35 protein-coding genes and 1 pseudogene (1 of these 36 running past the window's edge) are annotated in these 57671 nt (G+C 39.3%); 23 read left to right on the top strand and 13 right to left on the bottom strand.

What is annotated here, in order from left to right:
* Positions 1 to 367, top strand: the end of a protein-coding gene (locus tag BSCG_RS16135) for a fimbrial protein (RefSeq protein ID WP_032849506.1). The gene continues 2852 nt to the left of window position 1, outside the view; 367 of the gene's 3219 nt are visible here — the last part of the coding sequence; its start codon lies beyond the left edge, outside the window; the stop codon is at positions 365 to 367.
* A gap of 114 nt (positions 368 to 481) precedes the next feature.
* Here BSCG_RS16135 and BSCG_RS16140 read toward each other — a convergent pair whose 3' ends face one another.
* Positions 482 to 1441 carry a hypothetical protein gene (locus BSCG_RS16140; protein ID WP_004306253.1) on the bottom strand — a complete coding sequence of 320 codons (960 nt, stop codon included), beginning with the start codon at positions 1439 to 1441 and terminating at the stop codon, positions 482 to 484.
* A gap of 236 nt (positions 1442 to 1677) precedes the next feature.
* On the bottom strand, positions 1678 to 2637 hold the full coding sequence (locus BSCG_RS16145) for a hypothetical protein (RefSeq protein ID WP_032845048.1): 960 nt from the start codon (positions 2635 to 2637) through the stop codon (positions 1678 to 1680).
* Positions 2638 to 2837: 200 nt separating this feature from the next.
* On the opposite strand from BSCG_RS16145, the gene BSCG_RS16150 reads away from it, so the two are divergent.
* Positions 2838 to 3767, top strand: a complete 930-nt coding sequence (locus BSCG_RS16150) for a UDP-glucuronic acid decarboxylase family protein (protein ID WP_004300450.1) — start codon at positions 2838 to 2840, stop codon at positions 3765 to 3767.
* A gap of 19 nt (positions 3768 to 3786) precedes the next feature.
* A complete protein-coding gene (locus BSCG_RS16155; RefSeq protein ID WP_004300451.1) occupies positions 3787 to 4920 on the top strand; it encodes a hybrid sensor histidine kinase/response regulator in 1134 nt (377 codons plus the stop codon).
* A 96-nt stretch (positions 4921 to 5016) separates the two neighbouring features.
* On the opposite strand, the gene BSCG_RS16160 is transcribed toward BSCG_RS16155, so the two are convergent.
* The 6 genes from BSCG_RS16160 to BSCG_RS16185 are packed head-to-tail and all read right to left on the bottom strand — an operon-like array spanning position 5017 to position 13963.
* Positions 5017 to 7896: a PD-(D/E)XK nuclease family protein gene (locus BSCG_RS16160; RefSeq protein ID WP_008775786.1), complete on the bottom strand. Its 2880-nt coding sequence runs from the start codon at positions 7894 to 7896 to the stop codon at positions 5017 to 5019.
* Between the two features lie 30 nt (positions 7897 to 7926).
* Positions 7927 to 8946 (bottom strand): energy transducer TonB, encoded by a 1020-nt coding sequence (locus tag BSCG_RS16165; RefSeq protein ID WP_008775785.1) that lies wholly within the window; start codon positions 8944 to 8946, stop codon positions 7927 to 7929.
* Positions 8939 to 9556: a radical SAM protein gene (locus tag BSCG_RS16170; protein ID WP_004306249.1), complete on the bottom strand. Its 618-nt coding sequence runs from the start codon at positions 9554 to 9556 to the stop codon at positions 8939 to 8941. Before BSCG_RS16170 ends, BSCG_RS16165 begins: the two co-directional genes overlap by 8 nt.
* Positions 9553 to 12723, bottom strand: a complete 3171-nt coding sequence (locus BSCG_RS16175) for a UvrD-helicase domain-containing protein (RefSeq protein ID WP_008775784.1) — start codon at positions 12721 to 12723, stop codon at positions 9553 to 9555. Before BSCG_RS16175 ends, BSCG_RS16170 begins: the two co-directional genes overlap by 4 nt.
* 8 nt (positions 12724 to 12731) lie before the next feature.
* Complete coding sequence (locus BSCG_RS16180) at positions 12732 to 13358, bottom strand: YhcH/YjgK/YiaL family protein (RefSeq protein ID WP_032845045.1); 627 nt, start codon at positions 13356 to 13358, stop codon at positions 12732 to 12734.
* Entirely contained in the window at positions 13355 to 13963 is a 609-nt protein-coding gene (locus tag BSCG_RS16185) for an RNA polymerase sigma-70 factor (protein WP_004300457.1), read from the bottom strand. The genes BSCG_RS16180 and BSCG_RS16185 overlap by 4 nt, the downstream gene beginning before the upstream one ends.
* Positions 13964 to 14123: 160 nt before the next feature.
* Here BSCG_RS16185 and BSCG_RS16190 point away from each other — a divergent pair, with 160 nt between their 5' ends.
* Positions 14124 to 15116, top strand: a complete 993-nt coding sequence (locus BSCG_RS16190) for a FecR family protein (RefSeq protein ID WP_004306246.1) — start codon at positions 14124 to 14126, stop codon at positions 15114 to 15116.
* Between the two features lie 333 nt (positions 15117 to 15449).
* On the opposite strand, the gene BSCG_RS16195 is transcribed toward BSCG_RS16190, so the two are convergent.
* The 5 genes from BSCG_RS16195 to BSCG_RS16215 are packed head-to-tail and all read right to left on the bottom strand — an operon-like array spanning position 15450 to position 23669.
* Complete coding sequence (locus BSCG_RS16195) at positions 15450 to 16400, bottom strand: DUF4999 domain-containing protein (protein ID WP_032845044.1); 951 nt, start codon at positions 16398 to 16400, stop codon at positions 15450 to 15452.
* Positions 16401 to 16423: 23 nt separating this feature from the next.
* On the bottom strand, positions 16424 to 17623 hold the full coding sequence (locus BSCG_RS16200) for a DUF1735 and LamG domain-containing protein (RefSeq protein WP_008999501.1): 1200 nt from the start codon (positions 17621 to 17623) through the stop codon (positions 16424 to 16426).
* A gap of 8 nt (positions 17624 to 17631) precedes the next feature.
* Positions 17632 to 18771 carry a glycoside hydrolase family 18 gene (locus tag BSCG_RS16205; RefSeq protein WP_004300462.1) on the bottom strand — a complete coding sequence of 380 codons (1140 nt, stop codon included), beginning with the start codon at positions 18769 to 18771 and terminating at the stop codon, positions 17632 to 17634.
* A 27-nt stretch (positions 18772 to 18798) separates the two neighbouring features.
* Complete coding sequence (locus BSCG_RS16210; protein ID WP_008775780.1) at positions 18799 to 20349, bottom strand: SusD/RagB family nutrient-binding outer membrane lipoprotein; 1551 nt, start codon at positions 20347 to 20349, stop codon at positions 18799 to 18801.
* 17 nt (positions 20350 to 20366) lie between these two features.
* Positions 20367 to 23669 carry a TonB-dependent receptor gene (locus BSCG_RS16215; protein ID WP_032849479.1) on the bottom strand — a complete coding sequence of 1101 codons (3303 nt, stop codon included), beginning with the start codon at positions 23667 to 23669 and terminating at the stop codon, positions 20367 to 20369.
* A gap of 377 nt (positions 23670 to 24046) precedes the next feature.
* Between BSCG_RS16215 and BSCG_RS16220 the strand changes: the two genes are divergently transcribed.
* From BSCG_RS16220 to BSCG_RS16315, 19 genes and pseudogenes are all read left to right on the top strand, one after another.
* Positions 24047 to 25282: a site-specific integrase gene (locus BSCG_RS16220; protein ID WP_004310779.1), complete on the top strand. Its 1236-nt coding sequence runs from the start codon at positions 24047 to 24049 to the stop codon at positions 25280 to 25282.
* 626 nt (positions 25283 to 25908) lie between these two features.
* Complete coding sequence (locus BSCG_RS16230) at positions 25909 to 28737, top strand: SusC/RagA family TonB-linked outer membrane protein (RefSeq protein ID WP_008775777.1); 2829 nt, start codon at positions 25909 to 25911, stop codon at positions 28735 to 28737.
* Between the two features lie 18 nt (positions 28738 to 28755).
* A complete protein-coding gene (locus tag BSCG_RS16235; protein WP_008640546.1) occupies positions 28756 to 30333 on the top strand; it encodes a SusD/RagB family nutrient-binding outer membrane lipoprotein in 1578 nt (525 codons plus the stop codon).
* Positions 30334 to 30365: 32 nt separating this feature from the next.
* Entirely contained in the window at positions 30366 to 31430 is a 1065-nt protein-coding gene (locus BSCG_RS16240; RefSeq protein WP_008640545.1) for a glycoside hydrolase family 18, read from the top strand.
* Between the two features lie 22 nt (positions 31431 to 31452).
* Positions 31453 to 32664: a DUF1735 and LamG domain-containing protein gene (locus tag BSCG_RS16245; protein WP_008640544.1), complete on the top strand. Its 1212-nt coding sequence runs from the start codon at positions 31453 to 31455 to the stop codon at positions 32662 to 32664.
* 23 nt (positions 32665 to 32687) lie between these two features.
* A complete protein-coding gene (locus BSCG_RS16250) occupies positions 32688 to 33653 on the top strand; it encodes a BT_3987 domain-containing protein (RefSeq protein ID WP_004306235.1) in 966 nt (321 codons plus the stop codon).
* 163 nt (positions 33654 to 33816) lie between these two features.
* Positions 33817 to 36018: a DUF4838 domain-containing protein gene (locus BSCG_RS16255; protein WP_008640539.1), complete on the top strand. Its 2202-nt coding sequence runs from the start codon at positions 33817 to 33819 to the stop codon at positions 36016 to 36018.
* Positions 36019 to 36116: 98 nt separating this feature from the next.
* Complete coding sequence (locus BSCG_RS16260) at positions 36117 to 37445, top strand: MFS transporter (protein ID WP_004306233.1); 1329 nt, start codon at positions 36117 to 36119, stop codon at positions 37443 to 37445.
* 16 nt (positions 37446 to 37461) lie between these two features.
* The gene (locus BSCG_RS16265; RefSeq protein WP_004306232.1) at positions 37462 to 38430 is read left to right on the top strand and encodes a 1,4-beta-mannosyl-N-acetylglucosamine phosphorylase; all 969 of its coding nucleotides are present in this window, start codon (positions 37462 to 37464) and stop codon (positions 38428 to 38430) included.
* A 7-nt stretch (positions 38431 to 38437) separates the two neighbouring features.
* Positions 38438 to 40711 (top strand): GH92 family glycosyl hydrolase, encoded by a 2274-nt coding sequence (locus BSCG_RS16270; RefSeq protein WP_008775775.1) that lies wholly within the window; start codon positions 38438 to 38440, stop codon positions 40709 to 40711.
* A 301-nt stretch (positions 40712 to 41012) separates the two neighbouring features.
* Positions 41013 to 41906 carry a sugar phosphate isomerase/epimerase family protein gene (locus BSCG_RS16275; protein WP_008640537.1) on the top strand — a complete coding sequence of 298 codons (894 nt, stop codon included), beginning with the start codon at positions 41013 to 41015 and terminating at the stop codon, positions 41904 to 41906.
* A 159-nt stretch (positions 41907 to 42065) separates the two neighbouring features.
* On the top strand, positions 42066 to 43502 hold the full coding sequence (locus BSCG_RS16280) for a DUF4992 family lipoprotein (RefSeq protein WP_008640536.1): 1437 nt from the start codon (positions 42066 to 42068) through the stop codon (positions 43500 to 43502).
* 29 nt (positions 43503 to 43531) lie between these two features.
* Entirely contained in the window at positions 43532 to 46918 is a 3387-nt protein-coding gene (locus BSCG_RS16285) for a SusC/RagA family TonB-linked outer membrane protein (RefSeq protein ID WP_004311797.1), read from the top strand.
* 12 nt (positions 46919 to 46930) lie between these two features.
* Positions 46931 to 49123, top strand: a complete 2193-nt coding sequence (locus tag BSCG_RS16290) for a RagB/SusD family nutrient uptake outer membrane protein (protein ID WP_008775774.1) — start codon at positions 46931 to 46933, stop codon at positions 49121 to 49123.
* A gap of 447 nt (positions 49124 to 49570) precedes the next feature.
* The gene (locus BSCG_RS16295; RefSeq protein ID WP_008775772.1) at positions 49571 to 50425 is read left to right on the top strand and encodes a DUF6261 family protein; all 855 of its coding nucleotides are present in this window, start codon (positions 49571 to 49573) and stop codon (positions 50423 to 50425) included.
* A 326-nt stretch (positions 50426 to 50751) separates the two neighbouring features.
* Positions 50752 to 52491: a thrombospondin type 3 repeat-containing protein gene (locus tag BSCG_RS16300; protein ID WP_008770997.1), complete on the top strand. Its 1740-nt coding sequence runs from the start codon at positions 50752 to 50754 to the stop codon at positions 52489 to 52491.
* Between the two features lie 2 nt (positions 52492 to 52493).
* Positions 52494 to 53162 (top strand): DUF3826 domain-containing protein, encoded by a 669-nt coding sequence (locus BSCG_RS16305; RefSeq protein ID WP_008775771.1) that lies wholly within the window; start codon positions 52494 to 52496, stop codon positions 53160 to 53162.
* Between the two features lie 205 nt (positions 53163 to 53367).
* Positions 53368 to 54291, top strand: a complete 924-nt coding sequence (locus BSCG_RS16310) for a glycoside hydrolase family 43 protein (protein ID WP_004327277.1) — start codon at positions 53368 to 53370, stop codon at positions 54289 to 54291.
* 31 nt (positions 54292 to 54322) lie between these two features.
* Positions 54323 to 57644: pseudogene (locus BSCG_RS16315) on the top strand (MGH1-like glycoside hydrolase domain-containing protein).
* The last annotated feature ends 27 nt before the right edge of the window (positions 57645 to 57671 follow it).

Raw genomic sequence — 57671 nt, 5'->3', positions numbered from 1 at the left:
TGTCGCAATGAATAAGGTTGCTCCTAAGTTTCAGATTGAAAATTCCAGTAGTAATGGTAAAACTTGGGCGGAAGCAAAAGCGGCATGCGAAAGCAAAGGGAGTGGCTGGCGTCTACCTACTCAGCGTGAGATGTATTTAGTACTTAGTATGGGAGGGGCTGTAACCAATATCGAAAACCAAGGTTTCGGTGACTCGACTACTTGGACAGGGAACGGATTCGAGAAGATTAGTACTGTGCACTGGACATTGACTTCACGCGATAGCAACTATTGGCTGGTCGGACATAATAATGGTGAATTCGGCGCATGGGCTACGGTAGAGTCCACAACTTGGGCTTGGTATCGTTGTGTGCGCACAATAGAATAAAAGCTAAAAGAACTGTATCAGAATGTTGTTTGTCTTCATTCTGATACAGCTCGTCTATTAAATCCTTTTCTTTTTATTCCTAGAATCCACAATGTTTAGTGTGTTTCCCTTTGTTTACAACGTATTGATAACTTCCAACTGCTTTTGCAAGAAAGCAATACGCTGTGCTTCTCCACTTTCCGAAACCAGAATAGAGTGGCGCTTCAACGATTGAATCCAATTGCGTTGCATCTGGCAGATATATGAGCTTTGCGAATCCATCGAGTTGATAGAATATACCCGCAGCAGACTGACTTGGTAATCATGTTTCTCGATATAGCTGTAAGTGGCTTCGAAACTGATATTGGACAGATAGAAAGACACTTTCTTGTTTTCGCTGAACTCTCCCTTTATGGACAGATGTTCTACCACGCCAAGTAACTGAAGAAGTTCTTCTTTCAAATGCATGACATCGTCCTTGTTTATCAGATTCAGGCTGGCAAAGTACTTGATCTCTTTCACAAAAGAATAAAAGATATTTGTGTCCCAGATGAAAAACGTTTTTGGACACTGTCTTATACTTTCACTCAACTTCTTATGCACATTGACGATCCGTTCATCCACAGACATGTCTTCCAAAGAATGTGGCGTCTTTATATCTCCATTCTGATACATCCATCGGCAAAGACGGAATTTAGACAAATTCTCATAGGAAGAATAAAGTGTAAAGGGAAGGGAATTGGATGCAGTATACACCTCCGTCGTATTATCTGTTTTCACATAGTCGAAAATTTGCAGATAACGGTTGATTATTTCGTAATAACTTTCCAGCGCACTAGTGGCATGAAGTAAGTTCAGGTCGAAAGTAACTTTATTAGATACATGGCTACCGACAATCTGGTCAATAGAAATACCGAGTTTTTGAGAAAGCAGTGCTACTTCGTCTATTGTAAAAGACACCTCACCTCTCAATCTGCGATAGACAGCTTCCTTTCCCATGCATAAAATGTCAGCCAAAGTATTGGCCAGATTCATATCTTGAGGAATTCGCTCCTTCATTGTAGATATTAATTCGTTTAGAATACCATTTTTCATTGTTTGTTCCTTTAATTTTAATGTTAATAATCTTTGTGATACATTCTATGCAAAATTACGTCTTGTGTTTGAAAGATTTGTGTGGAAAAACAGAGATGAATGTATGTGTCTTTTTCTGATTGGGAATCAAACGGAAGCGGTGAGGACAGGGAATGAAAAAAAGTAGATAAGAATCTTATCTACTTTCATTTATTGGAACTGATTTTTTTTTGAAGTTCTAATCTGCGAAAATAAAATTAAAGAGCGTCAATAATTTCTCGCTGTTGCTTGAAGAATTGAATACGCTGCATTTCACCGCTTTCGGATATCAAAGTGGAGAACTTTTTCAGAGGTTGAATCCATTCTTTCAAGGTACAGAAAATTTCGTTGTCCATCGTGGTAATGGAGTTGATGGAATAAATACGTATGAGGCTCATTTGCAGGTTATTGGTGTCTACATAGCTATATGTTGCCTCGAAGTTGATATTCGACACATAGATGCGTACACGATTGCCATCGGCTGTCTTGCCATTGATAGCCAGTTCTTCCAGTTCGTCCGCCAATAAGAATAATTCATTTTTGATTTCTTCTTTTGTTTCGTCGGAAATGAGATGGATGCTGGCGAAGTATTGGATATCGTTGATAAGGTGTTGGAAAATCATATTATCCCATATATAGTCTATGGAGTGGATATGACGTGTCATTGCTACATAGTCTTTCTGGATATTGACCAGTTTCGGTGGAATATCCAATTCTTCGAAACTCTTGCAATCAATATATTTATTCTGGTACATCCATTTGAATAAACGGAATTTTGCCAGAAGTTCATGTTTCAGATAGAGAGTCTGGGGAATAATGTTGGCAGAAGTTCCCATTACAGAATTCGGGTCATCCGGCATCGTATTGATTAGCGAGACATATTTTTCAAGGATATTGTAGTAACTCTCGAACGGGTCGTCATAATCTACAATGTTTATATTAAACATGGCGTTCGATTTGAAACTTAGTCCTATAATCTTGTCTAGCGATATACCCAGTTTTCTTGAAATAAGAGCCGACTCTTGTAAGGTGAAAGGTACTTCACCGCGCAATCTTCTGTATACTGCCTCTTTTCCTATGTATAGCGTGTCCATTAACATATCTGCCAGTTGTCCTTTGAGCGGAAGCTTTTCCTTCATCGCTTCTATGAGGTTTGCATTTGGATTATTTGTCATCATAATAGTTCTAATAAATAATACTTTTCTATTATAAACATTTGTCAGTGGCAAGTTGTTTCGGAAATTGAAACTATTTAAATCTGCTTTTTTTTTAAATATCCTCTCCGAAAATTGTTTATTTTAAGCAAATCGGTTACATTTGTGACCATAAACAAAACGAAGAGACAGCGTCTCTTTAGTAAACAATAGAAATATTTAGAATGAAAAGAATATTGGTAAGTGGCGGAGCCGGTTTTATAGGCTCTCATCTCTGTACTCGGCTTATAAACGAAGGTCACGACGTGATATGCCTGGATAATTTTTTTACGGGTTCGAAAGATAATATCATTCACTTGATGGATAATCATCATTTTGAGGTGGTGAGGCATGATGTCACTTATCCTTATTCGGCTGAAGTAGATGAAATTTATAATTTGGCTTGTCCGGCATCTCCCATTCATTATCAACATGACCCGATTCAAACTGCCAAAACATCTGTGATGGGAGCCATTAATATGCTGGGATTGGCAATGAGACTGGATGCCAAGATTCTGCAAGCTTCTACGAGTGAGGTATATGGAGATCCAATCGTTCATCCGCAACCGGAAAGCTATTGGGGAAATGTGAATCCGGTAGGTTACCGGTCTTGCTATGATGAGGGAAAGCGTTGCGCAGAAACATTATTTATGGATTATCACCGTCAGAATAATGTGCGTGTGAAGATTATCCGTATTTTTAATACGTATGGTCCGCGAATGTTGCCGAATGACGGACGGGTTGTTTCTAATTTTATTCTTCAAGCGTTGAATAATGAAGATATAACAATATATGGTGATGGGAAGCAGACACGCAGCTTCCAGTATATTGATGATTTGATTGAAGGAATGATAAGAATGATGAATACGGAGGACGAGTTTACAGGTCCTATAAACCTGGGGAATCCGAATGAATTTCCGGTATTGGAATTGGCGGAAAGGATCATTAGTATGACCGGTTCATCTTCGAAGATTGTATTTAAGTCTTTACCGGATGATGATCCGAAGCAACGCCAACCGGATATTACATTGGCTAAAGAGAAATTGGGCTGGCAGCCTACTGTTGAACTTGAAGAGGGGCTGAAGCGTATGATTGAATATTTTAAAAATGTCTGAAGCATAAAAAAAGAAAATTATGAATATGGAAATTAATCCTTCTGAATATAAAGTCCTTATTGTGGACGATGTAATATCAAACGTCCTTTTATTAAAGGTACTTTTGACCAACGAGAAATTCAAAATTGTGACTGCCGGTAATGGAACACAGGCGTTGGAACAAGTGAAGAAGGAAAATCCGGATCTTGTATTACTGGATGTAATGATGCCGGATATCAGTGGCTTTGAGGTAGCTCAACAAATGAAAGCAGACCCCGAAATGGCTGAAATTCCCATTATCTTCCTGACTGCTCTAAATAGTACGGCGGATATCGTAAAAGGATTTCAGGTGGGTGGTAATGACTTTATTTCAAAGCCATTCAATAAAGAAGAATTGATTATTCGTGTGACGCACCAGATTTCGTTGGTTGCAGCGAAAAGAATCATTGTTGCACAAACGGAAGAGTTGCGTAAGACGATCATGGGACGCGACAAACTCTATTCTGTGATTGCACATGACTTGCGTTCACCAATGGGATCTATCAAGATGGTGCTGAATATGCTGATTCTGAATCTGCCAAGCGAAACAATTGGTGATGAGATGTATGAATTGCTGACAATGGCTAATCAGACAACAGAAGATGTATTCTCATTGCTTGATAATCTGCTGAAATGGACGAAGAGCCAGATTGGTAAACTGAAAGTGGTTTATCAGGATATTAATATGGTGGAAGTCGTAGAGGGCGTAAGTGAAATCTTTACGATGGTGGCCAGTCTGAAAAATATTAAGATAGTACAAGATGTGCCTGTAGAGAATGTGGCTGTTCGTGCTGATATTGACATGATTAAGACGGTGATTCGTAATTTAATCAGTAATGCGATTAAGTTTAGCAATGAAGGTTCGGAAGTAGTGGTGTCACTGGCAGAAGAAGACGGTATGGCAATCGTAAGTGTGAAAGACAGTGGTTGCGGTATTGATGACGAAAATCAGAAGAAGTTGCTGCATACCGATACTCATTTCAGTACCTTTGGTACAAACAATGAAGAAGGTTCGGGACTCGGATTGTTATTGTGTCAGGACTTTGTTGTCAAAAATGGCGGTAAACTTTGGTTTACTTCAAAGAAGGGAGACGGGTCTACATTTAGTTTCTCAATTCCATTGTTGGAGAAATAAGATAACTATAGATAATACGACTAGAAATAATAAGGGCACGGTTTGCATGAATATGTAAATCGTGCCCTTATTTAATTGGTATATTCTATTTTCGGTTTATCGTTTGCAGATAGCCTTAAAATCGCAATACGAACATTTTTTAGTATCTTCTGTCTGCGTAAAAGGCTCTTCTTCGCTGAATATTTCTTCTAATAATGTTTGCAGGCGTTCACGGAATTCATCTTCAAAGAAAGCGAAGTTGTTTACCGGTATTTTCGGTTTACGAGGTTCTCCCATTTCAATAACAGGCGAATAGTTTTCCGATGCTGCCCGGTGGATGTAGAGCAGAGCAGGAGCTACCATTAACGATTGTTGCCGGCTCATGATAGCAGCATACAGAAAAGTCTGGAAGATATAGTTCGGGCGTGTTTCCGATGGGGTGAACAGTTGCTCGATATTAGCAGGTATTTTAGGGCTTCCTCCTGTTTTGTAGTCAACAATCCGCAGGGTACTTTCTTTTGCATCCATACGGTCGATTGTGCCACCCAGACGGAGAGTGAACGGTCCTTGTCCTGTTTGTATAGTAATCTCTTCTGAAACTTTCTTTTCCATAGCGACCATTTCGAAAGGAGTATATTGAAGGTCGTTACGCAGCAATTGTTTCAGATAGGAAACAATTACTTTGGAGTTGATAAGTTGTATGCCGTTATATTCCGGTTTTTCTTCGGGAGAAACTTTGAATAATTCTTTTTTGAAGGCTTGGTCAACGTAGCTTTGTAGCTTCACGTCATTGCGTAATAAGCGTTCAAGATCTTCTTTCTGTATCGTTTTTCCGGTTGCAGTCAGGTCGGTGTATGCTAATTGGGCGGAGAGGTGGAAAATGGTTCCGAATAGAGCGGAATCAATTTCAGCACTCACTTCGTCCGGTGTTTTCAAGCCCGCTACATAGCGGTAGTAGAATCTCAACCGGCAATCCAGATAAGCATTAAGGGCGGAAGGAGAGAGAACCAGTGAATTTGGATGAGTGCTATCGTAAGCACGATAGATTCGTCTTAGTACTTCAGGTGTTTTTTCTACTCGTATCTCTTGGGTACTTTGCGGAGATTGTCCGGCTTCCAGATACTCGCGAGTGATATCATGTGGACCTTCTACAAGTAATTGCAGCATGAAGCGGGATTCTTCTCCACGGTTGAGACCGTCCGAAGAAGTATTGTAGAGTAGCGTGATATTCTCTGCCCGTTGTATCAGTCGATAAAAGTAGTAGGCATACACTGCATTTTTGTGTTCGATAGTGGTCATGCCAAATGCTTTCCGGAGATTATAGGGAATAAAAGAGGAATCTCCTCCGGATTTTGGAAGTTGTCCTTCGTTGAGAGACAATATAATGAGATTCCGGAAGTCCAGATTACGTGTTTCCAATACTCCCATGACTTGCATTCCGATAGCAGGTTCTCCGTGGAAAGGAATGTTAGAAGATGTCAGTACTTTGGTAATCAGTCGTTTCAGAGTATCGGTGCGTATATTTAGTTCTCCGCTTTCAATCAAACTGTAGAGACGGTTGATTTTGGTATGGCTTTGAAAGAGCGATTCTCTATATAGTTGATTGAAGATATCATTGTATTCTCCTTCTTTCCGATAAATGGTTGAAATGTTTTTGATTAATTCGATCAGATAATCGCATAGTTCTTTTATACCATTACGGGGAGTGAAGAGGGTAGTTAGAAAATCATCCTGTTTAAGTTCTGACGGAAGTGGATAAAAACGGTTTGTTTGGGTCAGTTCACGTTCCAGGGGACCGGCATGGGATGATAATTGTTGGGTATAGGGATGCTTCAATATGGCGGATACTGCCTCGTAAGTGAATCGGTCGGTATCGGAGCGGTAACCATTGGTTTGCAGTTCCATTACGGCATTGATAAAGCTATAAACAGGAGTTTGAGCCAATGGGAATCCCATGGTGATATTGACATTCTTCACTTCCTGCGGAATGGAATGAAGTACGGGAAGCAACAGAGCTTCATTACAAAGCACTACAGCATTTTCTTTTTCCTTTTCTACGGTAATTTGTGAATGATCGTTTGTTATCGCCTTAATCCATCCGGGAAGGAAACGTGCTTGGGCATTCTCGGTAGAAGCGGAAATATAACGTATTTTCTTCGGTTCTTTAAAGGTGTTGAAAAAGCTTTCCGGGAGTTCGTTCGGAAATTCCTCGAGATTACGTTTCAGGAATTCTCCGGCCTCATGTTTTTTGATTTGTTGGGTGTAGAAGATATCATAGTCCCAATAGAAGAGTGCCTTGCCCGCATCTTTCAGTTTTCTGAAAAAGTCACTTTCTACTTTGTTCAAAACATTGAACCCGACAAATATGTATTTGTCGTATTTGAGTTGGTCGGTATCGAGTTGTTCGATCACGTTCCGGTAGAGCATGCCTTCGTAAGCAATGCCTAACTCTGCCAGGTTCACACGGTAACGATGGTAGATAGTACCTAGCTTGTCCCAAAGGGAAATAAATTTTTCTTTTAGTTCGGTCCGTTTTTCAATGGAGAAATTCTGAAAAAACTGTTGTATGGCTTCTTCCTGCTCTTTGTCAAGGAATTCATAGTCATCCATCAGATTTTTCAAATCTTGTAGATTACTGAATAATTTGTCGGCATCGACCATATTCTTATCTACATCATCAAAATCACTAATCAACAATTCGCCCCAGAAGTAGAAATCGTCCAATGTTTCCTGACTCCGTGTTTCCTCTTTGAACACTTTATAAAGTTCGCAGACCAATCGAATAGGATCGCCGCTTTTCTGTACGGATAGTTTCTGAAACAGGTCGCTGATACTCATGGCAGCTGGTGACCAGATCGGTTTATCGGATTCTCCTGCTAAATATTCATTGAAGAACAAGTTAGCACGTTTATTAGGGAAAACGAGTACCGTACGTGACAGGTCGTTTCCTATCTTGGTATATAAATCATGAGCGACTAGTTGGAGAAATGATTGCATATTGATTAAACTATTTTCTGATTCTTGTATTTATTGTAATCGGAACATAACAGGTACGGTGAAATAAACAGCAACTTTAGTACCATCTTCCAGTTCTCCCGGTTTCCATTTAGGCATTTGATTAATGACGCGTAAAGCTTCTTTATCCAGATAAGGATCTACGCCACGTAAAACTTCTGGTTTGACTATATTTCCTTCTTTATCAACGATGAACTGAATAATAGTACGCCCCTGTACACCATTACCTTCTGTTCCTGTATTAGGGTATTGAATCTTTTTTGCAAGAAATTCCATGAGAGCTTGCTGGCCTTCAGGAAAATCGGGCATAACAGGTACTTTCTCGTAAACGTCAGGATAGTTTATACGAGTATAAGTGATTCTCAATTCCGGGCCATACATCGCACTGAATGAAAGCATCAGATTGTATGTCACTTGTACTGTTTCATTTGCCAACATACCGGGTGTCCAACGAGGAATGAGAGACATGACCCTTAATATTTCAGCTTCAACTTTGGGGTGTATCTTGCGGGTAATCTTAGGGTTGATAACTTGTCCGTCATAATCTATAGTGAATTTTACATCAGTGTATGTATTATTAGCAATACTATCTATTTCTGAATAACGAAGATTTTCTTTCAGAAATTCTATAAATTTTTCTGTTCCTCCGGGAAATTCCGGTAGCTTTTCCGGACCATAAAAGGGGGCTTCCCCTTTCATGTCTTTTTCTTGTATCAGGCTGTCAGCAGTAATGGTCCAATTCATTTTAGGGCATTGCAGTGTTTCTGCGTCCAATGAAGTAGGAGGTATTATTGTGAGTATACCAGTTGATAGTCCAAACAGAGCGATGGCCTTACCTACACGGCGTTTTCGTTCAAGTTGTTGCTCCAAATATCGAACTTCAGCTTCGCATTTGGGGCAAGTACCCAAACAATCTCCCTGATGCTGACATTCAGAGGTGATGAATTCAATATCATTCGCTTCGGCTATCTGCCGACGAATCTCTTTTAAGATTTTACAGGTTTGTTTTCCTCTTGCCATGGCATTAATCATTAGGGGTTTTATAGGTGAATCGGTCGAATTGGGTGATTCCCATTTCTTTCAAAAGTTCTATGCTTTGGTCAATATCCTTCTCCGTATTATAGGAAGGGATGAGTGGTGTCCGAATAACGATTTGCTTGGCTTTGTCTTTCCCGATTAAATATCGCAAATTACCTAAGACGTTTTCATTATTCTTTCCGGTATATCGCTGATAGATGTTATTATTCATATCTTTGATGTCGATTATGTAATTGTCTATAATAGAAATCAGTTCTTCTACATTCTGTTGCGGAACATTGAGAGAGGTTTCGACAGTGATTCTCCATTCCGGGCCACAGAGTTGGCGGAATTGCCTGATAAATTCACTTTGTAACAAAGGTTCTCCACCGCCAAATGTGACTCCTCCGCAACTCGCCAGGAAATAAAGTTCATCTTTGCGTACTTCCTCGTAGAGCTGGTTACAATCATAGCTCTCCCAAACACCATCGGGCTGCAAAGATGTCGGATTGAGACAATATTTGCAACGCAACGGACAGCCATGGAAAGCAACTAATGTTGTAACTCCTTCACCGTCAATCGTTAGTCGATGGCGGGCAATGCCGATGAGAGGAACAGCTTTCATACTTTTTCTATTTTTTCTTCATCCACATACCACAAGTAGCCGGTGATATTTTTATATCCCATCTTGGTAAGAAGTTGCATATATCCTTTCACTTGTTTGTTATATTTAGGATTTTCCTTACCAAACTTGAAATCGACTACAACAACCTGATCGTCTTTCATCATTACACGATCCGGACGACGGGTTTGCAAAACTCCTTTTTCTTTATAGATAATAGCACATTCATTAAAGAGTGTCCATTTTCCGAAATACCAATCTTGAATTTCAGGAGAAGAAAAAGCTTTCTTTGCAACTTCACGAGCCACTTTTTCTTTCTCGTCATTTCTGATAACTCCTTCAAAAATAAGCCGTTCGATGGCTGGATCGATATCTTCTGCTGTTTCGATGACAGAAAATAAAGTATGTAACATACGTCCGCGGTTGATAAAGTGGTCGTCCGAATCTTCTTCTTCAATGCCCTGAATGAAGTCAGCAGAGCGGTTGGACTGACGAAATTCAATATCATGCCGCATGGATTCCATCCGAATAGGGAGTTTCTCTGGTTTCTGGGTTAGCTTGTTTGTGGATGTCTTGATTCTTTCTTTTTCGGAAGGGCATAGTTGTCCTTGCTCGTAACAGTCTTCTTCCCAGTCAATCCCTTCTTCTTGGGCTACTATCGGTAGGGTGTTTGCCAATAGTTCGGACATGGTGCCTTTTTGTTTTTTTCTGCTCCAGATAATAAGGTTTTTCCCTGCGCGGGTAAAAGCAACGTATAGTAGATTGAGGTTATCCACCCAAAGTTGAAGACGTTCTTGCAGGTAGTCGTTACCATAAATCGATTCAGCCATTTGGGTGGAATAGTTAATAGGAAGAATATCCAATGCATTGAATGGTGCTGTTTGCGGGGCACACCATACAAGCTGATTATTGGTTTCATTCTCCAGTTTCCAGTCGCAGAAAGGAAGGAGTACGGTATGGAATTCCAATCCTTTGGATTTGTGTATGGAGAAAATCCGGATACCTTCTACTTCTCCACTCGGAATTGTTTTACTGCATAATGTTTCGTCCCAATACCGGATGAATCCGTCTAGCTCGGAAGAGTTGCTTTGCAGATAATCGGTCACCGCATCAAAGAAAGCAAATAAATAGGCATCCTGATCTTTGATAAGATTCATCTCGAATATGCTGAAAAGTTCTTCTAAAAGCTCATAAAGAGGCATTAGCCTTAGTTCCTTTGTCTTTTCAAGAAAAGCGGCGGGAAGATAATTCTCGGCAGGGAGGAGTAGGAGAGTATTCCAATCCAGTCCTTTCTGTAAAACCTCGTTTTGATAGGCTACGGCCAGTTGGGCACGTGCTATTTTATTATTTTCATCGGAAAGGAATCGCAGTGCATCCAGCATCATACAAATGGCAAGAGAGGCGTCAAGGCGGAAGGCTTCGTCTGATACCACTTTATAGTGTAGCTCCTTATCGAAGTAGTCGGCGATTCGGGGAATACTTTTATTTTTTCGTACCAGGATGGCTATATCATTCAGTCGTACTCCGGAGGTGAGGAGATGTTGCACTTCTTCTCCCAGACTGATTAATGTCTGTTCGGTATAACCATGTTCTTCGTCGGGTTCGAGAAAAGAGACTTTTACATATCCTTTTTCTGTACTTCGGGGAGATTCCTGCACAACGTCGGCATAGGCTTTCTGCAGATCCTCACAATCCTTGCCTAACTGTTGCTTATATACTCCGTTCAGATAGTTGGCGGCAGCTGTGAAGATTTGGTTATTAAACCGGATAACATTGGTTTCACTTCTCCGGTTGGTAGCTAATGTCTTGACGCGGATCGGGAAATGTTCGATGTGATTATTCAGGCTGTTGAGAATTCCCCAATCGCCATTTCGCCAACGATAAATGGATTGTTTAACGTCTCCTACAATCAAACTGTCTGCTCCTTGAGACAATCCTTCCAGTAAGAGCAATTTGAAATTTCCCCATTGCATCCGGCTGGTATCCTGAAACTCATCTATCATGACGTTATGGATATTCGTTCCTATCTTTTCGAATACAAAAGAGGAGTCACCGTCTTTCACCAGTTGATGGAGCAGGGCATTCGTATCTGATAATAGAAAACGATTGTTGTCGTGATTCAACTGACGTACTTCTTCATCGATATTGGCGAGGAGTTGCACTTTGTTGAGATGTTGCAGGGATAATCGGCAACTATTCAGTAACAAATTATTCTTGGAACGTAACTTTTCAGCATCTTCCAGAATTTGCATGAGACTAGAGTTGGCTAAATTAATGATGTCCGCGTAGCGGGGAGAAGTCTTGGTTGCCCAGTTCTTTGCGTCTTCCAGACATTTTTCTACTGTAGCATTACGGATATCATTGCCTAAAATACCATTATTAAGTTTACGAAAATAACTTCCGATTCCGCGTGAACCGTTTTTCAGATCATCAGCAGTCAGTGCGTGTCCATCCAGTTCTCCTTCGAATTGGTCGTAGAATCCTTTCATTTGCTCCAGAATTTCCGTTTCCAGCGCTTTCAGTTGCTTGCGATACTCTTTGATGGTATCAGGGTTTCGTAACCGTTGCCGGAGTCCTTCTCCCTTTTCAATATAACCTTCATCGAAAATATTGCGTCCGAAACTTTTTACTTCGTCCGACACGTTCCAACGTTTATCGTCGGCAATTCGTTCGTTGATATAATCGAGTAACCATGCGAGAACGGGAGAAGTGGGTCCTAGTTTCTCAATCATGCTATCTACAGCGTCACTAAGAACTTCGGTGTTATTTAACTCAATATTCAGATTCGGGCTAAGTTCCAGTTCCCGTGCGAGATTGCGCATGACAGATTGAAAAAATGAGTCGATAGTCTCTACCCTGAACCGGCTGTAATCATGCAGCATATAGCTAAGGGCGACGCCTGCCGCTTCCCGTATCTCCTGTTCGGTTTTTCCTGTCTCTTCTTTAATTCGGTTGAGGTAGGCTTCGGAATCTTTATCGCCTATCTGTATGCCGTAAAGCTGACTAAGAATGCGTTCTTTCATTTCTGCAGTTGCCTTATTGGTAAAGGTGACAGCGAGAATTTGCCGATAGGCACGGGGATTGAGAATGATCAGTTTGATGTATTCCACGGCCAGGGTAAATGTTTTACCTGAACCTGCGGAGGCTTTATAGACTAAAAGTTCACTCATGTTTCTGTTTATGGGATATATTCGATTTTAGCAACAATGACTCGTATATCCTCCGGTTCTTTCCCTGCCTTTACCAATGCCTGATGGAAGTTTTTGGGGAAGAACATGAAGAATGTGTCCGGGGTGGAATCTACATATTTTATTTTCTTGGCTTTGTAGAAAGTTACATCCGGTTTGTATTCGGTGATAGGCTCTGCATATTCTGCTGAAGTAATTCCGAAACGTTCGGTGCCTTTCACTACATATTGCAGATCAATACCATGACGGTGTGCTTCGATTTTACGTTTACTGACATCTTGTGTTGTTGCATCCTGTACATTGATGTAACAATGTTCGCCATCCACTTCATATCGTCCGGCAGGCATATTCGCAAGGTCGTGGGTAGCTAGCCATTGGAAAGTCTTGTCCCACACTTTCTTATTCTTATGATATTGTGACGCAAATTCCTGATAATCGGTTGTTTTATGAGGCATTGCCTTCAGTCCGTTTGCCCATTCTTGTTTTTGTGTCCATTGACGGGCTTGTTTAAGAGTCCAGTTATCAGCGGATTCTTGTGAACACACGTTTTCAGTGAAGAAGAAAAGAAAAAGTCCGATAAACAGGCTTGAACTACTAAATACGAATTTTGATTTCATGATTGTTCGAAAAAATTAGGTCCGAAAATAAGTATGAATAAAGGTAGATAGTCTTTTAAAGCTACTCGTAATAACTTTAAGGCTTGTCCAATCCTGTAATTAATCGTTTGTGGAGATACATTCAGCTTCTCGGCAATTTCTTTATGTGTCAGATGTTGATTGCGGTTCATCTCGTAAGCTTCGAGATATTCTTTCGGAAGTTTTTTTAGTGCTTCTTCATATAAGCGGAAAAGCTCATCACTCAAATAGAAGTCCGGATTATTGAACTCACTATCATATTTATCAACGATTTCCTGATGTACTTTTCGTTTGATCTCAAAATGGGAAAGACGGTTGAGAGCTTTGTTCTTGACAATCGTAAAAAGAAGTGTTTTGAGTGTCAGCTCTTCCATAAGAGTGCAACGATTTTCCCACAGCCACATCATTGTTTCTTGTACAATCTCCTCTATTTCTTCCTGCTCGCCTACATATTGGGAACAAAAAGCACATAGCCTACGGAAGTAATGTCTGTAGACGACGTCAAAAACTTTTTCTTCTCCTGCTTTTAGGGCAGTGATAACGGACTTATTATTATTTATATCCAAATATATCGGAGATTGTGACATTCTCTTTTAATTTATGTAAGACAAAAATAATGAAAGAAGTAGATAAATGAAATAAAAATGCGAGAAAAAATATTTTTTTCTTTTTCTCTTTAGTATATTTGTGCTCACAACTGTATTACTACAAAGATATTATAGTTTTTTTGTAAAAAGATAAAAGAGCATGGATGAAACTATCTTGGTGAATTACCTGCAAGGTGAATGTAATGATGAAGAAGCTGCTCGGGTGGAAGCTTGGTGCGAGGAAGGGCCGGAAAACCGGAAAACTTTGGAGCAACTTTATTACACTCTCTTTGTAGGTGAGCGTATAGCGGTGATGAATACTGTAGATACAGAGGCGTCATTGGATCAATTTAAATCAGCTATCAGAGAAAAGGAGAAAAAGGCTAAGCGGAAAAGTATTTCAATCCGTTGGGGACGTTATGCTACTGTGGCGGCTGCTTTTCTTACCGGACTCGTTTTTGCCGGTGGAATTGCCTGGGGATTACTTTCTAATAAGCTTTCGGATTATGAGGTGATAACTGCTGCCGGACAGAGAGCGCAGACTGTGTTGCCGGATGGTAGTAAGGTATGGCTGAATGCATCTTCAAAAATAGTTTATCATAATTCTTTATGGAGTTCGGATCGTCAAATCGATTTGTCGGGTGAAGCCTATTTTGAAGTGTCTCATGATAAACATGCTCCATTTATAGTAAATAGTAAGCAAATCAAGACTTGTGTGCTTGGTACGAAATTTAATGTGCGTGCACGCCAAGATGAGAATAGGGTAGTGACTACCTTGCTTCAAGGACTGGTACGGGTAGATTCTCCGCGAACGGAAGAGAATGGTTATTTGTTGAAACCGGGACAGACATTGAATGTAAATACGGATACTTATCAAGCAGAGTTAATTGAATATAACCAACCTACAGATGTGCTTCTCTGGATTAATGGCAAGTTGGAATTTAAGCAACAGTCTTTATTGGAAATAACCAATATTATGGAGAAGTTGTACGACATCAAATTTATCTATAAGGATGAAGCATTGAAATCAGAACGGTTTACCGGTGAATTCTCTACTGATAGCACTGCTGATGAGATACTGAATGTATTAATGCATACCAATCATTTCTCTTATAAGAAAGACGGACGGATTGTCCGAGTGATGAAGAAATAAGAGATAGGTTAGTGTTTCTAAAAGGCTGTCTAATTAGATCTTGACAGATTAAGGTTTGTTCGTTATATAAAGATGTGAAGTGCTCCCAAAAGTTAGATACATAACTTTCTGGGGGCATTTCACATATATGTAGTGGCAAACTGATTGGAATGGGATTTGATTAGATAGTCTTTAACACGAGAAATCACCCTCACTACATGACTGAACTGCACTCCTTAAGTTTTGTGTTCAACTTTTGGGGTGCAGTTCATTGTAATGAGGGTGATTTTATGAACTTAAGGCCTGTTTGATAGCCTCTATTCTATATTTTTATAGTTATCTATTCATAAATACTTACTCACTTTTGGGTTCGTAAACATTAAATACTGTAACATCCGTACGACCGTTTGTAGAGATAGTAATAATCTGATATTTCAGATATCGCGTAGTAATAGGAGAAATGAACGTAATATTCTGTGTACCACCGGAGATTGCTAATGAACTCAATGATTTCCATGTCGTACCATTTTCAGACTGTAATATTTCCACTTCTCTAGGAGCATATGCATTGGCCCAATGATTCGTTTTGATACCTGTTAAAACCTTAGCTTCTCCTAAATCAACAGTAAACCAGAATCCTTTATTATTTAGAGCAACGTCAGTTCCAGTCTTGCCATCGATTAAATTATTGGGTGCGCCTTCTACTCCTTCTTCTACATTAATAATCCAGCCGGCGCGATTACTGATAAGTTGGCTATTACTAGGAATACCGCTTTTTAGATTACAATAGGCAGCTTTATTAATAATGACAGGCAATGTACTTAAACTACTGCTAATAACAGTGTTCTTATCATTGGTAGTTACATTACTGATTGAGACACTGAAAGAGAAACTTGTTTTTTCCATGATACTGGCAAATATCGTCGGATCAACCGTCGCAGTGATTTCTTCAGAAGTCATCTGTCCTTCTTTGAGAGTAACCTGTGAGGAACTTAAAACGATCTGGCTTGCATCAAGCCCTTCTGTTTCACTTTTTGCACTTAATGCGATAACCATATCTGTAGAGACTGCTTTCTGTGTTTTTACAGTAAAAGCCATCTTAATTTCATCTCCTCCGATTCCATTCGCATCATGAGTCAGATTGAACTTTTTTACATTCCCCGATAAATAGTCATTTCTCTGTAGAGACACATACGTAGCATTCCACTCGTTAAAAACGTCTTCATCATCGCTACAGGACGAAATGAACGGGACAAACAAGCCGAGTAGAGTTGCTATTGATAGTGATTGAAATATATTTTTCATATGTACATACGATTAAATTATTACTATTTCCATTCGGTAGATTTATCTGTAGATAAAATACCGTCAATCCAGGTAGGAGTAGCAGAAGTAGTCAATGTATGACCTTTGCCGGTTGCATCTTCGAATACATTGCCTTGTCCTTCATTGAATCGCCAATAAGCTTCCAAACCTACAGATTTAGGGCTAACTTGAGTCATGTTATTTTGAATTTGAGAAGCGGAACGAACTACAGACCAGATACGTGCTTCACTCATCAAAATTTTACAGTTTCCCCATCTACTATAAGAATCATCACCTAAGCAGAACCAATTTACATCAGAGAAAGTTGTTGCTCCTGTTGGTATACTCAACACACCCGAATCAACTCCGTTTATGTAAAGTCGATAGTTGGAACCATCACAGACCAATGCTAAATGTTGCCATTCGTTTGGCTTGAAAGAATTACTTGGATTCAAATAAAGCCGGTTACGTCCTACAATCTGTACTAATGAATGTGCCTTATAATTTTCATTGTCACTTTGAGGATCCTCAAAACGTAAAAGGATGAAGTTTGCATCATCTCCTCCGTTCTTAAATACTGCACGGTCACGGTCAGCTGTGTTGGCTACCTGAAAACGAACCTCTATCGTATATTGTGAATACGTTTCGGGAGATTCTGTGAATTTATTAGCTTTTAAACTAGGAGCGCCAACAAACATTGGAGCTGAAAATTCGATAATACTTTCTGCCAAAATAACAAAGGTTCCGGTATTTTCCATCGGTGAAATACTTCCATCTTGCAATACTAGTTTTACAGGCAGTGCATATGATTCTCCCGATTTCATCATTTCCTGACTGAAAGCTTTCAAAGCGATGGGGAGGGCATCGGCTGCATATTGTCCTGCTTTTACAGTAATCGTTTCCGGCAACGTATAATAATCTTTGGGCAACATTATATATCCGGTTCCATTAATATGGTTATAAGTGTCCAGTACTGATTGATCTGTAACCAATTTATAATGATTGTCTGTAGAAGAAAGATTACTAAGATGCACATTTAGGGTAGTAAAACTTTCTCCAGTAGCCTGTACGGTCACTTTTTGACTTGTACTGGAAAGAGCTTCTTCAATATAAGCATGTGTATCTAAAGTATCGTATTTTGCATCTCCACAACTTACTATACTTCCTAAGCCTGTTATGACTGCGGAGAAGCATAAAATTTTTATATAATTCATACGTTTCATAGTTTACATTAATTTTTAAGTAATGAATGTGATGACGGGTTCATAATTTGAATAGCACGGCGTATATTTTTATATTCTGGTGAAGTTCCATACTCTGCTTCCATATGATAGGTTCCTGCACCACCTTTACGGAATCCGTTACTTGGTTGCCAGCGTGCCATTCCTTCGAGAGATTTCATTTTGTTACCATAACGATCAGTGTAATCATATCCACCGTCCATAGCAGCATCAGTAGCCTCGAAATTCTCGGTCATGATGGTCATCTTCGTGATTTGTTCTTCAGACATGACACTGCTATACGTCTGAACAAGTCCTGCACCTGCTACGCCGCCTGTGATAAGACGTTTATCGAGTTTAGAATCACTGCCAGGACTACTATTATTGTAAGCCTGAATGATAAAATAGTCAAAATATAACCCGACTTCAGGTCTACCTGTTATGCTCTGTGGTTCGCCATCGATAACTAATAATTTACCTGTTCCTGATTTCGGACCGAAATATTTGCCTAGTTCATCAACAAATGCAAACATTCTATCGTCTTCGTCTACGATATTACCGGGGTTGCCGAAATTAGGTTCATAATCAATATCAAAGCCGTCGTAACCATATTTGTTTACTGTATCGGCAATGGCGCTTGCATATTTGCGAATGGATGCTTCTATTGCTTCCTTATTTGATTCATCGGAAGGCCATTCCCAAAAATCATTCACAGCTTCTTTTTCGGATGAAAATCCCATATTTTCCCAATTTTCACGAATATTCTGCGGAGTAATTTGATCGCCTACACTTCTGATAATAAAACACATGGTAAAACGAGTTCCTTTAACTTGTTGGCAAAATTGCAGATCTTTTTTTTGAGCTTCTGTAATGTTCGACCAATTTCCCCAAATAGAAACAATATCTACACTATCAGGAATACCGGCTAAAGAGCTTTTCATATAGGCACCTTCACCACTCCAGCCACCAAACCAGCCAAAGGCAACTTGGTGATCTGTCTGCTTATAGGCACGCAAGGCCGCATAATATTCATCCGATACGATCGATTCGGGAAAAGTTTTTGCTTCCGACTCCGTCCAGTCACTGCAACCGATCAATGAGGTCGTTGCCAGTGATATGAGTACAATGTATAATAAATAAATTTTCTTCATAAAAGTCCTTTTTATGCATTATATAAATTAGTTCTTTTTAGCCCACTTTAAGTCAGTAGCTTCGTTATCAGCACCGCCTAGTTCTGCTACTCCCAGATCATAATTGGCTTTATTGTTTTGTGCCTCTGTATAAGGGAAGCTTAGACGACGCATACCGCGTTGGCTACTCACTCCACAATCTGATAGATTGTCGATACAAGGATAAAGTTCCGGATAACCTGTACGGCGATATTCAGCCCATGCTTCCAATCCTAATGGATAATTGGCGATCCATTTTTGAGTAATGACACGTTGGAAATTTTTTCCATTTACGTTATCAGCCTCACTGTCATCCCACATCACACTCACTGTATTGGTAATTGTAACAGTAGCATTTTGCACAGCATCACTTTCATGTGATACGACAGGAGCTTCGTCAATCTTCAAGTATTCAGTGGCTGAAACCTGATATTGTTCCATTGACAAATTAATACCATCTTCGTAATAGGCTTTTGCTGTTTTAGAACCGACATTCCAACCACGCAATTTTCCTTCTGCACGTAAAAAAGCCGTTTCTGCAGCGCAGAAAACCATTAATTTAGAGGTTGCCGTATATGCGGGAATAGAAAATCCTGCAGCGTCTGCCTTTTTAAAATCAGCATCTCCTGTACGCATACCTACATATTTATCTGTTTTCCCGGCAAGGGTAGACTTATTAAAGAACTTCGGCATACGTGGATCGCCATATGCATTCATATAATCTACAATATTTGCATTCACACGCAGATCACCCCAACTTACAGCTGCCAGTTGATATGGATTACTCTGTGTGCCACAAGAAAGCATAGCATTATCCGAATTACTTTCAATCAATCCTGCTTTATGTGTTACTGCTGCTTCAGCTGCCTCTTGAGCAATGCCAGGCCATGTTCCGCTGATTCGCATTGCAACACGTAAGCGCATTGAATTGGCTAGCTTAGCCCAACCTGAATAATTTCCATCAAAAACCGGATCATTGGCCCCCAATGGGGCATTGCCATTTGTTTCTACATAATAGTTGTACAAAACATCAGCTGCATTGGCTAAATCACTTAATATACTGGTATAGACCTGTTCCTGGGTATCATAAGATACATAGAAATTACCCTTCTTTACTTGGCTGTAAGGCATCGGTCCATAACAATCCGCAACGCGAAGCATCGTTATTGCACGTATCATACACGCAAAAGCATAATAATGTCCCGTAGAATTAGTTGCTTCCTGTATTTGGAAAAAGTTTCCATATATTTTTTCAAACGGAGTGTTCCAGGGGGTAGCATTCCAGGCATCACTCTGATTGAATGTGCTGAAGTTTGTACCACTCCATGTGTTAGAACAGCATAGATAGCCACCTAACTGTCCCACCATCTGATCTTGCATTTGAGAGTCATTCTGCTGAATATTCACAATTGTTTCAATCATAGACTTCATCAAAGTCGCAGGGTCTGCATCATGAATTTGATATTGATTCGTATTATACTCCTCAAATTTATCGGTACAACTTCCTGCCAGTAACAACAGAGCGGCACCGACTGTGATATTTCTTAAATATTTTCTCATAACATTAGCTTTTTCTTTTAGAATTGAACTTTCACATTAAAACCGAAGTTACGCAAGCTAGGTTGCATAAAGTAGTCTACATTCATATAATAGTTACTGGAGGTAGAGGCAGACAATTCCGGGTCAAATGGGGCTTTACAATAAATCATCCATAAATTACGTCCTACAATACCCAAAGTAACATTCGCCACATTTTTAAACCATCTTTTAGGAAGTGTATAGTTTAGACTCAATTCCTGCAAACGTACATTGGTTGCACTATATAGATAATAACGACCGTAGCCACCTTCACCCGTACCAATAGTCTGGTAATACTTTTGGGCGTTAACTTTACCGTTATTAATAGGTATACCACCATTATCACGAGCTGTTGCAGATGTTTCGGATACTCCATAATAATCTAAGATACCTTGAGTAGCCGAATAAGCTAATCCGCCTACGCGGGCTGATAATACAACTCCTAAATCAATTCCTTTATAAGTGAAATGATTGGTCCATCCGAGGTTGAAATCAGCATCCAGATTACCTACTTTTACCGGAGTGTTTGATGAAGTGATACCCAGATTACCATTCTGATCGACTTTTATATTACCGTTATTGTCTTTTGTCAGTTGGTTGTATACATAGATATCAGTCATGGAGCCTCCTTCTGTCAGGATGACGCGAGGAGCTACATTCTCTTTACCTAACCAACCCACATTCATTTCATCCATTTGGATAGCTTCTCCTGTCACGGGATTCACGCTGCCGCTTGCCAGTCGTTTCACCTTGTTACGGTTTAGAGTGAAGGTTGCATTAGAAGACCATCCGAATCCTGCCCATTTATCGTTGAACCCTAAAGCCAATTCAAGACCTTGGTTTTGCACGTTACCAGCTTGTACAATCGCTTGTTTATATCCGGAAGAAGAGGGAATATCTACCTTAAATGTTTGGTTCAGTGTGTTAGAACGATAGTAAGTTGCGTCTAAATTGAAACGGTTTCCCCAGAATTTCAAGTTCAAACCGATTTCCCAGGACTTAGTCTTTTCAGGTTTCATGTTGTCCATCGGGTAAACGGTCGGATTCGCCCAGTTATGTGTCTGGCTGTTGTATTCGTAACCCGGATTAGTAAGGAAACGATCGAAAGAAGAGGCTACCACTGTATATGAACCGCGTATTTTAGCATAAGAGATCACCTCGGGCAGTTTAACCATTTCTGATAATAAAGCCGATAAACCGACTGACGGATAAAAGAAAGATTTCTGTTTGGAGAATGCAAGTTTTGAATCCCAGTCATTACGTCCGGTTACGGTTAGATACAGTTGATTTTTCCAACTTAATTCAGCACTGGCAAAAATACTTTGAATTTCATCTTCATATCCGGTAGGGTCCGGTTTATAGTTGGCGGAGAAATTAATATTGTTGATCTGGAAGAAGTTAGGAATAACCAGGTCACCTGCAATATATAACTGATCCATTGAAGTATGATATATGGAAGCACCAACATTGGCTGTTAAATGAAAATCACCAAATGTTTTATCTATATTAGCCAGGAAATCGGCATATAAAGAACGTTCCTGACGCATGGCATCTTCAAAACCACCGCTTACACCACAGAATGTTGTTAATGTAGAAGCAGATTTTTCGTTTTTATTCCGGTAGTCGGAGTTGTCCAGATTGACACGACCGACAACATTGAGCCAATCTGCAGCCTGCCATTTCAAAGAAGCGTTCATCATATAACGTTTCTTGTTGGAAGTACGGTTGATGCGATTTTGTATCCAATATGGATTTTGTAATGACAAACTTGCATCACCATAAGGCCAATATTGTTCCATATAGCCGTAGTTAGTATTATAACGCTCATACAGACGAATTTCGTCAAAGTTGTCTCCACGAGGGAATAGATACAGTGATGGGAGAGGATTATAATACTGTCCTTGAGAAACCATGTTTTTGTTGTTCTGAACGATATATTGTGCACCGATATCCAGAGTAAGTTTATCATTCAGGAAATGGGTGGTATTACGTGCCGTAAAATTATAACGGTTATAGGAGTTATTCGGAAGAATTCCACCGGAGTTAGTTGTAGAAGCAGAAAGATAGGTCTGGTTTTTGGTATTTCCTGTAGATAATGCTACCGAATTGATAACATTGGAGCCTGTTTCAAAGAAGTCAGATGGGTTATATCGACGGTTTGTCAATTCTCCCCAGCTGAATAATCCGGAACTTGTACCATAACGGTTCTGCATATCCGGCATAATATATGCTTTAGAGAAAGTAGTACTGTTGGATACTGTTATGGTAGTTTTCTCTGTTTGGCCTTTTTTAGTAGTAATTAAAACAACACCGTTTGCCGCAGCAGAACCATATAATGCTGCCGCAGAAGGACCGGTCATCATACTAATACTAGCAATATCGTCCGGATTTAAGTCAGCAACAGCATCTGATCCTCCCATCTCTCCAAATAATCCTTCGCCACCGCTTTTTCCTGTATTAAAAATAGGTACACCGTCAATTACATACAATGCATTGTTATCTTTAGTCAGAGATTTCATACCACGCATAACAACACGTGTGGCACCACCAGCACCGGTTGCACCACTATTAATCTGAACACCGGCAACCTTTCCTGATAGTGAATTCATAAAATTGGCATCTTTTACAGCTGTCAATTCGTCACCTTTTACCTCTTGTACATTATAACTTAACGCCTTAGTTGCACGCTTGATACCCAATGCAGTAACAACTACTTCGTCCAATACTTGCGTATCTTCTCCTAAGGTTACTTTTATAGGTTGTGCGTTGGCAAGCGTGATTGTTTGGGAGGCATAACCGATATAGGATACTTCAAGTACATCACCTTTAGCTGCTTGTATTTTGAAATTTCCATCCATATCAGTGATAGTACCATTTGAAGTTCCTTTTACCAAAATACTAACTCCAATCAATGGTTCTCCTTTTGAATCAGTAACAGTACCACTTGCAGTAATTGGTGTTTTTTTCTGCTGCTCTTCTTTATTACTCTTCGCAGAAAGTACAATATGATTATCTACTATTGAAAAACTGACATTTACTCCTCTGAATAACTGATTCATTACATTATTCAAAGATTCTTTTGTTACCTTGATAGATATGACACGATTTATATCGACATCATTTGTGTTATAGACTACTGACATTGAAGTTTGTTTCTCAATTTCTTTCAAAGCAGTGTTCAAGGGTACTTTCGATAGATTAAGAGTGATCGTTCGTTCTTGCCCATAAGCTGAAGCAAAACACGAAACCAACAAAAGGAAGAATAACAAGTATGAAAACTTGTGTTTTATAATTTCTTTCATCTTATTCTTTTTAATTAGAAATAGTTTTTAGAGAATTTGTAATTAGAGGCGGTAAATGAGATTACCGTTTTCACACAAAGGTTTCATGTATCTCTGTTTCTCATAATTAATAAATTTAAAGGTTATACTTAAAATAAATTCCATAAGCGCTTATTCAATAGTAATACATTTTATGTTGTAACCTTACTAAACGAAGATAAGATTTTTTTCGAAAAAAATAGAATAGAAAGATTCCTAATTGAAAAATAAATACTCAAATATTTGATAAATAGAATCTTATGTACTTATTAAAATCAGGCTGATTTATTACATTTGCATACATTTTGCATACAATATATGTATGCTTTACCTATTGTATAGATATAAATATTCATTTTATGTTCAAATATTCAAAAGATGGAATTTCGGTTTTAACCATATTAGATACCAGAAGAGCAAAAAAGAGTGGACAGTTTCCTGTTAAAGTTCAAGTGGTATATAGAAGAAAGCAAAAATATTACTCAACTGGGAAGGAAGTGTCAAAAGAAGATTGGGCAAGGTTATTAAAGGTAAAAAGCCGGTTATTGGCAGAAATTCGATCAGATATAGAGAGTAGTTTTTCAACTATTAAGCAACAAGTTAATGAACTGATAACAAAAGGAGAATTTAGTATTGAAACATTAAGCGTCAGGTTAGGAAGGCAGATGAATGATATGACTTTGCGCAGTGCTTTTCGCTTAAAAATGAAAGAACTGGAAGCCTATGAACAAGCAAACACTTACCTAAATTATCAAAGTGCTTTAAAAAGTTTAGAAGATTTCGGAGGTTCCACTATACCTTTGGAAAACATTACAATTGATTGGCTTAAACGTTGTGAAAAATTTTGGATATCAGAAGGTAAAAGCTATTCAAGCATAAGTATTTATTTCCGAGCTTTAAAGTGTGTCTTAAATCGTGCTGTACATGATGGTATTATAAAAGAATCATCTTTTCCTTTTGGAAAGAATAAATATGAAATTCCTGAAGGGTGTGGACGTAAATTAGCACTTACTCTTTCTGAAATAAAAAAAGTAATGTCCTATCAATGTGAAACAAAAGATATAGAAGAATTTAGAGATCTCTGGGTGTTTTCTTATTTATGTAATGGCATTAATTTTATGGATTTATTATTTCTTCAGTATTCAAATATTATGGATGGAGAAATATGCTTTGTACGCTCTAAGACATCTCGAACTACCAAACATAACAAAGAGATACATGCAATCATTACTCCTGAAATGTGGAATATTATTCAAAAATGGGGTAATCCAAGATTAAGCCCGCAAACGTATATTTTTAAATATGCTAGAGGAACTGAAGATGCCTTTGAAAAGATTAGATTGGTACGGCGTATTATAACCAAATGTAACAGAAGACTTAAAAAAATAGCCCAAGACATTGGAATTTTTCAGTTGACGACTTACACGGCAAGGCATTCTTTTGCTACAGTATTAAAACGTGGAGGTGCGAAAACCTCATATATTTCTGAAAGCTTGGGACACTCTAACTTATCTGTAACCGAGCACTATTTAGCATACTTTGAAAAAGAGGAAAGAATAAGGAATGCTCAATTATTGACTAACTTTAATCTCTAGATTAATACATTTGCATGCAAATTGTATGTACAATGAAAAATGGACCAATAATTGATATAGGATAAAAGTGAGTATAATATTAAAAAACGCATATTCAGATTATCTATAATTTAGAATATGCATCTTGTTATCAGGAGTGTTTCGAAAACCGCAGGGATTTCCACTTTAGCCAAACGTAATTCAAATAAAAAAAAGGATGATATTATTGCAATTTATTCTTTTTATCGCCCGCGTAGTGATAGAATAATATCTAATATTGATAATATTAATCAAATGAAAAGATTCCGTTCTTTGTATTATCGGCACTAACTAGAAGAAAACAACTACTATAAAGCAAGTTATTATTATTCTTTAAATGATTTGTTAGGTTCCATTTAAAGAATCAAAATGTTCCACACCGAGAATCACTTCGTTTCTCGGTGTGGAACATTCCTGAAAAAACGTCTTTTATCGAATATTCATACCGCATATATGAATAAAAACAAGTTGATTACTGCATATTCATGCGCAATCTTACTAACTTTTTCTCTCATTCATTGAATTTACTTAATTGTATTTAGTCTGACATCTTAAAAATAGAACATCTAATCTATTTATCAAACAAGAATAGAATTTAGGGAAAGTATATGAAACTGATTTTCTCCCAAGCAATCACGCTTACTAGTGCACAACCCTTGAAGGTTACTTTAGGAGAAGATACGCAGGTGTTGGACGAAGTAGTCGTTACTGCATTAGGTATCAAGCGCGCAACTAAAGCATTAAGCTATAATGTGCAAGAAGTAAAAGGTGATGAATTGACAACTGTAAAAAGTGCCAATTTTATGAACTCACTGGCTGGAAAGGTGGCTGGCGTTAATATCAATGCATCTTCATCCGGTGTTGGAGGGGCTACACGTGTAATTATGCGTGGTACCAAATCTATATCTTCAGACAATAATGCTTTATATGTAATTGATGGTGTTCCTATTTTTAATACAAATAAAGGTGACACTAACGGACAATATTCAGCCCAACCGAGAGGAGAGGGCATATCTGATATCAATCCGGAAGATATTGAAAGCATGTCTGTATTAAGTGGACCTGCTGCTGCGGCCTTGTATGGCTCTAATGCAGCGTCTGGTGTAATTTTAATTACTACAAAGAAGGGAAAAGAAGGTAAGGCACGAATTATTATTTCTAATAATTCTACTTTTTCCAATCCTTTTATAATGCCTGAATTCCAAAATTCTTATATAAACCGCGCAGGTTCCTTTGCTTCATGGGGAGATAAAGCGTCTTCTCTTTTCGGAACTTATGAGCCAAAAGATTTTTTCAATACTGGTACTAATATCCAGAATAACGTTTCTTTATCTGTTGGTAATGAAAAGAATCAAACTTATCTGTCTGTAGGTACTACTAATGCAACTGGTATCATTCAAAATAGCAAATATGACCGTTACAATTTTACCTTCAGAAATACAACAAAATTCCTGAAGGATAAAATGACATTAGATGTGGGTTTTAGCTATATTATTCAAGAAGATCTTAATCTAATGGCACAAGGTGAATATTTCAATCCACTACCAGCCGTATATCTGTTCCCGCGTGGCGAAAACTTTGAAGCTGTGAGGATGTATAAAACGTATGACACAACTCGTAAGATAGATGTACAGAACTGGGGATGGGGTGATCCTGGATACAGTATGAAAAATAATCCATATTGGGTGGCTAATGAGATGAACCATGGCATGAAAAAACAACGTTACATGGCTAATGCCAGTTTAAAATATGAAATTTTGGATTGGCTTGATGTGACAGGGCGCGTTCGCATTGATAATGCAACCAATGATTATTCAGATAAAAGAAATGCTTCTACTGATCTTTACTTTACTAATAGTTCTATTTATGGATTCTATAAGTACTATAAAGCTGACGATAGACAGGCTTATGCAGATGTGATGGCTAATATTAATAAACGCTTTGGTGACTTAAGTTTAAGTGCTAATATTGGCGGTAGTTTTACTCAAACTTATTATGACGAAAGAGGATTCCAAGGTGGTTTGAAAGATATGTCTAATGTTTTTAGTCTATATAATATGACTACAACTTTGGATAAAGATACTTATCCTATAGAAAGTGGATACAAACAACGCACCAACTCTATTTTTGCTAGTGCGGAAATTGGTTGGAAGAGTATGTTGTATATGACTTTAACCGGACGTAATGATTGGGATTCAGCATTGATTAATACAGAACAATCATCTTTCTTTTATCCATCAATAGGGCTTTCAGGAGTTATTTCCGAAATGGTAAAATTACCCAAAGCTATTACTTATTTGAAAGTACGCGGCTCATTTGCTTCAGTAGGTGCTCCTATTCCTAAGAATCTTTCTTCCAACAAAACGTATGAGTGGGACCCTGCGACTAGTCAATGGAAATTACAAACTTATCGTCCTTTGCCTAAACTTTATCCTGAACGTACTAATTCTTGGGAAGCTGGTTTGAATGCCAAATTTTTTAATAATAGTTTAAGTTTGGAAGTTACCTGGTATAAGGCTAATACTCGCAAACAAACATTCCAAGTTCCTTTATCAGGAACCGCTGTATATGCGACTATGTATGCGCAGTCTGGTAATATTGAGAATAAAGGTATGGAATTTTCTTTAGGGTACAATAAATCATGGGGAGATTTCTCGTGGAATTCAAATTTGACTTTTAGTTTTAATAAAAATAAGATTGTAGAACTCTTGGATGATGCAGTGGATGATGAAGGTAATCACTATAGTTTGAGTGAGATAGATAAAGGTGGCATTGGATCGGCTAAAGTTATTCTTCGTAAAGGAGGAAGCATGGGAGACATGTATGTCACTAATCGTTTGAAACGTGATAATGAAGGAAATGTATATATTGATAAAGCGAGCCAGAATGTGAAGAAAGAGGATATAAAGAATTCGGATGAATTTATTCATATTGGCTCTGTATTGCCTAAGAGCAATTTAGGCTTTAGAAATGATTTCTCTTATAAAGGCATTAGCTTGGGATTCATGCTTGCTGCCCGCTTTGGAGGTATTGTTATCTCACCAACACAAGCTGTAATGGATCAGTTCGGAGTATCTAAGGTCACAGCTTTAGCACGTGATAATGAAGGTGTTCCTGTAAATAATGGAAAAGTGGATCCCCAGACTTATTATACAGAAGTGGGTGGAATAAGTGGATTGATGTCTAACTATGTATATAGTGCTACTAATGTTCGTTTACAAGAGTTATCGGTGGGCTACTCACTTCCAGCCAAATGGTTTAATAACAAATGTAATCTTAGTTTGTCAATAACAGGTCACAACTTGTGGATGATTTATAATAAAGCACCATTTGATCCGGAAGCTACCGCTTCTACTGGTACTTATTATCAAGGTGTTGATTACTTTATGCAACCAAGTTTGAGAAGTTGGGGATTTAATGTAAAAATACAGTTTTAACGATAAAAGAATAACCAAATGAAAATATATAAATTCATAACGCAGATTTCTATTGCAGGCTGTATGCTTGTTGGAACTCCAATGTTACAAGGATGCATGGATAATAGCTTGAATGATCCGCTGGGAAAAGTTTCGGAAGAAGAACTTGGACGAGATGGATTTGCTGCCAATGCTTTCTTCTTGACTTTATGTGATTATGCATATCCCATAGCTACTGAAAACATTTATAATACCAATGAATCCTTGATTGGTGACTGCTATGGACGTTATCAAGTAATGGCAACAGATAAGTTTAAAGGGGCAAATTTTGCTACATATAACGCACCCGAGAACTGGTTAAACTGGCAGTTTGCAGATGATAATGTAATGGTATTGACGTATGGTGCATGGAATAAAATAAAGAATGTAACCCAAGGAACAGGAGTTAACTTTGCATGGGCACAGATTTTGAGAATTGCGACAATGCATCGTATGCTTGATATGTATGGGGCACTTCCTTATTCCCAAATTTCAAGTGATAAACTTTCGGCTCCTTACGATACAATGGAGGAAGCATATCATGCTATGTTTACTGATCTGACTGATGCTATTAATGTAATGACTGTTTATGTGACCGAAAATCCAAACAACAGAACGATGGCTAAGTATGATAAAGTTTATGACGGTGACTTTGAGAAATGGGTGAAATTTGCAAATTCACTGAAACTACGTATGGCCATTCGTATTCGTTTTGCAGATCGTGAATATGCTAGACAGATGGCGGAGGAAGCTATTAACCATTCTATTGGGGTAATTACTTCTAATGAAGATAACGCAACTTCTTTAGGTACTAAAAATCAATTGTATACGGTATTGGTACAATGGCCCGATCAATGTGTCTCTGCGGATATTACGTCCTATATGAAAGGGTATAACGATCCGCGTATGTCGAAATATTTTAAAAAGAAAACGAGCGATAAAGGAGATGATGATTATGTGGGGATGCGTGCAGGCTTGTCTTATGGTAATGATATTACCGGACCGACTTTCTCTAGAATAAATGTTGGAGAGATGGATCGTACTTTATGGATGAGTGCAGCTGAAACAGCTTTTAATAAAGCTGAAGCGGCAATGTTAGGATGGGATGTAAAAGGAGAAACGGTGAAAGATTTGTATGAATCAGCTATCAGACTTTCTTTTGCACAATGGGGAGTATCGGATGGTATTGACCAATACCTGAATGATGAATCAAGTACTCAGGCTGATTATGTAGATCCTAATGAGAATAAGGGGAATGAAAGTGCTATTAGCTTTATAACTATCAAATGGAAAGATGATGCTGGTGAGGAAGAAAAACTGGAAAGATTAATAACCCAAAAATGGATTGCAATGTGGCCTTTGGGACAAGAAGCATGGAGTGAGTATCGTCGTACTGGGTATCCGCGTTTTTTCCCGTTATTGAATGGAAATGTAACCAATCTTCCTTCTGCTAATCGTATTCCGTTCCCACCATCGGAATATATTCGTAATGCTGCTAATGTAAATGCTGCTGTAAGTAAATTGGGTGGCGCTGATAATTATCAGACTAAGGTTTGGTGGCAGCGTAGGGATAAGTGAATAATAGTATAATCTATATTAATATAAATAGTATGAGAAAGATATTCTATTTTATAATGTTGTTATTTGGCATAACGGTTGCGAATACAGCGTGTGATGATTGGACAGACATGGAACCAAAATTCCAGGAAGATATGACTCAGTCGTCACTTCCGGAAGAATACTATGCCCAGCTTCGCGCTTATAAAAAAACAGATCATCCGGTTGCTTTTGGATGGTTTGGTAATTGGACAGGAAATGGAGCTACCTTAGAAAAATGTTTAGCTGGACTTCCTGATAGTGTAGATTTTGTTTCTATTTGGGGGAACTGGAGACATTTGACAGAAGCGCAAACAAAAGATTTGCGTTATGTACAAAATGTAAAAGGTACTAAAGCTTTGATGTGTTTTATTGTTCAAAATATCGGTGACCAATTGACTCCCGAGGAATATAAAGATAATTATCTGGAATTCTGGGGATGGAATGAGAATAAGGAAGAAGCTATAAAGAAATATGCCCATGCAATATGTGATAGTATTGATAAATATGGATATGATGGCTTTGATATTGACTATGAGCCTAATTTTGGTCATCGAGGTAACATGAGTGGAAGTGATGAGAATATGTTGTTGTTCATTCAGACCTTGGGAGAAAGAATCGGACCAAAATCGGGTACAGACAGGCTATTAGTAATTGACGGTGAGCCACAAAGTATTGTATCGGAGTCAGGTCCTTATTTTAATTATTTTATAGTGCAGGCTTATGATTCTCCAGGAGATAATACTGGACGTGACCATTTGGATAGCCGTTTAAACTCTACAATAAGAAACTTCGATGGGCATTTGACTGCAGAAGAAGTTGCTAAGAAATATATTGTAACTGAAAATTTTGAAAAATGGGCTTTGTCTGGTGGTGCTGATTTCACAGATCGATATGGAAATAAAATGAAGTCTTTGGAAGGTATGGCACGTTGGACGCCTATTATTGACGGGAAAAAATGTGTAAAAGGAGGGGTCGGAACTTATCATATGGAGTATGAATATACAATTGATGGTACAGAAGAATCTTATCCTTATTTGCGTAATGCTATCCGCATTATGAATCCACCGGTAAAATAATAAATTTAAAGATATAATAATTATGAGATATCTGGTAAAAAATAAAAATACAATAATGTTCGCCTTTGCCATATTGCTTTGTGCAATTATAGCAAGTTGTGAAGATGCAAAGTATGATACTATCGGCAGTAGAATTTATTTAGCTGAATCCAGTAGTTTGTCTTATGAATCTAAAAAAGTAACAGTAGCTGAAGAGGGTAGTGTTGTCACTGTGACTCCTCGGTCGGGACAAATTGCAACAGAAGATATAGAAGTTACTTTGGGACTAAGTCCGAAATCGTTGGAAGTATATAATACAAAAAGTGGTACGAACTATAAATCTATGCCGGAAGGTTCATATTCTTTTGATCAAAAGACAGTGGTTATAAAAAAAGGAGAATTAGTGGCTCCTACTGTTAAAGTAACAATTGATCCGTTGACAAAGGAAATGCTTGATTCTGGTGATAAATTTGCACTACCGGTTGCTATTACTGCTGTATCAGGTGGGCAACAAACTTTGGAAGGTGCAGATGTGATGATTTATATCATGGATCAGGTTATTATAACCTCTGCACCAGTGTTGACGGGTACAAAACCAATTACTATGGAAATGCGTCAGGATTATACAGTAACTCAATGGTCACTTGAAATGCGTATTAATATGAGCGAACTTGGGGATGGGGTGACTCCTGGAGTTGGTTATCCTGGTCCTCCTAGCTATCAGAATCAAGCAATATTTTCTGCAGGTCCAGGTAATGGTATCGCAGAAGATGGTGAAATTTATATCCGTTTTGGTGATGGCCCGATTCCTGGTAATATTTTGCAGATAAAAACACAAGGTACTCAAGTAAATGCTGCTACTAAGTTTAAAAATAATCAATGGTATCATTTAGCATTTGTTTGTGATGGAGTGAAATTGACTATTTATGTAAATGGAAATATTGATGCAACATTAGATCTTCCAAGAAAACCTTTGCGTCTTGTTAAGAATAGTTTTGGTATATGCAATGGTGATTGGATGGTTACAGATGCTATAGTTAGCGAAGTACGTTTTTGGACTACTGCTATTTCACAGTCGCAGATTCAGAATAATATGTTTGCGATAAATCCGGGTACGGATGGCTTGGAGGCTTATTGGAAATTGAATGAAGGGGCAGGAACCGAGTTTAAAGACGCAACTGGTCATGGAAATAAAGCCACGGCGCCTAATGGAGTTGTCAGATGGGTAGATGGCATTAGATCAGATGGTAAATAATATAATATTCAAATGATGTAATTATGAGATTGAAAAATATAATATGGAAAACAGTAGTGATGTCATTAATGGCATCACCACTGTGCATCTCTTGTGACGATGATGACGAAGTTACTGTAAATTCTAAGTTTTATCTTTCTACGAAAGTTTTTCCGGTAGATTCTTATGAAGCATCGTTGTCAGTGATTTTGAAAGATAATTCAGTGGTCGTAAATGAGTTACAACCTAATTATCGGTTTGTTGCATGTGCCACGGAGAGATTATCGAAAGATGTGAAAATAACAGCCGATAGTGATGATAATCTAGTAAGTGCTTACAATAAAGCTAATGATACGGAATATAACATATTACCTGCTGAAAATTATTCTTTCACCAATAAAACTGTTACTATTGAAAATGGAGAAAGTGTATCTGGAGATTCTATAAAAATAGAGCTGTTAAATGTAGGATCGTTGACTACAGAAGGGGGATATTTGTTGCCAGTTACCATATCTTCTATAGAAGGTAATAACTTAGATGCACTTAGCTCTAACAGAGGAGTAGTTTATGTGAAAATTCAAAATATTCATGTCAATGTAGAGTCCGGGCAACCGGCTGAAGGTACTTTGATTGCCGATCGTTCTGGCTGGACTGTAAAAGTTGCCCCGACGACTCGTGGAGATGCTAAAAATCTAATTGATGGAACAAATTCTGATGTAGCTCGTGATGGAGGAGCAGAATATTGGTTAACTGTGGATATAGGTAAGGTGCAGACATTAACAGGAATAAGAAATAAGTGTTATGCTAGTAGTTATTCACCGACTGCAGTAGAAGTATTTACTTCAGGTGATGGAATAAAATGGAAATCTATCGGAACTGTAACTATTTCAAGAAGTGGCACACAATATATTAAGTTTTCGAAAGCTATTGAAACGCGTTATTTAAAGTATTATGTGAAACAAGGTCCCAATACGGTCAGCCTTACGGAATTTGACCTATATGCGAAATAGTTAATAGGTTATTGAATTTTTTAAGTCCCGCTTTTTCGTTTTTTCGGATAAAGTGGGACTTACTATATAAGTTAATAAATGAAAAAAGAAAAAGATTGATTGTTTAATAGTATCATATTGATTGTATTACTATTATATAATAACTTTTAATAGCAAGAAAAACATGAAATTATCTATTATTCTACGGTTCTGTTTATGGTTTATGGGAATTAGTGTGGCGTTTCCGTCTCTCTCTCAAACTATGTTAGTAACTAATGGGAATACAAGTTCTAGGATCATTTTGAAAGAGAATAATCAAATATCGTGGACAGCTGCAAATTTGTTACAAACATTTATTCAAAAAGTAACCAGTTGTAAGCTGCCTGTTGTTATAAGTCAAACTCCTCGAAAAGGAGATATTCTCATTGGTGGTCAATCTCCAGCGGAAGTAACAGAGGATGGATTCTCTATTTCTACTCAAGATGGTATTCTAAAAATATCTGGTAAAGAAAACGGTGTTGTATATGGGGTTGTTACTTTATTGGAGCAATATTTGGGTATCGATTATTGGGGAGAGAATGAATATTCTCTTACCCCTTCAAAAACGGTGAACTTACCCTTCATTAATAAAGTCGAAAACCCGGGCTTTCGTTATCGTCAGACACAATGTTATGCTATCCATACAGACTCTATTTATAAGTGGTGGAATCGTTTAGAGGAACCGAATGAAGTGTTTGCTGCCGGTTATTGGGTGCATACTTTTGATAAGCTTCTGCCTTCATCCATTTATGGGAAAGAACATCCGGAATATTATTCTTACTTCAAAGGAAAACGCCACCCGGGAAAGGCCAGTCAGTGGTGTTTGAGTAATCCGGAGGTTTTTGAGATTGTTGCTCAACGTGTTGATTCTATTTTCAAAGTAAATCCAGATAAACATATCATGTCTGTAAGTCAGAATGATGGTAATTATACAAATTGTACGTGTGATGCTTGTAAGGCAATTGATGATTATGAAGGAGCATTATCAGGAAGCATCATCACTTTTCTGAATAAGTTGGCTGCCCGTTTTCCGGATAAAGAGTTTTCCACATTGGCTTATCTATATACAATGAATCCTCCGAAGCGTGTGAAACCTTTGCCAAATGTGAATATTATGTTATGTGATATTGACTGTGACCGTGAAGTAACTTTGACGGAGAATGCTTCGGGAAAAAAGTTTGTGAAAGCCATGGAAGGATGGTCTAAGATTACCAATAATATTTTCGTGTGGGATTACGGTATTAACTTTGATAATTATCTGGCTCCATTTCCTAATTTCCATATTTTACAGGACAATATCCGTCTTTTCAAAAAGAATCATGCCACCATGCATTTCTCTCAAATAGCAGGGAGCAGGGGAGGAGATTTTGCAGAACTTCGCGCTTATTTAGTGTCAAAGTTAATGTGGAATCCAGAAGTTAATGTAGACTCATTGATGCAATATTTTCTGCATGGATATTATGGGGAAGCAGCGCCATATCTTTATCAGTACATAAAGATAATGGAAGGCGCATTAATTGGTAGTGGACAGAGGTTGTGGATATATGATTCACCTGTATCACATAAATATGGCATGTTAAAGCCTGCTTTGATGCGTCGTTATAATCATTTATTTGATTTGGCTGAAAAGGCTGTTGCAGCAGAACCCGATTTCTTAAAACGAGTTCAACGGGCACGTCTGCCAATTCAGTATTCAGAACTGGAGATTGCACGAACAGAGACAGAAAAAGATTTGGTAGATATTAATAAGAAGTTAGACCTTTTTGAGGAACGCGTGAAAGAGTTTCAAGTTCCTACATTGAATGAGCGTTCCAATTCACCGGTAGACTATTGCAAATTGTATCGCGAACGTTACATGCCGCAGAAAGAAAGAAGTTTAGCTTTGGGTGCAAAAGTTACTTATCTAATTCCTCCTACCGGAAAATATGCGGCATTAGGAAAGAACGCATTGGTTGACGGTTTGTTTGGTGGAGCAACCTTTGTTGATAGCTGGATTGGTTGGGAAGGAACCGATGGTGCATTTGTTATAGATTTGGGCGAAACAAAAGAGATACAAAGTGTGGAAACAGATTTTCTTCATCAAATAGGGGCCTGGATTCTTTTTCCTCTAAAGGTGGTTTATTCATATGCTGAAGACGGTGAGCATTATACACATTGGAAAACGATTGATTTACCGGAAGAACGTACCGGTGAGGTAAAATTCCGTGGAGTCAAGGCTGAATCAGCCGAACCGATAAAAACTCGTTATGTGAAAGTAGAAGTCACCGGAACGAAAGAATGTCCGACTTGGCATTATGGTGTAGGCCATCCTTCGTGGTTCTTTATAGACGAAGTGATAATAAAATAAAAAAAGTAGGGGGGAGACGTTAGTAGTTTCCCCCTTTTAGTTGTATTATATATAGATGGGTCAGAAAAATGTTTTTTTTCATCTATATACTATGATTTATGCAACAGAATAAAACTGCTTCTCAACGAAAAACTATTAACCCGGCTTGCTGGGTACCTACTGCTTATTTTGCAATGGGACTTCCCTTTATTGCTATTAATCTGGTTTCTGTTTTCATGTTTAAGGATCTTGGAATTTCGGATACGCAAATTGCATTCTGGACTTCTCTGATTATGATGCCTTGGACACTGAAATTTTTGTGGAGCCCTTTTCTTGAAATGTATCGGACGAAAAAATTCTTCGTATTGATTACAGAATTATTGAGTGGTGTATTGTTTGGAGTAGTAGCCTTTTCTTTGTTTTTCGATTACTTTTTCGCCATAAGTATCTCTACGATGGCAGTGATTGCTTTTAGTGGAGCAACGCACGATATTGCTTGTGATGGTGTATATATGGCTGAATTGAACAAAGAAGATCAGGCAAAATATATCGGAGTGCAGGGTGCTTTTTATAATGTAGCCAAATTGGTTGCTAATGGAGGATTAGTTGCTATGGCAGGAGCATTGGCAGAGCACTTCGGAGCAATAGAAGGTGCTTCGATAGATGCTAACAAAGGAGCATATTCATCTGCATGGATGATTATTTTCGGCGTAATTGCGGCAATAATGGTACTGATCGGTATTTATCATATAAAAATGTTACCTTCTACACAGGTTCCGTCAACAACAAAGAAAACTGCATCGGAGGTTGGGCACGAATTGGTAGCAGTCATTGCTAACTTCTTTACTAAAAAGCATATTCTTTATTACATCTGTTTTATTATTTTATATCGTTTGGCAGAAGGCTTTATCATGAAAATAGCTCCGCTGTTTTTACGTGCTTCAAGGGATGTAGGCGGCTTAGGACTGTCGTTAACAGAGATCGGCACGCTAAATGGTATCTTTGGTTCCGCTGCTTTCGTTTTAGGCTCATTGTTGGCAGGTATTTATGTTTCTAAGTTCGGATTGAAAAAGACACTATTTACTCTCTGCTGTATTTTTAATCTTCCGTTTGTAGCCTATACTTTTTTGGCAGTTGCACAGCCTACTAATGTATATCTGATCGGAACTTGTATAACAATGGAATATTTTGGTTATGGCTTTGGTTTTGTCGGACTGACGTTGTTTATGATGCAACAGATTGCTCCAGGCAAACATCAAATGTCACATTACGCATTTGCTTCAGGAATCATGAATCTGGGAGTGATGCTTCCGGGAATGGTTAGTGGTTATCTTAGTGACTTATTAGGATATCGTAATTTCTTTATCTATGTGTTAATTGCAACTATTCCAGCTTTTCTGATTACTTATTTCATACCTTTCACGTATGATGACTCAAAAAATAAATAATATAAAATCAACGATTATGAATAAAATTCAAATTCCTTGGGAAGATCGTCCTGTCGGATGTACGGACGTTATGTGGCGTTACTCACAAAATCCAGTTATCGGACGTTATCATATTCCTTCATCTAATAGTATTTTCAATAGTGCTGTTGTTCCTTTTGAGGATGGTTTTGCAGGCGTATTCCGTTGTGATAACAAAGCTGTACAGATGAATATCTTTGCAGGTTTTAGTAAGGACGGAATTCATTGGGATATCAATCATGAACCTATTCAGTTTAAAGCAGGTAACACGGAAATGATTGAGTCGGAATATAAATACGACCCTCGTGTTACATGGATTGAAGACCGTTATTGGGTGACTTGGTGTAATGGCTATCATGGCCCTACGATTGGTATTGCCTATACTTTTGACTTTAAGGAGTTTTTCCAGTGCGAAAATGCTTTCTTGCCTTTCAATCGTAATGGTGTACTTTTCCCGCAGAAGATCGATGGCAAGTATGCGATGTTGAGTCGTCCCAGTGATAATGGACATACTCCGTTTGGCGATATATACATCAGCTATAGTCCGGATATGAAATATTGGGGTGAACACCGTTGTGTAATGAAAGTGACTCCTTTCCCGGAAAGCGCTTGGCAGTGTACGAAGATTGGTGCAGGTTCAGTTCCTTTCCTTACAGATGAAGGCTGGTTGCTGTTCTATCATGGTGTAATCACTACTTGTAATGGTTTCCGTTACGCTATGGGAGCTGCCATATTGGATAAAGATCATCCGGAAAAAGTTCTTTACCGTACACGTGAATATCTGCTTGGTCCGGCTGCTCCTTACGAACTTCAAGGTGACGTTCCTAATGTCGTATTCCCCTGTGCTGCTTTGCAAGATGGTGAACGTGTTGCTGTTTATTATGGTGCGGCAGATACTGTGGTAGGTATGGCCTTCGGATATATAAAAGAGATTATTGATTTTACGAAACGAACGAGTATCATTTAATAAAGATATGAAACGTATTATATTAACTTACACACTTGCTTTTTCCCTTCTTTCCGCCTATGCGGGGGAAGGGGGGAGCCCTCCCCTTAAAAATACGGATAAAAGTCTTTTGATAGATTATGTGGATCCTTTTATCGGAACTACAAATTTCGGAACGACCAATCCGGGAGCGATTTGCCCCAATGGTATGATGTCTGTGGTTCCTTTCAATGTGATGGGATCTTCCGAAAACACATACGATAAAGATGCCCGATGGTGGTCTACGCCTTATGAATATACAAATTGTTTCTTTACCGGATATGCTCATGTGAATTTGAGTGGAGTCGGTTGTCCGGAATTAGGTTCTTTATTATTGATGCCTACTACCGGAGAACTGAATGTGGATTATAAAGAATATGGTAGTAAGTATAAGGATGAACAGGCCTCACCGGGCTATTATTCTAATTATCTGACTAAATATAATGTAAAAACAGAAGTTTCGGCTACTCCGCGTAGCGGTATTGCCCGGTTTACTTTCCCAAAAGGGAAAAGCCACATCCTGCTGAATCTGGGTGAGGGGTTAACGAATGAGAGTGGCGCTATGCTTCGTCGTGTAAGCGATAGCGAAGTGGAAGGAGTCAAACTACTTGGTACATTTTGTTATAATCCTCAAGCTGTATTCCCCATTTACTTTGTATTGCGGGTTAAGAAGAATCCTTCTGCAACAGGGTATTGGAAGAAACAACGTCCGATGATGGGGGTTGAGGCTGAATGGGATAAGGATCAGGGAAAGTATAAACTTTATACTCGCTACGGAAAAGAAATAGCAGGAGATGACATTGGTACTTATTTCTCCTTCGATACAGAAGAAGGTGAACAAGTAGAAGTACAAATGGGAGTTTCTTTTGTAAGCATAGAAAATGCCCGTTTGAATCTGGATCGTGAACAGGCTGGAAAGGATTTTGAGAAGATTCATGCGGAAGCACGTTCCAAATGGAATGATGACTTGTCACGCATAACAGTGGAAGGTGGTACAGATGCCCAAAAGACTGTGTTTTATACAGCGCTTTATCATTTGCTGATTCATCCTAATATTTTGCAGGATGTAAACGGAGAATATCCGGCAATGGAAAGTGATAAAATCCTGACAACCAAAGGTGATCGCTATACCGTATTTTCTCTTTGGGATACCTACCGCAATGTTCATCAATTGCTGACCTTGGTTTATCCGGAACGTCAGATGGAAATGGTGCGCACAATGCTTGATATGTATCGTGAACATGGATGGTTGCCTAAGTGGGAATTATATGGCAGAGAAACATTGACAATGGAAGGTGATCCGAGTATTCCGGTAATTGTAGATACCTGGATGAAAGGTTTGCGTGACTTTGATGTTGATTTGGCTTATGAGGCAATGTACAAATCTGCTACGTTACCGGGGGCGGAAAACTTGATGCGTCCTGATAATGATGATTATATGTCTAAAGGATATGTACCCCTTCGTGAACAGTATGACAATTCCGTCTCTCATGCATTGGAATATTATATTGCCGATTTTGCATTGTCTCGTTTTGCAGCTGCTTTAGGTAAAAAGAAAGATGCAGAGATGTTCTATAAACGTTCTTTAGGATACAAACATTATTATAGTAAAGAATTTGGTACTTTCCGTCCGATTCTCCCCGATGGAACGTTTTATAGCCCGTTTAATCCGAGACAAGGAGAGAACTTTGAACCGAATCCCGGTTTCCATGAAGGTAGTTCCTGGAATTATACGTTCTATGTACCACATGATGTATATGGCTTGGCGAAATTAATGGGGGGAAAGAAACCTTTTATCGATAAACTACAAATGGTTTTTGACGAAGGACTTTACGACCCGGCAAATGAACCGGATATTGCTTATGCTCATTTATTCTCATACTTTAAAGGTGAAGAATGGCGTACGCAGAAAGAGACGCAGCGTTTATTAGATAAGTACTTTACAACAAAACCTGATGGTATTCCAGGAAATGATGATACGGGAACGATGTCTTCCTGGGCTATTTTCAATATGATCGGTTTTTATCCGGATTGTCCCGGACTGCCCGAATATACATTGACGACTCCGGTCTTTAATAAGGTAACGATCCGGTTAGATCCGAAATGGTATAAAGAAAACGAATTGGTGATTGAAACCAATCGTACTCAACCAGGAGTTTTATATATTAATAAGGTACTATTGAATGGCAAGAAGTTCAATAAATATCATATCACACATGATGAACTTGTTCACGGCAAATATTTAAAGTTTGATTTGAAATAACACACAGTGTTTCATAGGTATCGTTTTTGGGTTGACAGGGCTGTCGGACTTCTAATAGTCCGGCAGCCCATTTTTTTACATTTACTTCTGTTATTACTTCTTCGAAAATAGTGACGGTATATGCCCGGGATAGTGACGGTATCGGACCAAGATAGCGTCACTATTTGTCTTGGATACCGTCACTATCTTACTTTTATTAAATTATACTCCGTAGTATTTTTAGTTATTCTCTGTTTTATAGGTGATTACAAAAATCTATTCCATACGTCTACTATGTAAATCGTATGCAATAAAATAAAAAATGAGAAGAAATTTATTTAAACATATCCTTTGGATATTGATACTTGCAGAGTGTTTTCCTCTATTGGCAATTGCCGGATCGCAGCAAAAGGAACAACGTTATAAAATAGCCGTATGTGACTGGATGATTCTGAAACGTCAGAAAATCGGTTCATTCCAATTGGTACATGAATTGAATGGTGACGGTGTAGAATTGGATATGGGTGGCCTTGGCAAGAGGGAAATGTTTGATAATAAATTGCGCAAGCCCCATTTCCAGCAATTATTTCGTGAAACTGCTCAAAAATATCAATTAGAAGTTTCTTCTATTGCTATGTCCGGTTTCTATGGACAGTCTTTTCTGGAACGAGCTAATTATAAAGATTTAGTTCAGGATTGCCTTCATGCCATGAAAGTGATGAATGCCAAAGTAGCCTTTCTTCCTTTGGGAGGAATCAAAGCCGGATGGGAAAAGATTCCGGCACTACGGACAGAAGTTGTAAAACGCTTGAAGGAGGTAGGAGATATGGCAGCTTCTGAAGGAGTGGTGATTGGTATTGAAACTCAACTGGATGCAAAAGGAGATGTGAAACTACTGAAAGAAATTAATTCTCCCGGAATCAAGATCTATTTTAAATTTCAAAATGCATTGGAGAATGGAAGGGATTTGTGCAAGGAGTTGAAGATTCTGGGGAAAAAGAGGATTTGCCAGATTCACTGTACGGACACAGATGGAGTGACTTTACCTTATAATGAACGATTGGACATGAATAAGGTGAAAAAGACACTGGATAAGATGGGATGGAGTGGATGGCTGGTGGTAGAACGTTCGCGTGACAAGAATGACGTGCGGAACGTGAAAAAGAATTATGGTACGAATATTAAGTATTTGAAAGAGGTGTTTCAACAGAGATAGGAGGATATTATGATATAGTTAAGAGAGAAAAAAGTGCAAAATCTATTTTTTTATTCTTTTAAGTGATTACATATTTTTTGATTGTACGTCTTTCCTTAAAAGAACTTTTAGATTTTGAAGATATAATATATTATTTTTGTTTAAATTAAAATTTAATCTATGAAGAGTAAGATGAAGATTAAAATGAAAGTTGTCGGGAGCATAGCTTGTTTATCGATGATTTTATTTATGGGCTCTTGTGCTGGAGATGGTTTTGATGAAGAAACCTTCTCCGGTGGCGTGACGAATACGCAATTGGATTCGCCGAAAGCATCGGATGTGGCTTTTGAAAAACTGGCTACAACTGAAAATAATGTAAAAGTTACTTGGTCTGTTGTTATGGGGGCAGGTGGTTATAAATTTTCTATGTACATTGTAGATGACCCTGATCATCCTGTAGCTGTAGTGAAGGACAGTATTGTAGACGGGACGGCTGTAGTATGTCCTTGGGTAGAAGATACGAACTATAAGGTTGAGATTGCAGCATTGGGGAATGAAAAGTTGAATAATACAGCTTCCGTTTCCGCCACTGAAATCAGTTGGTCTACACTTGTTGCCGCAACGCTTGTTCCTAATGGTACAGACTTGACTACATATTTTGCTGAACATCCGGTGACTACGGGAAAAGATACAGAAGTTGCTTTCGAACTGGAAGCAGGAGGGACGTATTATATTTCAGGAGATTTGAACTTTGGCGTAAATAATGTACAGTTGCGCGGAAATAAAACACGCGGGAATGCGAATGTGAAATTCACTGCTCCGGCTTCTATTATTACTTGTGGTGGAGGATTAGCCTTGAAGTTTATCAACTTTGATTGTGATGTAGTGACAGATGGGGCTTTTTTAAAGTTTGGTGATGTTCCGGAAGAGATATTGGATACAAAGAGAACCGATCATGGAAAAGTAACTAATCCTATGGTTATTCAATCTTGCAATATCAAGGCTGTTAGAAAATACTTAGTTCACATTAACGGAAAGAAGTATGGTATTCAAAATTTTGCAATCAGAAATTGTGTAATAGATTGCTATCAAGCTGCTGACCTGATAAACTTTAACTCTAGCAGTTCGATTGTGAAAGACTTCGAAATAAGTAACTCTACGATTTATAGTCATAACCAAAACGGTTCTCGTTTTTTACGTTATGGAGGTGGACAAACAACCAGTTATGATGGTTGGTCAAGAGGATCGATGACATTTATAAGCAATACATTCTATAATCTCTCCTATTCCGGACAGAGTTTTAATGGCAATGGTTGGTCACAGACACATAATGAGGTAATTTCAAAGAACAATTTGTTTATTGACTCATTTTCGGGAAATTTCAATCGTCGTATAAGAATGCAGGGTACAAAGGTAGCTGCAACTTTTGAAAATAACTGTTATTGGTACAATGGCGCATTGCCACTGGATGAGACTTCAAATCGTGCGGATGGTGATAAGAGCAATTCTGCTTATGGCGTGGATCCGGGATTCGCTGATGCTGCAAACGGTGATTTTACTCCGAGTGCTCCCGAAGTATTTGCTCATGGTAGTGGCGACCCGCGTTGGTTAAATTAAAAAGATAATAAATCTAGAATACGATAAAGATGAAACATAAGAATATATATAGAATCAGTATCAGCCTGCTTCTAGCTTTTGTGATGGCTTTGCCGACAATAGCACAGAATACTAAAACATTCAAAGGAGTTGTGCTGGATGAGACCGAGCAACCTATTATTGGAGCTGCCATAAAGGTTGTAGGAACAACAGTGGGAACAATAACGGATTTAGATGGAAATTTCACATTGAATGTTCCTGATGGTAAGGAAGTGGAAATCTCTTATATAGGATATGTACCACAACGTTTTTCTGCTCCATTCAAATTGACAAAGATCATCTTGAAGGAAGATACGCAGCAATTGGATGAAGTTGTAGTTGTGGGTTATGGTACGCAGAAGAAAGCGCATTTGACTGGTGCTATCGCCACTGTTCCCGTTGATGATATTCAGGATATTTCAAGTGGAAGTTTGGCCAGTACATTGAGCGGTTTGGCAAATGGTATCTCTGTAAACGGAGGTGATACTCGTCCGGGACAAAACGCTACGATTACTATTCGTCAGAATGGTGAGTTGGAAGAAATGGGAGGTACCAACCTGCAGCCATTGTATGTTATTGATGGTTACATTTATCCTACGGAAGTAAAAGTGGGAAGTACTTATACTAATTTGGGTGCGGAAGCGTTTAACAACTTAGATCCATCAGTTGTGGAAAGTATTTCTATCTTGAAGGATGCTTCTGCAGCAGTTTACGGTGCTCGTGCAGCAAATGGTGTTATTCTGGTAACCACAAAAAAGGGAAAGTTAGGTGCGCCTAAAATTTCATATAATGGAACATTTGGTATTACAGATGAAGTATCTCGTCCTAAGATGTTGAATGCGTATGAGTATGGCAAGTTATGGAATGCAGTACGTATGGCTGACCCGACGGAGACAAGTATTGATCCGTTAAGAGCTATTTTTCAGCAGGATGAGTTGAATGCCATGAAAAGTTTGCACTATGATTTACTGGATAAATATTGGGAATCCGCATTGACGCAGCAGCATAGTGTAAACCTGAGCGGTGCTACTGAAAAAGCCAGTTATTTTGCCGGAATTTCTTATTTTGATCAGGATGGTAACTTAGGTAAGCTGGATTACAATCGTTGGAATTACCGTGCTGGTGTAGATGTGAAAATCAGCAAGTGGATAAAAGCGAATGTACAGGTCTCCGGTGATTATGGAAAGAAAAATACTCCTCTGAATCAGGTCGGAGGTTCGTCTGCAGAGAAAGATTACAATACGCTGTTGACACATCCTTATTATATTCCCGAATATGTGGGTGAATATGCGGTAGCTGCTTACGGTCCTACTAATTCATCGGTAAGTAATATTCAGAATTACAATTTCAATGTACTTCAGAATAATGGCGACTATAAACGAAACATGACATCAAACATGAATATTAATGCCGGGTTGGAATACGATTTCGGATGGAATAAATGGTTGAAAGGACTGAAATTGAAGTTTACTTATTCGAAGAGTGTCAATACGAATAAGACAAATGATTATGGTACTTCTTATAATCTTTATTATTTGGAGACTCGTTCTGGTAGTGGAGAACATTTGTATACTCCAATTGAAGGAGCGGATAACAGTGCATTTGAAAATACTAGTTTTTATTTGGCAAATAGTGGAAAACCGGTGGTTAACTCCAGTACAAGTGATATTACTGGATATTTGTCTCGTTCCATGACTCGTTCGGATAACTATCAGATGAACTTTACTGCAGCATATAATAGGGATTTCGGACTACATTCTGTAGGAGGTTTATTCTCCATTGAAAAGTCTGAATCAGAAACAGAATATTTGTACGGTATGGTTACTAACCCATACGAATTTACGACAGGACAATCTAATTCGGTAGACTGGAATAGTACTCCTAGTACAGAATTCACTCGTTTTGAGTCGGGTAATTTATCTTATATCGGTCGTTTGAATTATTCTTATGATAACAAATATTTACTGGAGTTCCTGCTTCGTTCGGATTCTTCCACCAAGTTTGCTCCTGAAAATTATTGGGGATTTTTCCCGTCAGTATCTGCTGGTTGGGTGGTTTCACAAGAAGAATGGTTTACTAAGAACGTTACATGGATTGATTACTTAAAGTTGCGTGCATCTTTTGGTTTGACCGGTCGTGATAATACAACAGCATGGCAATGGTTGCAGACTTACGGAACAGATAAGGATAAAGGGCCAGTATTTGGCACTAGTACAGAGGCCAATGCCGGTAGTCACCTCACAATGAATAAAAACAATGCAGCAATCAATCGGGATGCTCATTGGGATAAATCTTATAAAGGTAATTTGGGGCTTGATTTCAATGTTCTCGATAATCGTTTATCATTCAATATTGACGCTTACTATGAATGGAACCGTGAGATGTTGCTTAGTTATAATGCCTCTGTTCCATCTACAGTGGGAGCTAATTCTGCGAAAGTGAATTATGGAGAATTGAATACTTATGGTGTCGAACTGTCTGCTACATGGAGAGACAAGATAGGTAAGGATTTTAAGTATAAAATTCAGTTGAACACCGGGTATAGTGATAATGAGATTTTGGTAAGAGACTGGGATCAGAAGCCTACTTATAAGAGCTATAAGAAGGGTGATCGTTTGGATCAAGGCATCTGGGGTATGCAGTGTATCGGTATGTTCCGCAGCTATCAGGATATTGACGAGTATTTTGCCAAGTACAATATTACTTCCTATATGGGTAACGTTAAAGAAGATGTAAAACCGGGTATGTTGATTTATAAAGACGTGCGTGGAGCCAGACAAGATGATGGTACATACGCCGGACCGGATGGTGTGGTTAGCTCTGAAGATGACCAAGTACGGTTATCTAATCGAAGCAATCCTTACAGCATGACAATGAACCTGAACGCAGAATGGAAGGGGCTTTCTTTGACAGCTCAGTTTAATGCGAGCTGGGGTGGTTATAGTTTCTTGCCTGATGATGCAATTTCTTTAGGAAACCAAGGAACATCGGCTAATAAGTATAATGATTTGGAATATGCAAATATGCCTTCGTTCTGGACTACAGACAATATGTTTGTGTATAACGACGTAGTAGATGCAGCAGGTAATGTAGTGGTGAAAGCCAATCGCAATGGAAAATATCCGAACTTGAGATGGGGCAGCGTGAATGCAGTAACTTCTTCTTTCTGGAGAGTAAGCGGAACACGTGTCAAACTGAATCGCGTTACATTAGCTTACCGTATACCGTCAAAATATACAAAAATGATAGGTATCGAAAGTTGCCGTTTTAACATTACAGGACAGAATCTATTAAGTTTCTATAATCCTTATCCGGATAATTTTATTGATCCGATGACTACTTATGGGAATTATCCTACCCTGCGTAAATTCACGATTGGTGTTAATTTAACATTCTAAAAGAACAGTAAAATGAAAAGAAAAAATATATTCCGTATCAGCGTAGCTTTTTGGGCGATGACTGCGTTTACTTCTTGTAGCGACCAGTTCATGCAAGACAAGCAGAACTTTGACAGCACTACTGCCGATGCTTATAATTATTGGAGTGGTGCACTGGGACGTGTAGCAGATGTTTATAGAGTATGTCTGCCAGATCCTAAGGCTACTCCCAGTTCAATGTATAACAGTACCGGTTTAGCAGACGACCAATCTAAGTCGACTGAAGAATATAGTGGATTCAGTGCTTTTGTCGATCCACTCAAGCCGTTGACTTATCAAACCGGAAATAATCCTGTACCTGATTACTTTGAAGGAACGAAAGGTGATCCTATAACTTCCGCTTATGGACGTATTCGTAATATTAATGATGTCATTGCAGGCATTGAAGGAAGCACGCTTTCGCAGGAAGAAAAGAATGAGTTGTTAGGGCAGGTTTACTTCTTTCGTGCATGGTGCTATTATAATTTGGTGAAATGGTATGGTGGTGTGCCCATCATTACGGAAGTACAGGAACCTGTTGAAAGTTCTGTTGTTCCCCGTTCTTCCGCAAAGGATTGTTTCAAATTTATTTGTGACGATTTGGAGAGAGCTGAAACATTGTTAGCACCTTTTACGGGAGCCGGACAATGGATGTCTGGTGATAATTACGGTCGTGTTACTTCCGGTACAGCAGTGGCTTTGTTGGGTCGAGTACGTGTACTATATGCCAGTCCGTTATTTAATCGCTCCAATGATTTGTCTCGTTGGACACAGGCTTACAATGATATAAAAAGATCTATTGACGTGCTGACAGCTGCCGGATATGGCTTGGCTAATGAAAGTAATCCCGGTGTGAACGCTTCCGGTTGGGCTAATCTTTTTACTGAAGTGCCGAGTCAAGAAGCTGTATTTGTAACGCTACACAACACGCTGACGGAAGGAGTTCCTGATTATCGTAAGAATAATACATGGGAAAATGGCATCCGGCCGTACAATGCTAGAGGAGGAGGTGGCAAAACACCTTCCGCCATGTTGGTAGATATGTTTCCTATGTCTGACGGCAAGATACCTGCAACTTGTGAAACATACAATACGTTAACTAAATCAGATATACCTTATTATCGCGAATTTCCTTTCGTCGATCGTGATCCGCGCTTCTATCGTACATTCGCTTTCCCGGGAGTTCGTTGGTCGTTTGTCGGTAATCCTACGACACAAGGGAACCGATACCCGCACAATGGTCCTGATTATGAACTTTGGAACTATACCTGGTATACGGATGCAGCTTATGTAGATGATATTGAAGCCAATAGCAGTGTGACCTATGGCGCTGATGGTCTCCTTAATGATGTAAAAGGTTTTTATGTACGTAAACGCTCTGATGACAGAGATGTGAATGCTATTGCCCGTTATGTCTATGATGAAAAGTCCGGGGGATTCACACGTTCTGCCGCGCCGTATATGGAGATTAGATATGCGGAAGTATTACTTAATTATGCAGAAGCAGCATGTAATGCGGGTGAGATGGGAGTTGCCGTTGATCAATTACAAAAAATCCGTGCTCGTGTTGGTTATAAAGCTGAAAATAATTATGGATTGGAAGCAGGTTTGGACGGTGACCAAGCTAAATGTATGGCAGCTATCATGTATGAACGTCAAATTGAATTGGCATACGAAGGAAAACGTTTCGATGATATGCGTCGCTGGATGTTGTTTGATGGCGGCATAGAACTTCCTGAAGGTGCGCCTGCTACTTGGAAACTGACTGGCTGGGGTGGAAACACATGTACATATCTTGGTTTTAAGCCACTCAACGGACAACGTCGCGAGAATTTTGAATTCCGTACAACTGTAAACGGTGGCATTGGTGGAACAAATGTTGACGACGATCCGTTAGTAAAAGCTGGAATTACCCGTCCGGCTGCAATGGATTTGAGAAAGGATCTTGCCAGCGAACAGGATAGGCTGAAAGAATTTTATTCAAATTATTTGACCCGTAAGACAAAGAAAGGCGATTCTTATGATGATAGCCATTCTCCATTGTATATCGCGTTCCTTCCAAGGTATTATATCCTTGGTTTCCATCAAGGTATCCAGGGTAATAATAGTACATTGCTGCAAACCATCGGCTGGGGAGATTACAACAACGGTGGCGCAAACGGTACTTTTGACCCGCTGGCTGAATAAAAAACTCAACTTCCTTCGATAAGAACCTTGCATTTCGGTGCAGGGATAATTACATCGGAGATGAATCACAGGATGCTTCGGCATCGAAAACCATAGAAATTCACCGGTTCCTCCCTCTTTTCTTTGAGAAGACGGCAGGAATTGGTGAATTTTTGTTCGTTAAATCAGCTGATTTTAGTTATCTTTGCCTTCGCAAACTTCTCAAAACGCTTCCCCAAGCCTGCTGAATGCCTGCAAACTTCCAGAAACGCTTTCCCAAGCTTGTAAAATGCCGGAAAACTTTTTAAATCGCTTTTGCAAGCTTGAAAAACGCCTGCAAATTTTAAAAAATGCTTTCACAGGTATGCAAAACGTCCACGAATTTACAGCAACCATTTCGCGGGCTTGTCCGGACTTCGAATTTTTCAGAGATAGATAGAACAAGTATGAATCCCGAAAGAAAAAATTATGGGAAGTTATCAAAAAGCAGACGGTATCACACTGTCACAACTGAACAACACTGAGTACACCAATTTCATGAATCGTGTGCTGACACTCCTCACCGCAGGAAGTATTTCCAAACTGACAGTAACAAACATCGTGAACAGCATCAAGCCGAAGTTGGTACAAATGGAAGACCTAGTGAACCGTTCCACGGCCAACGCCGAAACAAAGGATTTACTGAAACTGGATGCCGAACGCGATTCGTATGTCAGTTATTTGTTGGCTACTGTCCGTGCGGCCAAAAACTCACCGTTGGCAGCGCAACGAGATGCATATAATACCTTGGAAATCACGGTGCGCCCTTATACCGGACTGGCACGCATGCGCAATATGGAGGAAACGGCAGCCATCAGCGGACTACTGCTTGATTTCCGCAAGGAAGCCGTGAAAACCGCCGTTACGGCACTCAATTTGGATGCCATATTAACGGCACTCGAAACCGCCAATAAAAACTATTCGGCACTGACAGACGCCCGTTCCGTTACTCGTACAGCAGAATCGGTTGCGGACTCAAAGACTGTGCGTGCGCAGCTTGATTCACTCTACGATGACTTGGTGATGCACATAACCGCTGTCAATATACTGACTCCCTCCATAACGGAAGCTTCAGCGTTTCTTACTGCTCTCAACCAAGTCATAGCCGAAACAAAAGCTGCTTATAATCGTCGTAAAGGTATTACGGCTCCCTCAAAGCCTTCCGGAGGCAACGGAACGATAACGCCTGGTGAAGGTGAAGCTCCCGCTCCTGATGAAGGCGGTGGAGTAACTCCTCCTTCCGGTGGCAGCGACAGTGGCGAAGCTCCCGATCCGGCTCTCTGACGGCAGTCAATAGAAGAGAAAATGTGAAAAGAGGGAATCTTAAGATTCCCTCTTTTCTTTTACACCAAGCTATTCCGGTTATTCGGATTTCGTGTGTGACACATTCCTTCCTTCGTCGTTTTTTCTTCCGATAGAGAAATGACCGGCAGAAAAAGACACTTTTCAGCAAAGTGATTCTCGATAGTACTACACGGACCATTGGAGACTGGAAAGTCGTTTCTCTCCCCCGCATTTGATAAAAGATCATCATCACTGATTACAAATCTTTTCTTCTTTCGTCTTATTATTGTATTTTTGAATTAACAACTTCACAAAACCAAATAAAAATGAAGAAGAAACAGGTACTTTTAGCAGTTTTTGCTGCAACAATGTTGACTCCGACCGTTGCATGGGCGCAATACCCACAAATATCTGGCGAAGCCAAAGAAAACTATACAAAAATGATGACTGAAGAGCGGAAACGCTCTGATGAAGCATGGGCAAAAGCGTTGCCGATAGTACAAAAAGAAGCTAGAGAAGGACGTCCATATATTCCTTGGGCTGGTCGTCCGTACGATTTGCCACAGGCTGATATCCCTTCATTCCCAGGTGCTGAAGGTGGTGGTATGTACAGTTTCGGTGGTCGTGGAGGTAAAGTGATAACTGTCACAAATCTGAATGATCGTGGACCGGGTTCTTTCCGTGAAGCATGTGAAACTGGTGGTGCACGTATTATCGTTTTTAATGTTGCTGGTATCATCCGTCTGGAATCTCCGATTATCGTCCGTGCTCCTTACGTAACTATTGCCGGACAAACAGCTCCGGGAGACGGTGTTTGTATTGCTGGAGAATCATTTTGGGTAGATACACATGATGTGGTTGTACGTCATATGCGTTTCCGTCGTGGAGAAACGAAAGTATGGCATCGTGATGACTCTTTCGGAGGTAACCCTGTTGGTAATATAATGATCGACCACTGCTCCTGTACATGGGGATTGGATGAAAACATTTCTTTCTATCGCCACATGTACGACCCGAGTGAAGGACAATATGAAAGCAAAGACTTGAAACTTCCTACTGTAAACGTAACTATTCAAAATACTATCTCGGCAAAAGCGTTGGATACATACAATCATGCGTTTGGTAGCACGTTAGGTGGTGAGAACTGTGCATTTGCCCGTAACCTCTGGGCTAGTAACTCCGGACGTAATCCTTCTATCGGTTGGAATGGCATATTCAATTTCGTTAATAATGTAGTATTCAATTGGGTGCACCGTTCTTCCGATGGTGGTGATTATACCGCGATGTTCAATATGATTAACAACTACTATAAACCGGGACCTGCTACTCCTAAGGATTCCAATGTAGGACATCGTATCTTGAAACCGGAAGCAGGACGTAGTAAGCTGGATCATAAAGAATATGGGCGAGTATATGCCGACGGAAATATAATGGAAGGCTATCCTGAAATAACTAAAGATAACTGGAATGGCGGTATTCAGATTGAAACTCAACCAAACACTGACGGATATACTGAATACATGCGTAGCTACCAGCCGTTCGAAATGCCGTATATCAATATCATGGGAGCTAAAGATGCTTATGACTATGTATTGAAACATGTAGGTGCGAATATTCCTTGTCGTGATATTGTTGACGAACGTGTGATTGAAGAAGTAAGAACAGGTATTCCTTATTATGAAAAGAAACTTCCTAAAGACGCTTATGGTGACTTGACAGGTTTGTCTCCTAAGTCAATGGGAGAAGACGGACAGTTCAAGTATCGTCGTTTGCCGAAAGATTCTTATAAGCAGGGTATTATTACTGATGTTCGCCAGATGGGTGGTTATCCTGAATACAAAGGTACTCCTTATGTTGATACAGACAAAGATGGTATGCCAGACGAATGGGAAATTGCTAACGGATTAAATCCGAATGACCCGAGTGATGCCAATAAGGACTGTACTGGTGACGGATATACTAATATTGAAAAATATATCAACGGTATTAGTACAAAGCATAAAGTAGATTGGAGAGATATGAAGAACAACTACGATACATTGGCTGAAAAAGGAAAATTAATGTAATTATGAAAAAGATACTGATACTATCATTGCTTTTTATTTCCGGTTGGATGTCTGCACAGGCAGTCGACTTAAATAAAGAGAATCGTGATCCTGAATATGTAAAGTCTATTGTCAGCCGATCACAAAAGATCGTTGATAAACTCGGGCTTACAGATGCGAAAACAGCCGAAGATGTTCGCAATGTCATAGCCAATCGTTACTTCGAATTAAATGATATTTATGAGGTACGGGATGCGAAAGTCAAGAAAGTAAAAGAATCCGGGTTGACTGGTGAGGCTAAAAATGAAGCTTTGAAAGCTGCGGAAAATGAAAAAGATGCGGCGCTATATCGTTCACATTTCGCTTTTCCTGCCAATTTATCCCTCTTTCTTGATGAAAAGCAAATAGAAGCCGTTAAGGATGGCATGACTTATGGAGTAGTAAAAGTGACTTATGACTCACATCTGGACATGATCCCTACTTTGAAAGAAGAAGAAAAAGCTCAAATCTATGCTTGGTTGATAGAGGCACGTGAATTTGCGTTGGATGCAGAAAATTCGAATAAGAAACATGCTGCTTTCGGAAAATACAAAGGACGTATCAACAACTATCTGGCTAAACGTGGATATGACCTGAAGAAAGAACGAGAGGAATGGTATAAACGTATAAAAGCCCGTGGAGGTTCTATATAATTAAAAAATAAGATACTATAAAAAGAAGTGAAATTCTTTCCCATTGTAAATGGTTAGTTTGTTTGATGGTGGAAAGGGTGGCTCGGAGAGTCGCCCTTTTATCGTATATAAATTTTGAATCTATTGATTCTTCTAGTATATTTGAGTACAAACGGCGCTTTCCATCGTCTCCTCTGTATAAAAGATACAAATATAGAATATAGAAATGAAAAAGTTAAGAAATACATTAGCCGCAATAAGTCTTCTGTTTCTGGCTTCTTGTGGGGGGAACAAAGACTACTACATGTTCACTTCGTTTCATGAACCGGCTGATGAGGGGTTGAGATACTTATATAGTGAGGACGGAATTCACTGGGACAGTATTCCGGGAGTTTGGCTAAAGCCGGAACTGGGACAGCACCAGCTCATGCGGGATCCCTCGATGGTACGTACTCCGGATGGAACCTACCATTTGGTCTGGACTACAAGTTGGAAAGGTGATTTAGGATTTGGCTACGCACATTCCAAAGATCTGATCCATTGGTCGGAACAACAGATGATTCCTGTAATGGCAGACGAACCGACTACTATTAATGTATGGGCTCCGGAAATTTTCTATGACGACGAGAACGATCAGTTTATGGTCGTATGGGCTTCCTGTGTTCCCGGGCGTTTCGAAAAGGGGATAGAAGAAGAGAATAATAATCATCGTTTATACTATATCACTACAAAAGATTTTAAAACCGTCTCGAAAGCAAAACTTTTGTATGATCCGGGATTCAGTACCATTGATGCCGTTATCGTGAAACGGGCAAAGAATGACTATGTAATGGTACTCAAGGATAACACCCGACCGGAACGTAATCTGAAAATCGCTTTTTCCGATTCTATGACCGGTCCTTATTCGCCCGCATCCCAACCTTTCACTGAATCCTTTGTAGAAGGACCGTCTGTAGAGAAAGTGGGAGACGATTATCTAATCTATTTTGATGTATATAAGAAAAAAATATATGGCGCTATGCGTACGAAGGATTTCCGGAACTTTACAGATGTAACAGAAGAGGTAAGCATCCCTGTAGGGCATAAGCATGGAACCATATTTACGGCTCCGGAATCAGTCGTAAAAACATTGCTGGAAGAAAAGAAATAAACCCGGAAACAATTTTAAATCAGAATAAATCATGAACAACTCTGCTAAAATTCTTTTTGTACTGGCTGCCGGTTGGTTGACTACTACAGCCTTTGCACAAGATAGAATTCATTATACAGGAAAAGAATTATCGAACCCTGCTTGTCACGACGGACAACTGTCTCCGGTAGTCGGAGTACATAACATTCAGTTGGTACGTGCCAATCGTGAACATCCCGATGCTTCGAACGGCAATGGATGGACGTATAATCATCAGCCGATGCTGGCTTATTGGAATGGACAGTTTTTCTATCAATACCTGGCAGATCCTTCTGACGAACACGTACCGCCTTCACAGACTTTTCTGATGACATCGAAGGATGGATATCGCTGGACAAATCCGGAAATTGTGTTTCCTCCTTATCAAGTTCCCGATGGATACACCAAAGAGTCTCGTCCGGGTGTGCAGGCCAAAGATCTGATTGCCATTATGCACCAGCGTGTCGGATTCTATGTTTCTAAATCCGGCAAGCTGATTACAATGGGAAATTATGGAGTTGCTTTGGATAAAAAAGATGATCCCAATGATGGAAACGGTATTGGCCGGGTGGTTCGTGAAATAAAGAAAGACGGTTCTTACGGACCGATCTATTTCATTTATTATAATCATGGATTTAATGAAAAGAATACTGATTATCCGTATTTTAAGAAAAGCAAGGATCGTGAGTTTGTGAAGGCTTGCCAGGAAATTCTTGACAATCCGCTGTATATGATGCAGTGGGTGGAAGAAGCCGACCGTGAAGATCCTATTCTCCCGCTGAAGAAAGGATACAAAGCATTCAATTGTTATACATTGCCGGATGGACGTATTGCCAGTCTTTGGAAACATGCGCTTACCTCTATCAGTGAGGATGGCGGACATACTTGGGCAGAGCCTGTGCTTCGTGCAAAAGGTTTCGTTAATAGCAACGCGAAAATTTGGGGACAGCGTTTAAGTGATGGTACATACGCTACTGTATATAATCCGTCGGAATTTCGTTGGCCGCTGGCTATATCTTTGAGTAAAGATGGATTGGAATATACAACATTGAATCTGGTGCATGGTGAAATCACTCCCATGCGTTATGGAGGAAATTATAAATCATACGGTCCTCAATATCCACGTGGTATTCAGGAAGGCAATGGGGTACCTGCCGATGGTGATTTGTGGGTTTCTTACAGTGTGAACAAGGAAGATATGTGGATTTCCCGTATTCCTGTCCCGGTGGAAATAAATGCTTCAGCACATGCGGATGATGATTTCTCTAAAAATAAATCAATTGCGGAACTGACTGACTGGAATATTTATTCTCCGGTTTGGGCTCCTGTTTCTTTGGAGGATCAATGGTTGAAGTTGCAGGATAAAGATCCGTTTGATTATGCCAAAGTGGAACGTAAAATTCCGGCTTCTAAAGAATTGAAAGTATCATTTGATTTGAAAGCCGGCCAGAATAATAAAGGCACACTCCAGATTGAATTTCTGGATGAGAATGGAATAGCCTGTTCTCGTATGGAACTTACTGATGATGGCATTTTCCGATTGAAAGGCGGCTCCCGGTTTGCAAATATGATGAAATATGAAGCAGGAAAGGTTTATCATGTAGAAGCAGTCCTTTCTACTGTTGATCGTAATATTCAAGTATATGTAGATGGCAAGAGAGTAGGGCTGCGTATGTTCTATGCGCCCGTGGCTGCTGTGGAGCGAATCGTATTCCGTACTGGCGTACCTCGTACATTCCCGACTGTAGATACTCCTGCCGACCAGACTTATGATCTGCCGAATGCAGGTGCGCAAGATCCATTGGCTGAATATGGCATTGCCAATGTGAAAACATCTTCTGCAGATAAAGATGCGTCTTCTGTCTTTTTTAAAGTATGCTGACTTCAGTCATTATGCAGACTATTTCAACGGTATGGAAGACGAAAATATTGTTCAGGCAATTCCCAATGCAAAGGCTTCGGAATGGATGGAGGAAAATATTCCTTTGTTCGAGTGTCCGCAACATAACTTTGAAGAAATGTATTATTATCGTTGGTGGTCATTGCGTAAGCATATCAAGGAGACTCCTGTTGGCTATGGCATGACCGAGTTTCTCGTTCAGCGTTCTTATTCAGATAAATATAATTTGATTGCCTGTGCAATTGGACATCACATTTATGAAAGCCGTTGGTTGCGTGATCCGAAATATTTGGATCAGATTATTCATACATGGTATCGTGGCAATGATGGCGGTCCGATGAAGAAAATGGATAAGTTCAGCTCATGGAACGCAGATGCTGTTTTGGCTCGTTACATGGTAGATGGTGATAAGGACTATCTGCTGGATATGAAGAAAGATCTGGAAACCGAATATCAGCGTTGGGAACGTACAAACCGTTTGAAGAACGGATTGTATTGGCAGGGTGACGTACAGGATGGTATGGAAGAATCAATCAGTGGCGGGCGGAAGAAGAAATATGCCCGGCCGACAATTAATAGTTATATGTATGGCAATGCCAAAGCACTTTCATGTATGGGAATCCTTTCCGGTGATGAGGGGATGGCTATGAAATATGGCATGAGAGCGGATACTTTGAAAAATCTGGTAGAAAATGAATTGTGGAATACACGTCATCAGTTTTTTGAGACGATGCGTACGGACTCTTCCGCGAATGTGCGTGAAGCAATCGGATATATTCCTTGGTATTTCAACCTGCCGGATACCACCCAAAAGTATGAAATTGCCTGGAAAGAAATTATGGATGAAAAAGGCTTCTCTGCTCCTTATGGATTGACAACTGCAGAACGTCGTCATCCGGAGTTCCGTACACGTGGAGTAGGCAAATGTGAATGGGACGGTGCTATCTGGCCGTTTGCTTCCGCACAGACATTGACAGCAATGGCTAACTTTATGAATAATTATCCGCAGACTGTATTGTCTGACAGTGTATATTTCCGTCAGATGGAATTGTATGTGGAATCACAGTATCATCGTGGTCGTCCCTATATTGGTGAATATTTGGATGAGGTGACCGGTTATTGGCTGAAAGGAGATCAGGAACGTAGCCGTTATTATAACCATTCCACTTTCAACGACCTGATAATTACAGGATTGATCGGGCTTCGTCCGCGTTTGGATAATACGATTGAAGTGAACCCCTTAATTCCTGCTGACAAGTGGGATTGGTTCTGCCTGGATAATGTATTATATCATGGTCATAATCTGACGATTCTTTGGGATAAGAATGGTGATCGCTATCATTGCGGAAAAGGATTGCGCATTTTTGTAGATGGTAAGGAAGTAGGGCAGGCGAATACATTGACAAAAATCGTTTGTGAAAATGCACTTAAATGATAATTTTGCGGAGTGCCCTGAAAGGGT

This window comes from Bacteroides sp. 2_2_4 (assembly GCF_000157055.1).
In the GTDB taxonomy this organism is placed as follows: Bacteria; Bacteroidota; Bacteroidia; order Bacteroidales; family Bacteroidaceae; genus Bacteroides; species Bacteroides ovatus.
The sequence above is the reverse complement of the archived record's forward strand: the minus strand, read 5'-3'. Positions and strand labels throughout refer to the sequence as shown.

Coding starts and splice junctions, on each gene's coding strand:
- BSCG_RS16180 (WP_032845045.1), bottom strand. CDS start 13,358: ATGAAATCAAAATTCGTATTTAGTAGTTCAAGCCTGTTTATCGGACTT.
- BSCG_RS16155 (WP_004300451.1), top strand. CDS start 3,787: ATGAATATGGAAATTAATCCTTCTGAATATAAAGTCCTTATTGTGGAC.
- BSCG_RS16170 (WP_004306249.1), bottom strand. CDS start 9,556: ATGAAAGCTGTTCCTCTCATCGGCATTGCCCGCCATCGACTAACGATT.
- BSCG_RS16215 (WP_032849479.1), bottom strand. CDS start 23,669: ATGAAAGAAATTATAAAACACAAGTTTTCATACTTGTTATTCTTCCTT.
- BSCG_RS16205 (WP_004300462.1), bottom strand. CDS start 18,771: ATGAAGAAAATTTATTTATTATACATTGTACTCATATCACTGGCAACG.
- BSCG_RS16200 (WP_008999501.1), bottom strand. CDS start 17,623: ATGAAACGTATGAATTATATAAAAATTTTATGCTTCTCCGCAGTCATA.
- BSCG_RS16165 (WP_008775785.1), bottom strand. CDS start 8,946: ATGATTAATGCCATGGCAAGAGGAAAACAAACCTGTAAAATCTTAAAA.
- BSCG_RS16270 (WP_008775775.1), top strand. CDS start 38,438: ATGAAACGTATTATATTAACTTACACACTTGCTTTTTCCCTTCTTTCC.
- BSCG_RS16280 (WP_008640536.1), top strand. CDS start 42,066: ATGAAGAGTAAGATGAAGATTAAAATGAAAGTTGTCGGGAGCATAGCT.
- BSCG_RS16305 (WP_008775771.1), top strand. CDS start 52,494: ATGAAAAAGATACTGATACTATCATTGCTTTTTATTTCCGGTTGGATG.
- BSCG_RS16220 (WP_004310779.1), top strand. CDS start 24,047: ATGTTCAAATATTCAAAAGATGGAATTTCGGTTTTAACCATATTAGAT.
- BSCG_RS16300 (WP_008770997.1), top strand. CDS start 50,752: ATGAAGAAGAAACAGGTACTTTTAGCAGTTTTTGCTGCAACAATGTTG.
- BSCG_RS16175 (WP_008775784.1), bottom strand. CDS start 12,723: ATGAGTGAACTTTTAGTCTATAAAGCCTCCGCAGGTTCAGGTAAAACA.
- BSCG_RS16260 (WP_004306233.1), top strand. CDS start 36,117: ATGCAACAGAATAAAACTGCTTCTCAACGAAAAACTATTAACCCGGCT.
- BSCG_RS16185 (WP_004300457.1), bottom strand. CDS start 13,963: ATGTCACAATCTCCGATATATTTGGATATAAATAATAATAAGTCCGTT.
- BSCG_RS16285 (WP_004311797.1), top strand. CDS start 43,532: ATGAAACATAAGAATATATATAGAATCAGTATCAGCCTGCTTCTAGCT.
- BSCG_RS16160 (WP_008775786.1), bottom strand. CDS start 7,896: ATGCAATCATTTCTCCAACTAGTCGCTCATGATTTATATACCAAGATA.
- BSCG_RS16190 (WP_004306246.1), top strand. CDS start 14,124: ATGGATGAAACTATCTTGGTGAATTACCTGCAAGGTGAATGTAATGAT.
- BSCG_RS16245 (WP_008640544.1), top strand. CDS start 31,453: ATGAGATATCTGGTAAAAAATAAAAATACAATAATGTTCGCCTTTGCC.
- BSCG_RS16235 (WP_008640546.1), top strand. CDS start 28,756: ATGAAAATATATAAATTCATAACGCAGATTTCTATTGCAGGCTGTATG.
- BSCG_RS16145 (WP_032845048.1), bottom strand. CDS start 2,637: ATGATGACAAATAATCCAAATGCAAACCTCATAGAAGCGATGAAGGAA.
- BSCG_RS16310 (WP_004327277.1), top strand. CDS start 53,368: ATGAAAAAGTTAAGAAATACATTAGCCGCAATAAGTCTTCTGTTTCTG.
- BSCG_RS16140 (WP_004306253.1), bottom strand. CDS start 1,441: ATGAAAAATGGTATTCTAAACGAATTAATATCTACAATGAAGGAGCGA.
- BSCG_RS16275 (WP_008640537.1), top strand. CDS start 41,013: ATGAGAAGAAATTTATTTAAACATATCCTTTGGATATTGATACTTGCA.
- BSCG_RS16150 (WP_004300450.1), top strand. CDS start 2,838: ATGAAAAGAATATTGGTAAGTGGCGGAGCCGGTTTTATAGGCTCTCAT.
- BSCG_RS16255 (WP_008640539.1), top strand. CDS start 33,817: ATGAAATTATCTATTATTCTACGGTTCTGTTTATGGTTTATGGGAATT.
- BSCG_RS16250 (WP_004306235.1), top strand. CDS start 32,688: ATGAGATTGAAAAATATAATATGGAAAACAGTAGTGATGTCATTAATG.
- BSCG_RS16210 (WP_008775780.1), bottom strand. CDS start 20,349: ATGAGAAAATATTTAAGAAATATCACAGTCGGTGCCGCTCTGTTGTTA.
- BSCG_RS16195 (WP_032845044.1), bottom strand. CDS start 16,400: ATGAAAAATATATTTCAATCACTATCAATAGCAACTCTACTCGGCTTG.
- BSCG_RS16295 (WP_008775772.1), top strand. CDS start 49,571: ATGGGAAGTTATCAAAAAGCAGACGGTATCACACTGTCACAACTGAAC.
- BSCG_RS16230 (WP_008775777.1), top strand. CDS start 25,909: ATGAAACTGATTTTCTCCCAAGCAATCACGCTTACTAGTGCACAACCC.
- BSCG_RS16240 (WP_008640545.1), top strand. CDS start 30,366: ATGAGAAAGATATTCTATTTTATAATGTTGTTATTTGGCATAACGGTT.
- BSCG_RS16290 (WP_008775774.1), top strand. CDS start 46,931: ATGAAAAGAAAAAATATATTCCGTATCAGCGTAGCTTTTTGGGCGATG.
- BSCG_RS16265 (WP_004306232.1), top strand. CDS start 37,462: ATGAATAAAATTCAAATTCCTTGGGAAGATCGTCCTGTCGGATGTACG.